The 55,649-nt window shown below is 59.1% G+C and carries 58 protein-coding genes, 1 tRNA gene and 1 pseudogene (1 of these 60 running past the window's edge); 38 read left to right on the top strand and 22 right to left on the bottom strand.

The features are described 5' to 3' along the window. The 11 genes from DYL59_RS15915 to lepB form a co-directional block, all read left to right on the top strand. Positions 1-3,242, top strand: the final stretch of a protein-coding gene (locus DYL59_RS15915) for a two-partner secretion domain-containing protein (RefSeq protein WP_135290040.1). Its footprint begins 3,445 nt before the window's first position; only the last 3,242 of its 6,687 coding nucleotides appear in the window; the start codon falls outside the window, past its left edge; its stop codon occupies positions 3,240-3,242. Next, entirely contained in the window at positions 3,242-3,907 is a 666-nt protein-coding gene (locus DYL59_RS15910; RefSeq protein ID WP_135290039.1) for a hypothetical protein, read from the top strand. Before DYL59_RS15915 ends, DYL59_RS15910 begins: the two co-directional genes overlap by 1 nt. A gap of 99 nt (positions 3,908-4,006) precedes the next feature. Then, positions 4,007-4,639 carry a hypothetical protein gene (locus DYL59_RS15905; protein ID WP_135290038.1) on the top strand — a complete coding sequence of 211 codons (633 nt, stop codon included), beginning with the start codon at positions 4,007-4,009 and terminating at the stop codon, positions 4,637-4,639. A 129-nt stretch (positions 4,640-4,768) separates the two neighbouring features. After that, a complete protein-coding gene (locus DYL59_RS15900; protein WP_135290037.1) occupies positions 4,769-5,164 on the top strand; it encodes a hypothetical protein in 396 nt (131 codons plus the stop codon). 171 nt (positions 5,165-5,335) lie between these two features. Continuing rightward, entirely contained in the window at positions 5,336-5,785 is a 450-nt protein-coding gene (locus DYL59_RS15895; protein ID WP_135290083.1) for an SMI1/KNR4 family protein, read from the top strand. 31 nt (positions 5,786-5,816) lie between these two features. After that, positions 5,817-6,635, top strand: coding sequence for a hypothetical protein (locus DYL59_RS15890; RefSeq protein ID WP_135290036.1), 819 nt, complete (start codon positions 5,817-5,819; stop codon positions 6,633-6,635). A 6-nt stretch (positions 6,636-6,641) separates the two neighbouring features. Then, complete coding sequence (locus DYL59_RS15885; RefSeq protein WP_135290035.1) at positions 6,642-6,881, top strand: hypothetical protein; 240 nt, start codon at positions 6,642-6,644, stop codon at positions 6,879-6,881. A gap of 4 nt (positions 6,882-6,885) precedes the next feature. Further along, positions 6,886-7,368 carry a hypothetical protein gene (locus DYL59_RS15880; protein ID WP_135290034.1) on the top strand — a complete coding sequence of 161 codons (483 nt, stop codon included), beginning with the start codon at positions 6,886-6,888 and terminating at the stop codon, positions 7,366-7,368. Positions 7,369-7,387: 19 nt separating this feature from the next. Further along, positions 7,388-7,888: a hypothetical protein gene (locus DYL59_RS15875; protein WP_238340692.1), complete on the top strand. Its 501-nt coding sequence runs from the start codon at positions 7,388-7,390 to the stop codon at positions 7,886-7,888. 15 nt (positions 7,889-7,903) lie between these two features. Beyond that, complete coding sequence (locus tag DYL59_RS15870; RefSeq protein WP_193557555.1) at positions 7,904-8,341, top strand: hypothetical protein; 438 nt, start codon at positions 7,904-7,906, stop codon at positions 8,339-8,341. Between the two features lie 51 nt (positions 8,342-8,392). Then, the gene (gene lepB / locus DYL59_RS15865; RefSeq protein WP_135290033.1) at positions 8,393-9,181 is read left to right on the top strand and encodes a signal peptidase I; all 789 of its coding nucleotides are present in this window, start codon (positions 8,393-8,395) and stop codon (positions 9,179-9,181) included. A gap of 70 nt (positions 9,182-9,251) precedes the next feature. On the opposite strand, the gene DYL59_RS15860 is transcribed toward lepB, so the two are convergent. After that, positions 9,252-9,839, bottom strand: a complete 588-nt coding sequence (locus DYL59_RS15860) for a hypothetical protein (RefSeq protein WP_135290032.1) — start codon at positions 9,837-9,839, stop codon at positions 9,252-9,254. Positions 9,840-9,842: 3 nt separating this feature from the next. Next, the gene (locus DYL59_RS15855) at positions 9,843-10,454 is read right to left on the bottom strand and encodes a hypothetical protein (protein WP_135290031.1); all 612 of its coding nucleotides are present in this window, start codon (positions 10,452-10,454) and stop codon (positions 9,843-9,845) included. A gap of 159 nt (positions 10,455-10,613) precedes the next feature. Between DYL59_RS15855 and DYL59_RS15850 the strand changes: the two genes are divergently transcribed. The 3 genes from DYL59_RS15850 to DYL59_RS15840 all read left to right on the top strand — a co-directional run bounded on the left by DYL59_RS15850 (position 10,614) and on the right by DYL59_RS15840 (position 13,514). Then, entirely contained in the window at positions 10,614-12,242 is a 1,629-nt protein-coding gene (locus tag DYL59_RS15850) for a vWA domain-containing protein (RefSeq protein WP_135290030.1), read from the top strand. Between the two features lie 109 nt (positions 12,243-12,351). After that, positions 12,352-12,924, top strand: a complete 573-nt coding sequence (locus DYL59_RS15845) for an RNA polymerase sigma factor (RefSeq protein ID WP_135290029.1) — start codon at positions 12,352-12,354, stop codon at positions 12,922-12,924. Continuing rightward, complete coding sequence (locus tag DYL59_RS15840) at positions 12,921-13,514, top strand: hypothetical protein (RefSeq protein WP_135290028.1); 594 nt, start codon at positions 12,921-12,923, stop codon at positions 13,512-13,514. Before DYL59_RS15845 ends, DYL59_RS15840 begins: the two co-directional genes overlap by 4 nt. A 66-nt stretch (positions 13,515-13,580) precedes the next feature. Here DYL59_RS15840 and DYL59_RS15835 read toward each other — a convergent pair whose 3' ends face one another. Continuing rightward, positions 13,581-14,621: a virulence RhuM family protein gene (locus DYL59_RS15835; RefSeq protein ID WP_135290027.1), complete on the bottom strand. Its 1,041-nt coding sequence runs from the start codon at positions 14,619-14,621 to the stop codon at positions 13,581-13,583. A 300-nt stretch (positions 14,622-14,921) separates the two neighbouring features. Between DYL59_RS15835 and ssb the strand changes: the two genes are divergently transcribed. Next, entirely contained in the window at positions 14,922-15,395 is a 474-nt protein-coding gene (gene ssb, locus DYL59_RS15830; protein ID WP_238340691.1) for a single-stranded DNA-binding protein, read from the top strand. Positions 15,396-15,463: 68 nt separating this feature from the next. Here ssb and DYL59_RS15825 read toward each other — a convergent pair whose 3' ends face one another. Beyond that, the gene (locus tag DYL59_RS15825) at positions 15,464-16,222 is read right to left on the bottom strand and encodes an IclR family transcriptional regulator (RefSeq protein WP_135290026.1); all 759 of its coding nucleotides are present in this window, start codon (positions 16,220-16,222) and stop codon (positions 15,464-15,466) included. Positions 16,223-16,363: 141 nt separating this feature from the next. Between DYL59_RS15825 and DYL59_RS15820 the strand changes: the two genes are divergently transcribed. Continuing rightward, positions 16,364-17,566 (top strand): MFS transporter, encoded by a 1,203-nt coding sequence (locus DYL59_RS15820; protein ID WP_167496685.1) that lies wholly within the window; start codon positions 16,364-16,366, stop codon positions 17,564-17,566. 266 nt (positions 17,567-17,832) lie between these two features. Beyond that, positions 17,833-18,246, top strand: coding sequence for a hypothetical protein (locus DYL59_RS15815; protein ID WP_135290025.1), 414 nt, complete (start codon positions 17,833-17,835; stop codon positions 18,244-18,246). A gap of 69 nt (positions 18,247-18,315) precedes the next feature. Here DYL59_RS15815 and DYL59_RS15810 read toward each other — a convergent pair whose 3' ends face one another. The 3 genes from DYL59_RS15810 to DYL59_RS15800 form a co-directional block, all read right to left on the bottom strand. Beyond that, positions 18,316-19,302, bottom strand: coding sequence for an Abi family protein (locus DYL59_RS15810; protein WP_238340690.1), 987 nt, complete (start codon positions 19,300-19,302; stop codon positions 18,316-18,318). Positions 19,303-19,536: 234 nt separating this feature from the next. Further along, a complete protein-coding gene (locus DYL59_RS31685) occupies positions 19,537-19,869 on the bottom strand; it encodes a DUF4113 domain-containing protein (RefSeq protein WP_238340693.1) in 333 nt (110 codons plus the stop codon). A 285-nt stretch (positions 19,870-20,154) separates the two neighbouring features. Continuing rightward, a complete protein-coding gene (locus tag DYL59_RS15800) occupies positions 20,155-20,400 on the bottom strand; it encodes a helix-turn-helix domain-containing protein (RefSeq protein ID WP_135290024.1) in 246 nt (81 codons plus the stop codon). Positions 20,401-20,500: 100 nt separating this feature from the next. Here DYL59_RS15800 and DYL59_RS15795 point away from each other — a divergent pair, with 100 nt between their 5' ends. From DYL59_RS15795 to DYL59_RS15780, 4 genes are all read left to right on the top strand, one after another. Next, positions 20,501-21,040, top strand: coding sequence for a hypothetical protein (locus DYL59_RS15795; RefSeq protein WP_135290023.1), 540 nt, complete (start codon positions 20,501-20,503; stop codon positions 21,038-21,040). A 41-nt stretch (positions 21,041-21,081) separates the two neighbouring features. Next, positions 21,082-21,330, top strand: a complete 249-nt coding sequence (locus tag DYL59_RS15790; RefSeq protein ID WP_135290022.1) for a hypothetical protein — start codon at positions 21,082-21,084, stop codon at positions 21,328-21,330. After that, on the top strand, positions 21,320-21,628 hold the full coding sequence (locus DYL59_RS15785; protein ID WP_135290021.1) for a hypothetical protein: 309 nt from the start codon (positions 21,320-21,322) through the stop codon (positions 21,626-21,628). The genes DYL59_RS15790 and DYL59_RS15785 overlap by 11 nt, the downstream gene beginning before the upstream one ends. Before the next feature lie 779 nt (positions 21,629-22,407). After that, positions 22,408-22,992 carry a hypothetical protein gene (locus tag DYL59_RS15780; RefSeq protein ID WP_135290020.1) on the top strand — a complete coding sequence of 195 codons (585 nt, stop codon included), beginning with the start codon at positions 22,408-22,410 and terminating at the stop codon, positions 22,990-22,992. A 43-nt stretch (positions 22,993-23,035) separates the two neighbouring features. On the opposite strand, the gene DYL59_RS15775 is transcribed toward DYL59_RS15780, so the two are convergent. Continuing rightward, positions 23,036-23,593, bottom strand: coding sequence for a hypothetical protein (locus DYL59_RS15775; RefSeq protein ID WP_238340689.1), 558 nt, complete (start codon positions 23,591-23,593; stop codon positions 23,036-23,038). A 783-nt stretch (positions 23,594-24,376) separates the two neighbouring features. On the opposite strand from DYL59_RS15775, the gene DYL59_RS31885 reads away from it, so the two are divergent. The 3 genes from DYL59_RS31885 (at position 24,377) to DYL59_RS15755 (ending at position 26,059) form a co-directional block, all read left to right on the top strand. After that, complete coding sequence (locus DYL59_RS31885) at positions 24,377-24,601, top strand: hypothetical protein (RefSeq protein ID WP_097083288.1); 225 nt, start codon at positions 24,377-24,379, stop codon at positions 24,599-24,601. Between the two features lie 10 nt (positions 24,602-24,611). Continuing rightward, positions 24,612-25,184, top strand: coding sequence for a hypothetical protein (locus tag DYL59_RS15760; protein WP_053132851.1), 573 nt, complete (start codon positions 24,612-24,614; stop codon positions 25,182-25,184). Between the two features lie 257 nt (positions 25,185-25,441). Continuing rightward, the gene (locus DYL59_RS15755) at positions 25,442-26,059 is read left to right on the top strand and encodes a LysE family translocator (protein WP_135290078.1); all 618 of its coding nucleotides are present in this window, start codon (positions 25,442-25,444) and stop codon (positions 26,057-26,059) included. Positions 26,060-26,105: 46 nt separating this feature from the next. Here DYL59_RS15755 and DYL59_RS15750 read toward each other — a convergent pair whose 3' ends face one another. The 3 genes from DYL59_RS15750 to DYL59_RS15740 all read right to left on the bottom strand — a co-directional run bounded on the left by DYL59_RS15750 (position 26,106) and on the right by DYL59_RS15740 (position 27,927). Then, positions 26,106-26,414 (bottom strand): chorismate mutase, encoded by a 309-nt coding sequence (locus DYL59_RS15750; RefSeq protein WP_135290019.1) that lies wholly within the window; start codon positions 26,412-26,414, stop codon positions 26,106-26,108. Positions 26,415-26,662: 248 nt separating this feature from the next. Then, entirely contained in the window at positions 26,663-27,736 is a 1,074-nt protein-coding gene (locus tag DYL59_RS15745) for a site-specific integrase (RefSeq protein ID WP_135290018.1), read from the bottom strand. Between the two features lie 114 nt (positions 27,737-27,850). After that, positions 27,851-27,927: transfer RNA gene (locus DYL59_RS15740), tRNA-Arg, on the bottom strand. A 371-nt stretch (positions 27,928-28,298) separates the two neighbouring features. On the opposite strand from DYL59_RS15740, the gene gabD reads away from it, so the two are divergent. The 3 genes from gabD to DYL59_RS15725 all read left to right on the top strand — a co-directional run bounded on the left by gabD (position 28,299) and on the right by DYL59_RS15725 (position 32,548). Beyond that, complete coding sequence (gene gabD / locus DYL59_RS15735) at positions 28,299-29,741, top strand: NADP-dependent succinate-semialdehyde dehydrogenase (protein WP_135290017.1); 1,443 nt, start codon at positions 28,299-28,301, stop codon at positions 29,739-29,741. Positions 29,742-29,922: 181 nt separating this feature from the next. Next, on the top strand, positions 29,923-31,200 hold the full coding sequence (gabT, locus tag DYL59_RS15730) for a 4-aminobutyrate--2-oxoglutarate transaminase (protein WP_135290016.1): 1,278 nt from the start codon (positions 29,923-29,925) through the stop codon (positions 31,198-31,200). Between the two features lie 139 nt (positions 31,201-31,339). After that, positions 31,340-32,548 carry an HDOD domain-containing protein gene (locus DYL59_RS15725; protein WP_135290015.1) on the top strand — a complete coding sequence of 403 codons (1,209 nt, stop codon included), beginning with the start codon at positions 31,340-31,342 and terminating at the stop codon, positions 32,546-32,548. A 144-nt stretch (positions 32,549-32,692) separates the two neighbouring features. Here DYL59_RS15725 and DYL59_RS15720 read toward each other — a convergent pair whose 3' ends face one another. Then, positions 32,693-33,694, bottom strand: coding sequence for a sensor domain-containing diguanylate cyclase (locus DYL59_RS15720; protein WP_135290014.1), 1,002 nt, complete (start codon positions 33,692-33,694; stop codon positions 32,693-32,695). Positions 33,695-33,882: 188 nt separating this feature from the next. After that, positions 33,883-35,067 carry a delta-9 fatty acid desaturase DesA gene (desA, locus tag DYL59_RS15715; RefSeq protein WP_135290013.1) on the bottom strand — a complete coding sequence of 395 codons (1,185 nt, stop codon included), beginning with the start codon at positions 35,065-35,067 and terminating at the stop codon, positions 33,883-33,885. A 166-nt stretch (positions 35,068-35,233) separates the two neighbouring features. Here desA and dibA point away from each other — a divergent pair, with 166 nt between their 5' ends. The 6 genes from dibA to DYL59_RS15685 all read left to right on the top strand — a co-directional run bounded on the left by dibA (position 35,234) and on the right by DYL59_RS15685 (position 41,551). Next, positions 35,234-37,147, top strand: a complete 1,914-nt coding sequence (gene dibA / locus DYL59_RS15710) for a phosphodiesterase DibA (RefSeq protein ID WP_135290012.1) — start codon at positions 35,234-35,236, stop codon at positions 37,145-37,147. A gap of 305 nt (positions 37,148-37,452) precedes the next feature. Continuing rightward, positions 37,453-37,635 carry a sulfur starvation response protein OscA gene (oscA, locus tag DYL59_RS15705; protein WP_010565387.1) on the top strand — a complete coding sequence of 61 codons (183 nt, stop codon included), beginning with the start codon at positions 37,453-37,455 and terminating at the stop codon, positions 37,633-37,635. A 75-nt stretch (positions 37,636-37,710) separates the two neighbouring features. Then, a complete protein-coding gene (locus DYL59_RS15700; RefSeq protein ID WP_016975030.1) occupies positions 37,711-38,721 on the top strand; it encodes a sulfate ABC transporter substrate-binding protein in 1,011 nt (336 codons plus the stop codon). Positions 38,722-38,862: 141 nt separating this feature from the next. Beyond that, positions 38,863-39,681 (top strand): sulfate ABC transporter permease subunit CysT, encoded by an 819-nt coding sequence (gene cysT, locus DYL59_RS15695; RefSeq protein WP_105524542.1) that lies wholly within the window; start codon positions 38,863-38,865, stop codon positions 39,679-39,681. A gap of 13 nt (positions 39,682-39,694) precedes the next feature. Beyond that, entirely contained in the window at positions 39,695-40,567 is an 873-nt protein-coding gene (gene cysW / locus DYL59_RS15690; RefSeq protein ID WP_135290011.1) for a sulfate ABC transporter permease subunit CysW, read from the top strand. Positions 40,568-40,570: 3 nt separating this feature from the next. Further along, entirely contained in the window at positions 40,571-41,551 is a 981-nt protein-coding gene (locus DYL59_RS15685; RefSeq protein WP_135290010.1) for a sulfate/molybdate ABC transporter ATP-binding protein, read from the top strand. A gap of 128 nt (positions 41,552-41,679) precedes the next feature. Here DYL59_RS15685 and DYL59_RS15680 read toward each other — a convergent pair whose 3' ends face one another. Then, positions 41,680-42,207, bottom strand: coding sequence for an Mpo1 family 2-hydroxy fatty acid dioxygenase (locus DYL59_RS15680; protein WP_135290009.1), 528 nt, complete (start codon positions 42,205-42,207; stop codon positions 41,680-41,682). Positions 42,208-42,290: 83 nt separating this feature from the next. Here DYL59_RS15680 and DYL59_RS15675 point away from each other — a divergent pair, with 83 nt between their 5' ends. Continuing rightward, entirely contained in the window at positions 42,291-42,983 is a 693-nt protein-coding gene (locus DYL59_RS15675) for a Crp/Fnr family transcriptional regulator (RefSeq protein ID WP_135290008.1), read from the top strand. 1 nt (position 42,984) lies between these two features. On the opposite strand, the gene uraH is transcribed toward DYL59_RS15675, so the two are convergent. Then, a complete protein-coding gene (uraH, locus tag DYL59_RS15670; RefSeq protein ID WP_135290007.1) occupies positions 42,985-43,395 on the bottom strand; it encodes a hydroxyisourate hydrolase in 411 nt (136 codons plus the stop codon). Positions 43,396-43,418: 23 nt separating this feature from the next. Continuing rightward, on the bottom strand, positions 43,419-43,892 hold the full coding sequence (locus DYL59_RS15665) for a GlcG/HbpS family heme-binding protein (RefSeq protein ID WP_135290006.1): 474 nt from the start codon (positions 43,890-43,892) through the stop codon (positions 43,419-43,421). Positions 43,893-44,046: 154 nt separating this feature from the next. On the opposite strand from DYL59_RS15665, the pseudogene DYL59_RS32105 reads away from it, so the two are divergent. Beyond that, a pseudogene (locus DYL59_RS32105) lies at positions 44,047-44,147 on the top strand (response regulator); the annotation flags it as partial. Positions 44,148-44,277: 130 nt separating this feature from the next. Here the strand turns inward: DYL59_RS32105 and DYL59_RS15660 are convergent. Beyond that, complete coding sequence (locus tag DYL59_RS15660) at positions 44,278-45,282, bottom strand: AraC family transcriptional regulator (protein ID WP_135290005.1); 1,005 nt, start codon at positions 45,280-45,282, stop codon at positions 44,278-44,280. A 101-nt stretch (positions 45,283-45,383) separates the two neighbouring features. Here DYL59_RS15660 and DYL59_RS15655 point away from each other — a divergent pair, with 101 nt between their 5' ends. Then, complete coding sequence (locus DYL59_RS15655) at positions 45,384-46,463, top strand: fatty acid desaturase (protein ID WP_135290004.1); 1,080 nt, start codon at positions 45,384-45,386, stop codon at positions 46,461-46,463. Here DYL59_RS15655 and DYL59_RS15650 read toward each other — a convergent pair. The 3 genes from DYL59_RS15650 to DYL59_RS15640 are packed head-to-tail and all read right to left on the bottom strand — an operon-like array spanning position 46,435 to position 50,471. Further along, positions 46,435-48,045, bottom strand: coding sequence for an arylsulfatase (locus tag DYL59_RS15650; RefSeq protein WP_135290003.1), 1,611 nt, complete (start codon positions 48,043-48,045; stop codon positions 46,435-46,437). The two genes, DYL59_RS15655 and DYL59_RS15650, sit on opposite strands and share 29 nt — an antisense overlap. A 15-nt stretch (positions 48,046-48,060) precedes the next feature. After that, complete coding sequence (locus DYL59_RS15645) at positions 48,061-48,876, bottom strand: ABC transporter ATP-binding protein (protein ID WP_135290002.1); 816 nt, start codon at positions 48,874-48,876, stop codon at positions 48,061-48,063. Next, the gene (locus DYL59_RS15640; RefSeq protein ID WP_135290001.1) at positions 48,873-50,471 is read right to left on the bottom strand and encodes an ABC transporter permease; all 1,599 of its coding nucleotides are present in this window, start codon (positions 50,469-50,471) and stop codon (positions 48,873-48,875) included. Before DYL59_RS15640 ends, DYL59_RS15645 begins: the two co-directional genes overlap by 4 nt. Before the next feature lie 287 nt (positions 50,472-50,758). On the opposite strand from DYL59_RS15640, the gene DYL59_RS15635 reads away from it, so the two are divergent. Next, positions 50,759-51,760, top strand: coding sequence for an ABC transporter substrate-binding protein (locus tag DYL59_RS15635; protein WP_135290000.1), 1,002 nt, complete (start codon positions 50,759-50,761; stop codon positions 51,758-51,760). A 111-nt stretch (positions 51,761-51,871) separates the two neighbouring features. On the opposite strand, the gene DYL59_RS15630 is transcribed toward DYL59_RS15635, so the two are convergent. Beyond that, positions 51,872-52,792: a LysR family transcriptional regulator gene (locus DYL59_RS15630; RefSeq protein WP_135289999.1), complete on the bottom strand. Its 921-nt coding sequence runs from the start codon at positions 52,790-52,792 to the stop codon at positions 51,872-51,874. Positions 52,793-52,971: 179 nt separating this feature from the next. Between DYL59_RS15630 and DYL59_RS15625 the strand changes: the two genes are divergently transcribed. After that, on the top strand, positions 52,972-53,877 hold the full coding sequence (locus tag DYL59_RS15625) for a TauD/TfdA dioxygenase family protein (RefSeq protein WP_135289998.1): 906 nt from the start codon (positions 52,972-52,974) through the stop codon (positions 53,875-53,877). 60 nt (positions 53,878-53,937) lie between these two features. On the opposite strand, the gene DYL59_RS15620 is transcribed toward DYL59_RS15625, so the two are convergent. Beyond that, entirely contained in the window at positions 53,938-55,545 is a 1,608-nt protein-coding gene (locus DYL59_RS15620; protein ID WP_135289997.1) for an alkaline phosphatase family protein, read from the bottom strand. Positions 55,546-55,649: the final 104 nt, after the last annotated feature.

The following is a 55,649-nucleotide window of genomic DNA, read 5'->3' as shown; positions in this document are numbered from 1 at the left end:
GGGCCAGCAACAACCTCACGGCCGTCAGCAACGCCAATATTTACAACGGCGGCTTGGTCGAGGCGGGCAACAACCTGGGCTTGTTGGCACAGGACAGCATCCGTAATGCCATGGCCGGCGAGATTCGCGGCACCCAGGTCCATCTTGCCGCCGTCGAGGGCGATATCACCAACGACAGCACCGCGATTCAAGTGCGTGACGGTGCCGGCATGCGCACCCTTACCGATGCCAGCACCAGCACCATCAGCGCGCGCCAAGACCTCACGATGCAAGCCGGTCGCGACCTGATCAATCGTGGTGCGCTCGCAGCAGGCAATGACGTCAACCTCACAGCGGGCCGTGACCTCAATTTGGTGGCCGTCAGCGATACGAGCGTCAAGCATGAGTTCAGCGACGGCGGGCATAAATCCAGCATCACCACCGACGTGAAAAACATCGCTGCGACTGTCACGGCGGGCAACAACCTCAACATGAAGGCCGGGCAAGACGTCACCGTCATCGGCAGCAACGCCACCGCCGGAAAAGACCTGAACATCGAAGCCGGGCGCGATTTCAACGTGACGTCTGTCAGCGATATCCACAACGTCGAAGGCAAGGAAAAACACGGCAAAAAACGCATCAAGACCGAGGATGAGCAGACCACCCAAGTCGCCAGCGTGTTGACCGCCGGTGCGAATTTCACCAGCCAGGCCGGGCGTGATACGACGCTGATCGCGAGCAAGATCAGCGCGGGCAATGAGGCGTATCTGTACACCGCTGGGCAGATGAACCTGCTGGCAGCCGAGAACAGCACGCACACGCTGTATGACATGAAGAAAAACAGCGGTTGGGGCTCGAAAAAGACCCAGCGTGATGAGGTCACACGCATCACCAACGTGGGTACTGAAATCACCACCGGTGGCGACCTGACTCTCAAGAGTGGCGGCGACCAGACCTATCAGCTCGCCAAGCTTCAAAGCGCCAATGACATCACCCTGGACAGCGGTGGGGCGATTACCTTCGAGGCGGTCAAGGACCTGCATCAGGAGAGCCACGAGAAGACCAACAACAACGCGTTCTGGGTGGCCTCCAAGGGCAAGGGTAATACCGACGAAACCCTGCGCCAGAGCCAGCTGATTGCCGAAGGCAGCGTGGCGATCAAAGCCGTCGACGGTTTGAAAATCGACATCAACCAGGTCAACCAGCAAACCGTCAGTGAGTCCATCGATGCGATGGTCAAGGCCGACCCGCAGTTGGCATGGATCAAGGACGCACAGCAACGCGGTGATGTGGATTGGCGTCAGGTCAAGGAGATCCACGACAGCTTCAAGTACAGCAATTCGGGCCTGGGGCCGGCGTCGCAGATCATCATCGCCATTGTAATGGCGGCCGTGGTGGGGCCAATGGCCGCAGCGGCTGCCGGCGGCGGTACGGTGGGCGCGGTGGCAGGCGCGGTGGCGGCGGGTGCGTCGACCAACGCCAGCGTGAGCGTGGTCAATAATCGCGGCAACCTCGGAGCGGTGTTCAAGGACGTCACGTCTTCGGATGCGATGAAGGGCTATGTTGTTGCGGGGGCGACGGCAGGTCTGACGGCGGCTTACTTCGATGGCTGGACCGGCACCACGACTGACCGCGCGACGGGGGCGATCAGCTCGCCGGCATTGAATACCTGGTCGGGCGCGGGCCAGTTCGCGGCGAGTCAAACGCTGCAGAACGGTACGTCCATGCTGGTGGGCAAGGCATTGGGCCAAGGTGGCAGCGCCAGTGACGCGCTCAAGAGCGCCTTGTTCAATACCCTGGCGGCGGTCAGTTTCCAAGCGGTGGGCGACTACACCAAAGGCCGTTTGACCGACGGCTATCCGCCGAAAATCCTCGTGCATGCCATGGTGGGTGGCTTGCTTGCCGAGGTCACTGGAGGTGACTTCAAAACCGGCGCCCTGGCGGCCGGTGTCAACGAAGCGGTGGTGGGGCATTTGAACACCTTGGTTAAAGGTGACAAGACCCTGCTCTCCATGAGTTCCCAAATCGTGGGTGTACTCGCGGCCGCGACGCAAAAAGACGCGGACGCGAACTCGCTGGAAAAGGGCGGCTGGGTGGCGAAAAACGCCACGCAGTACAACCATGCGCTGCACAAGTCGCAAACCGAAGCGTTGGATGAGCAGCGCAAGTTCCATCCTGAGCAGGCGGATCGCCTGAACGCCGCCGCCTGCGCGTTGGTGCGTTGCGCCGAATCGATCCCAACCAACGACCCTGACTATGATGCCTACAAGGGGCTCCAGGACCGGGGTGAAACCTACGGCGCGGAGATCGCGTTGCTTGAAGCCACCGGCCAGTTTGGCGGACGTAGCTGGAAAGATTGGAGCGACGACACGCTCAATGCCCATGGCAAGGCCGTGCAGGTCGTTGGTGCAAGCAAAGACACGGCCCTGGGTTTGGTGGGCGGCGTAGGCGGCTATGCCGGGATGATCGTATCGTCCCCTGCCTGTGTCGGGGTTGTCACTTGTGCGTTGCCGGTTGGCCTGGGTGCGCTGGGCACTACCTCAATGGTCGGCGCGTGGGATTCGGCGAGCCAGATCACGGCACCGTTCAAGTCGGCAGAACCTGGCCGAGTGGCGGACTCTTTCTACCTGGAAACCTTTCCTGGCGAATCGAGTATTACGTCCGATCTGGCATGGGGCTCGGCCAAGTCCGCTGCGCAGGCTGCTTTGTTCGGCGGCGCGGGCAAGTATTTCAGTGGGCAGTTGGCGGGGGAGCTTGCTGTCGTCAACAAGGGCGTGAAGGACGTGCCAGCGCCTACAGCGGGCGGGTTGGATCTTTCGAAGGTCGAGGTATTGACCATCAAGGACGCGCGCAAGCTTGACGGTGAGAATAAAGGTTTGATTTTCGTACAAGAACCTCAGGGTGATTTCAGCAAGCCGTTTGTTAAGTTCGAAGCGGGTACTACGGGTGCGTTCTCAGATGTCCTTTCTGAGCGAAAGGCTGTGCCGGCCATACGATTTGACAACCCCAACCCTGCCGGTAACAATTTCGTGAAGTTTGACGGGGTAGAGGATGTTGGCGGTATTACCCTTATTGATCGGAAAACAGCGTTAACGACATTTGATAAACAAATTCAAAGTGTTCAACGAGTATCGAGTGCCTTGAAGCAGAACCCGGGTATAAAAGCAGTGTTCGAGTTCCCAACGCAAAAGGCCGCTGATAGAGCTACCGATATCTTGATTGAGCAAAACATCAGAAATATTTCTGTGCGGGTGGCACCTTGATGACTAAGTACAAACTGGAGTTTCGGCACCGGCCCAATTGTGCAGAACCTATAGACGTAAAACACGCCAACTTCCTTGCGCAGTTGTCTGGCCTGGGAGCTCCGTGGGACTTGGCCGGTACACCTGAAGCGCCGGATATCGGAAGCGAGCTGGTTGTCTCAGTGTCGTTGGATAAGCAGCTGCCTGCTGGCGTTAAAGGTCGACTGACCTATGCCCTGCGCAGTCAGCCCTATTTGGAAGACGATGCCCAGTTCGATGACACGCTATTTATTGAGTTTGCCGGTAACAAACTCGATTATTCGGACCTGTTGGAGCGGGTGTTCCCCGCTTATATAAGCGCGTTCGGTGCCTACCGCGCGACGTTGCATGATTGGAGTGTGACCAGAAGCGACTGGCCCGTGGTGGTGGATGCCTGTGAGGCCACGGGTAAGGACGTGAACGGACGCGATGGCGTCTTTCGTATTAACGCGGCTAACTATTTCGATCAGGAATTGTGCGTGCGCGCGTTCGCGAAAACTGCACGGCAGATCGTTGAATGCCTGAGCGGGCATGTGCATAAAGTTGCCGAATTCGAGGGTGGCGTCTTGATCATTGTTAGCGACAGCCCACTGTCCAGTGATGAGTTGGTGGATGTCGGTGGGCGAGTGAAAGCACTGATAAGCTAGGAAATAAGACCGAACCTTCTTCTGATAAAGAACAAGGATATTTCATCAGCAATACACCTGCAGTGTCAGGTTCAAGTGTGTGATGAACAGGTGGCTGGAATGAACAAAGACGCATACGAACTCCTGCACTTTGTCCCCGCGCACGCCGAATATGCGGTTGACGCTACTGATTTAGACCCAGAGGATATACCGGTCAGTAGAGTGAGAAGTATCCTTGAGTTATTGAGTTGTGACGACCCGAATATAAGCTTTTCTGCATCAAGGTTGTTGACCAGTTGGGGGTTCAGAGAGGGCCTGGCGTCTCTGTCTGCAGTACTTGGTGCTGTGCAAGATTTCGAGGGGCTTGAAGTTCATAGACTGCATGGCTATGACGACACGTTCAAGCTGGCATTGTCTGCGCTGGTGGGTTACTTCACCCGTTTGTCTGACAGGGGCACGGGAGAAGCCGCAAGAGCAGAGATTGTTGATCCGATTAAAAAGATCATTCAGTTATCCAACAGTCGTCCCTTTGAAATCTCCGGGTTTTTCTGGCTGGTTGAGGGCAAGAAGTTCTTTGAGTATGTTCCGGCCTTGCGTGAGCATTTGTGCTTGATCGCACAGGCACCCAATGTGCATCGGTGGAAAATTTATGATGTTTTAAATCTTTTGCTCAAGGTGGATCATGAGTTTGCCAGCGATTTTTTGCGAAAAGCACATAAGACGTTAGATGACTTTAAAGTGAGCGGGAAATAAGCGTTGGTGTAATCAGCTCTAGAGTGAGCAGTGATGATAAGTGGCAGCCTGGGTCAGCACGGAAAATTCAGATTATGGCGGAACCTGTGTTCCACCTCACCTGACACACATGATTTGGTGCTTGAAGTCATGCTGCCTCGCGGCGCGCGTGTTTTATACGGATTGCTCGGAATACACGCCCTGCCGGCGGTGCATGATGGCGTTATCGTTGACGAGCGAAGAACGACAATGTGTTTATTTTCGAAAAATGAAGACTTTCTGATTGCAGGGTTTGAACCGGTCTTTTCAGGCATACCCGAGCATTACGTAAGCGCCACGATGCGCGGTTTCAAAAGGGCGTCGACTGAAGGTACTCAGGTTGAGTTGAACCGTCTGAGGATTTTTTACAGCGCTTACGGAAAAGTCTCCTCGAGTGAGATTATTTTTGAAAAAATTGGATTTGCCTTGGTCCGTTTATTTGCAGGCTCGCACAACATTCAGTGTGAGCAGACGATAAGTTCAATGCTTGAAGAGGCATTGAAGTGAAGGTGGCGCATTAATGACTCATTACAGGCTGGGGTTTCGACACAGGCCCAACTGTGCAGAACCGATACAAGAAAAACACACCTATTTCCTCATGCAGTTGTCTGGCCTGGGTGCTCCATGGGACTTGACCGGTACGCCTGAAGTGCCGGATATCAATTTGAATTGGCCAAGATGAAGAATGAGCATGTGTTCGAGGCCTTGATTAAGGCTATCCAGTCCTCTGAACAATACGAGGGCAACTTCGGTTACGCCATTGGCGACGCGAGTGCTGTGTTAAGCCGCGTCGATGGGCCAGACCACGCCGCTGTGCCCAGCGACTATTTGGCTTTTCTTTCGGCCTTCGGCTTTGGCGAGCTGGACGCCGCCTTTCATCTGGATGACGGCCCTGAGCACTATTCGACGCTCTCGGGTCGTGAAATAGCAGGTGGCGAGGGGCTTTATGTTTTCGGCGGTAACCAGAGCGATCTGCTCTACGCGTTCAATTCAAAAAGTGGTTGGCAGGTGGTGCAAATCAGTTGTGAACTGGACGAAATCGAACCCGTCGCCTCAAGTTTCTCTGACTTCATCCTGGAGAAGTTAACGTATATCAACGCTTTGGTTGAGTGGCGCGCTGCCAACTAGTGGTTGAAAGACCAGGTGCACAGGTAACCCCATGACATTTAAAGCCGCACTTGAAGCACTGGCGTTACCCGATACGCTGTTGGCTTGTGCAGAAGGGCGCATCAGCCCGCCGATTTTTACACTGGATACGCCTGCCCAGTGGTACGGCTTCCCGCCTGCATTGATTGCGCTATGGAGTAGCGGCTCTCGCCCGTTCTATATCGGGTACTGGAAGCACTGGTTTATTGATCGTGAGCCCTGCTTCGTGAAGATGTACGTGGCCTGCGGGCACATGACGGTCGAGATTGCGCGCACACCTGCGCAATTGATGGGCGTGCTGGCCATGATGTCCATCGGCGTTGAAGACGGCGTTACTCCAGAACTTGAGCAATTTGCCCAAGCGGTAGGCCTTGATTGGCTGCCAGCGCTGGAGGCGCAGTCGCTGAAAACCGGCGACGCCCCCCAGGGCTTTGCCAACGTTGCGTTGTTCAGCCAGAAGACACCGCTGGAAAGCATCGTCGACGGCGCGGCGCCTTACACCGGCGACTTTCCCAACCCGCTCGACTCAGTCCGGGACTGGTGGGAAACCAGCTGCTCCTTCGAGATTCTCGACCGGCCGATGCCGATGCCCACCAGCGGGCAGCTGCCTGCGTGGTTTGATCCGGATCGCGAGAAAAAGCCACTGTTCGACGACTACCTGAGCGCCGGTCGCCTGGATTATGCGTGGCTGACCTTGAACTCCACCGGCTGGTCGATCACCGATGCACGCCAAGCGCTAGTCGCGTTGCAGGCACGGGCTGACGACCGAGGATTTGATGCGGTTGTGGCTTATTGGTTGTCGGTGGCGGATGTCAGTGCGGGGGGGTACTAAACCGTGATGAGCGTTAGTCCTATTCGAAAGTTTGCTTTGGCGTTAGGCCTTTTTAGCGTTGTTTACGGCGTTAGCTTCTTTGTGGCCGTGCTGGTTTGCGGCTTTGTCGGCGTGCTGTTGAAGACCTCCGACGCTTGGGTGTATTTCTGGATCGGTGCGCCGCTTTCTGTGGTGTTGACCCTCTATTGGACTGTCAGCCAATGGCGCTACGTAAAAGATTTTGTGGCCGGGCGCAGGGAGTGCTAGGCCGATGAACAATGACCTCAAGGTTTTTTTTGATGCATTCATGCTCAATAAACCCTACTGCCTCGACGAGTTGATTCAGTCGGTTTGGCAAACTCTCGGGTATGAGCAGTGGGGCGCGGACTTTTCTCCAGAATCCCTGGATGCCTTGGGCGAGTGGTTTGCTGCGCGCATTCGTGAACGCGCGCTGAGCTCATCTGCGGTTGAAACGGGGTCCGAAGAGGTCGTGTCCTTGGCTGTCGCAGTGGGCATGTACTACGGCGAAGTGGCGGTCAGAAATAATCCCTCACTGGGTTGGCACGCGTTGAACGGCAGCAAGCGGCAAGCCGATTACGGTCAGCCCGTGGTGTCCCGCGGGGGCAAACTGCCCACCAATCCCGTGCGGGTTGCGCAGGCCTTTGCCAGCGGCATTGCCGATGGCTCGAAAGCCGCCAGTCGACTTAGACAGACTTACGATTACTGGATGCAATTGATCAAGGGCATTCCATGAGGCCGGGCGCAGAGGGCGGATGATGATTCAATGGTCTGTATTACGTGCACTTATAGCGGGCAATGACGTTGACGTGCCCGAGCGGGCGCTGTCGCGCATCGACGAGGGCGTCTACAAAATTTCAGAAACTCAATATTGCTTGGCTGATGTCCATATTGAGAGCGGGCAAAAGCGGCTGGTAGTGGTTTCATGTGTTTGGGCGGTCAGTGCGGCGGCGTTTCGACGAGCCTATTCGTTCGATATCGAAGCTGACGATTTCGCGATCGGCGCGCCCCCGGTTGAGTTACTGCCAAACGGCGCCGCGCCAACCTACGGTCAAATAAAACGTGCCTTGGCGGCCGTCGGGAGGGTGATGGAGCATGCCTCCTACCGTGTGATGTCCGATGGCGCTTTTATTCATCGAAGCCTGGAAAACGCCGACGCGACCTATCATTTTCGCTCGCGCGATGACGTGGGCGATGAGCTGCCTTATGCGATTGTGTGGAAGTGTCGCGCAGGTTTCCTGAGCGCTCAAAAATAAGTGGCGAGGTGTGGTGTGGAAAAGGCAGACGAGCTACTGGCTCGACGGATGGCTGGGTTTGAGACCTTCAGGGCCGAGCGTTTGCCGGTGCTGCATGAGTTCTGTAAAGCGCTCGGGTTTGATCAGCCGCACGAGGTCTTGATTGAACCAAACAAGTTTTTGCCGCTGCTGGACCGTGGTCTTCAACACGCGGTGATCAGCGAAGAAAACCGGGCTTGGTTGGTGACCCGTATCGGCTATTACATTGGCGAGTATCTGATTTCCCTGTTGGGCGGCTACTGGCAGGTGGATCAAGATCCGTTGTCGCCGTCCTTCGCCAGGTACGTGGTCGGCGACTTTTCATGTGAGGGGGCAAACACTGAAGTGATTGATCCCTTTGAAATTGCGCAGCGTTATGCAACGACGCCGGAGCCACGTTTTTTAAGACAAGAGATAGAAAAACAGCTGGTCTGAGCGTGCTGCGTCGATGCACAGATTTTTCCAATCGCTTTACAAGGATGATCCATGAAACCTGGGAAATTTCCTCTTCTAGCCTTCCTGATGTCTTGCCTGGTGGCGGGCTGGGGGCTGGTCTACGTCGGCCGTATCAAATGGGCTATTTGGGTCGCGGCATTTATGTACACCGGTGTGGTGGTGCTCGGTGTGTTTGGCCTGAGTGCTTCACCTGTCGGGCTGTATGGGCTGTTCGGCTTCATTGTTGCCGTCAAGTTTGCTTCGGCGATCGTGTCGGCGAGGTTGGCCCGTCGCTATAACGGCCCGCCGGATGTGCCGCGCAAGCGTTTCCATGCGCTGTATGTAGGCGTGCTGATCGTGTTTTCTTTTGTGTTGCTGGAAGTGCTGCGAGCGCCGCTGATGGGGTTCAAGAACTACTACATTCCGACGGGCTCAATGGCGCCGACAGTGTCGGTGGGTGACTACATCGTGGCCGATCTCAAGGCGGGCGCACCCAAGGTCGGGGATATCGTGGTGTACCGCTGGAACGGCACCGAAGCGATCAAGCGCGTGGCCGGTGTGGGCGGCGATACCTTGGAGATCGTCAATGGCGAGTTGATCCACAACGGCGACAACCTCGGCTTGTTCCATGCCCCGGCAGATCGGGTCGAAGGCCCGCTGTCGATGACGCTGGCGCCGGTGAAGGTTGAGCCAGGGCGTGTCTATCTGTTGGGGGATAACCGCTACAACAGCAATGACAGCCGCTCCATGGGGCAAGTGCCGGTTGAGGATGTGGTGGGCAAGGTGACGGGGATCTGGTTTTCCAAGGAGCGGGCGCGTATTGGTACGACCTTTCCCTGACATCGGGATCAATGTGGGAGGGGGCAAGCCCCCTCCCACATTTTTAACGTTCGTTGTTTTGGCGAGCGGGTTACAGCAACTTGCGCTGTACGGCCTCATCCAGCGTACTGCGCGTCAGCGCTTCCACCACTTCCCGGCCATCGGCCTGGAACGGGATGCCGACGATCAGCACCAGGTGCATCCAGGTGCGCACCGACTCGCTCTTCTTGACCCGGCCCAACTCTTTGCCGTCCTTGTCCTTGAACACCGTTTCCAGGGTGAAGACGTTCTTCGCCGTGGTCGGGATGATGAAGAACGTTGCGCCGGTGATGATCGCCGAGGCCACGCTGAATTGTTCGTTGTTGTACAGGGTGGCATCGGCGTAAATATCCGAATCGACCTTGTCAGTGCTCACCCGCGCAAAACGGTCGGACTGGCGAAACGAATCGGCCACGGCCTTTTCCCACAGGGCCGCCGGTTTGCCCGGCGCTGCGTTGGCCGGGCCGCCGTTGACCTGGTTCAGCGCGATGGCGCGCACGTATGCCGTCGGCTTCTGCGCCGGTGCGTTGGCGGTGGGTGGCCAGGTTTGTACCGCTGGCAATTCGTGTTGCGAGTAGGACACGCAGCCGGTCAACAAGACCGCGGCGAGCACCAGGCTGTGTTTGATAAGTCCTTTCATGGGTTACTCCTTGGGCAGCTTGGCGGTGGCGGAATCGAGCAATTGGGTCACCAGCTCATTGAGCTGCTTGGCGCCCATGGTCGGTGCCCAGTACTCGCGGCCGTAGAGGCCCACATTGCGTTCAAACTTGACCTCTTCCTTGGCGCTGGCCAGTTCCTTGCCGTTGCGGTCGACGATCACCAGGTTGCCGGCCACGTCGAAGGTGTCGACGTAGATCGGGCCGTTGACCCAGATCCAGATGGTCAGCGTCAGCAGTGCACCGGGGAAGTACCCTGGGTGCGGCGCACGGTGGCCTTTGAGGGAGGTCATGTTGAATTTGAGCAGTACATCGTCTTCACCCAGGCGCGTGGGGTATTCGGTGACTTGCTTGAAGTAGCCGGCGCTGCGCACGTACTGGTTGAGTTGCACCGTGAGCGAGTGGCTGATGGCGGTCTTGTTGGCGTCGTTGACGTCGGTGGCCGTGACCGCCACATCGGCGATTTGCGCGCTGCGCGGGCTGCTGGCAGCGGCCGGGTGAGCCGGAGCGCCGATGGGGCCGGTGACGGTGTAGGACACACAGCCAGTCATGGACAAAGCGGCAGCGAGCGCGGTGGCCCGCAAGAGGGTTTTCAACACACTATTTCCCTATAAATGAATGAACCAAGTCATTGTCTCGACTCGGCGGCGCAGAACTTGAGTGCGTAATGTTCGCCAAGCTTCTTTCGGTTTAACCCGAACCGCCCGCACCTTGCGTCTGACCTTGTGAACGGATCATTCATTCACGAGGTTCAGCCCATGTCCCGTCCTCTGCTCTTCCTGCGTCCTGCTGCCCAGGGCTTTGCCGTTACCTTGCTGGTGACGCTGGCCGGATGTGGGCTGCCTTCTTCCCATGAGGTGGCCAAGCCGCCAGCGGTTGCGCCGGTTGCCGAGTTGCACAGCGCACCGGCGCAGGGCGCCTTGGTCAAGCGGATGGCGATGGCGGCGCCGATGAGCGTGCAGGAGTCGGCGGTGATGGACTACCGCAGCGAGCCCCGCGAACAGTACGAAAACCTGCCGGACAACCCGGTGCATCGCGTGGCGCAAACGCCGGTGTCCACCTTCAGTGCCGACGTCGACACCGGCAGCTACGCCAACGTCAGGCGTTTCCTCAACCAGGGCACCTTGCCGCCTGAGGGGGCTGTGCGATTGGAGGAGATGGTCAACTACTTTCCCTACCGCTATGCGCTGCCCACCGATGGCTCGCCGTTTGGCGTGACCACCGAAATCGCCGCCACGCCGTGGAACCCGCGTACCCAACTGCTGCGCATCGGCATCAAGGCCTCCGACCGCGCCGTGGCGGACCTGGCACCGGCCAACCTGGTGTTCCTGGTGGATGTGTCCGGTTCCATGGACCGCCGCGAAGGGTTGCCACTGGTGAAAAGCACCCTGAAATTGCTGGTGGATCAACTGCGTGACCAGGACCGTGTGTCCCTGGTGGTTTATGCCGGCGAATCCCGTGTGGTGCTCAAACCCACCTCGGGCCGCGACAAAACCAAGATCCGCAATGCCATTGAACAGCTCACCGCCGGCGGCGCCACGGCAGGCGCATCCGGTATCGAACTGGCTTACCAGATGGCCCGCGAAGGCTTCATCGACAAAGGTATCAACCGCATCCTGCTGGCCACCGACGGAGACTTCAACGTAGGGATCAGCGACTTCAACAGCCTTAAGCAAATGGCCGTGGACCAGCGCAAAAGCGGCGTATCCCTGACCACCCTGGGCTTTGGCGTGGATAACTACAACGAACACCTGATGGAGCAACTGGCCGATGCTGGAGACGGCAACTACGCCTACATCGACAACCTGCGCGAAGCCCGCAAGGTGCTGGTGGACCAACTCAGCTCGACCCTGGCGGTGGTGGCGCGGGATGTGAAGTTGCAGGTGGAATTCAACCCGGCGCAAGTCAGCGAATATCGCCTGCTGGGTTATGAAAACCGCGCGTTGAAGCGTGAGGATTTTAATAACGACAAGGTCGATGCCGGCGAAATCGGCGCAGGGCATACGGTGACTGCGTTGTACGAAATTGTGCCTAAGGGGGAGAAGGGTTGGTTGGAGCCGTTGCGCTATGCCGCTGCGCCCGCTGCGGAAAATAAATCTGCGGAGCTGGCGATGCTGCGGGTGCGCTACAAGCCTGCGGCGGGCGGCGGCAGCAGGCTGATTGAGCGGCCGATCAGCAACGCATCCACCCAACCCAGCGAAGACCTGCGCTTTGCCGCCGCCGTGGCTGCTTTCGCCCAACAGCTCAAGGGTGATGGCCGCTACACTGGCAACATGAGCCTGCAGGACACCGCCGCCCTGGCCCGCTCGGCCCGGGGCGATGACCCGTTCGGGTTGCGCAATGAATTTGTGCAACTGGTAGAGCTGGCTCAGAGCCTGAAACACTGACCTTGAACACGACAGCGCTCCAATGTGGTGTGGCTTGCTTGCGATAGCGGGCAAGCCCGGCTCCCACAGGTGATCGGCGTTAATTTCTCGAAAGGAGTCCGCTCCTGACATGGCTGTTCCAGATGATTCACCCAGCGATGAATCGCTGCTGGCCCGCTACCGAACCGGCGACACTGCCGCGTTCGAAGCCCTGTACGCCCGGCATCGCCAGGGCCTGTACCGATTCCTCGTGTCCCTGAGCAACAAAGCCGAACTGGCCGAGGAAGTTTTTCAGGAAACCTGGCTCAGCCTGATCCGCAGCACCACACAACCACAAGGCCGGGCGAGCTTTCGTACATGGCTGTTCCAGATTGCCCGCAACCGCCTGATCGATTACTGGCGCAAGCACGGCATCCACAACCCCTTGCATGACAGCTACGACGAACAACTGCACGCCCAACCCGACGACAGCGCCGGCCCCGAGCAGCACCTGAGCCTCAGCCGCGACCAGGCCCGTCTCGACGCCGCGTTGCAAGACTTGCCCGAAGACCAGCGCGAAGTCTTCCTGCTGCGCCTGCACGGCGACCTTGAGGTGCCGCAAATCGCTGCCCTCACCAACGCCCCGCTGGAAACCGTAAAAAGCCGCCTGCGTTACGCCCAGCAGAAACTGCGCCGCCTGCTGGCCGAGGAGATACCCGCATGACCGACTCCCGACATACCCCGGACCCTGACGACGTGCTCCTACAGCACTATCGTCAACACAGCACTGGCGAGCCACCCGCGTCCCTCGACGCCTTCATCCTCGCCACCGCCCGTCGTGAAGCCCCGGCGCCGCAACCGTACCTGTGGCAACGCTGGCTGCGCGCCTGCCAACGGCCGCGCTGGCAGATGGCGTTCGCCACCGTCGCCGGTTTGGCGTTGATGATTGGCGTGGTGATGCGTGAGCCGGTGCCGCAACAGGCGATATCCACCGCGACGTTTTCCGCCCTGCACGAAGACGTGGCGAGCCCGGCCCCACCGGCCCTGTCGGCCCCTGCACCGATGGCCCGCCTTGCCGTTGCGCCCCAGGCTGAGAGTGCACAGGTCATGGGCTCAATGGCGGATGAGCCCAGCGCCAGGCTCAGCAAGCGTGCGCCGGTGGCCTTGCCTACTTTGGAAGAGGAGCTGCACGCGATTGTGAGGTTGCGTGAGGCAGGGCAGGCGAGGGCGGCAGATGAGAAGTTGCTGGCGCTGCATGAGCGCTTTCCCGATGAAGACTTGCCGGCGTTGTTGGAAGCGCTTGTGAAGCGTTAACCCGGCGCCCACGAAAAAGCCCCAGGTCTTTCGACCTGGGGCTTATTGCTATCTAAACGAAACGCTTCAATGATTTATCTTCTGTGAGATCGCTCGCAGAGCCTCAATATTTGAGGCCTCGCCCTTAGCTTCTTTCAACACTCTGCGTTGCTGGTTGTAACGTTCGTACTCCGCTTTCGCTTTGTCGTCAGCCACGAGCTTGCTGACCTGTCCCGAATCCTGCAAAACCTCACGATCATTGAAGGCGAGGAACTGATCCAGTTTTTCCTGCCAGTCATGCAGGAAGATTTGTTTGCGCCTCAAGGCTTGATCTTCTGCGAAATCCAGCCACATGGTGACAATGCGATTCAATGCGGAGATTTCTTCTGTATGCAGATAGTTTTTGGCGATAGTGACATCGCTTTTGCGTACCTCATCCCCTTTGAAGCTGGTCAGGCCCATATTGGGTAGCGTCGCGTCTACGCGTTGGCTAATAAGCTCAGCAGCAGTTAGGCCGGTGCTCGCGAAGTGCAGTTTGTTTTGAATGGTTTGAAAGAATGTGGTCGTTTCACTATTCGACGGTACGTAGTCCGCAGCCATCGCGAAAATCTCCCGCACTCGCAGGTAAACCCGTCGCTCGCTGGCGCGAATATCGCGAATGCGTTCAAGTAATTCGTCAAAGTAGTCAGGAGCCAATGAGCGTCCCACTGGAGGGTTCTTCAGCCGTTCGTCATCCATGGCGAAGCCTTTGACCAGATAATCTTCCAATACCTGCGTAGCCCACTGGCGGAATTGCGTGCCTCGCTTGGAGCGTACTCGATAACCCACGGCTAGAATCAGCGGTAGGCTGAAATGCCGGACGTTATAGGGCTTATCGTCGGCGGCAGTTGTTCGGTAAAACCGAACAACTGAATTTTCAATCAATTCGCCCTCTGCGAAGATGTGACTGATATGTTCGCTGATAGTCGCTTTCGCCTTGCCGTACAACTCACAAATCATGGCCTGCGATAGCCACAGGGTGTCGCTATCAAAGCGGCACTCCAGGCGAACTGAACCATCGCCGCTTTGGAACAGCAGCATTTCGCCTAATGGGGCGGGAGGATGTTGGTTCTGGCTGCTGTCGTTCATGTGAGAACTCAGTGATCGGGACGATCGACAGTCTACAAAAAAGCCCCAGGCCTTTCGACCTGGGGCTTTTTCACATATCTGGTGCACCCGGCGGGATTCGAACCCACGACCCCTGCCTTCGGAGTCCTAAAAGTCGGCGTTTGGAATCAGTACGTTAGCGGGGATTAGCTGAAAAATCAATGGGTTGAGTTAGCTAGGATTAGCGGGTTGTCGCCTCGGTTAGCGGAGGGAGTGTGGCAAATTTGTGGCATGACGGTGAGGGATACTTCCGGCGTTCCGCATCTGCCCAACGGTAACGCCGTGACCAATCTGAGCCTGGCTACTAGCGAGCAGTGGACTGACAAGCAGTTGGGCCAAAAGGTCGAGCGTACCGAGTGGCACCGTGTGTCGCTGTTCGGCAGAGTTGCCGAGATCGCTGGCCAGTACCTGAGCAAAGGCTCGCAGTGCTACATCGAAAGCAAGCTGCAGACCCACGAGTGGGAAAAAGACGGTATCAAGCGCTACTCCACCGAGATCATCGTCGACATCAACGCACTATGCAGCTGCTCGGTGGCCGTCCGCAGGACAGCAACAGGGCGGCTATCAGTACAGCCAGGCGGGCAGTCAACAGTCCCCGCGCCAGCAGCAACCGCGTCAGGCCGCTCAACAACCCGCACCACCGCTGGCAGACGACTTCGAAGACGATGGGATACCGTTCTTGCCCGTAGCTTTTTCGATACTGTAAACACCAGGAGCGAAGCCATTGATTTGGCTTCGCTTTTTTGTGTTGGTTAGCAAGAACCATCTGAGTGAAGCTTAGGTTAATGCTGCCATGAATTACGTAATCGATAGCGCGACTTTGGCTACCGAGTACTTCTCAAAATTGACTCGATTTCAGCTTTGCACTTACGCAGCGCATGGAGAATCTGATCTGCTTCGCGATCGTAGCGAAGCTGCGGCACAGCCACCGCGATCGCGTAGTGGTCGCTCAGGCCAGTTCGCAAAAAGACGCTGATCCCATAAACCCCCTCCGCGTGCTCCTGCTCGTCAATGGCATATCCTCTGTCACGGATAGCCGCGAGTTCCTCCAGTAGCCGGTCCTTGTCGTAAATCGTGTTAGTCGCCCGTTGGTCGAGCCGGCGTTCCAGCAGCGAGTCGAGCAGATCTAGAGGAAGCTCAGCCAGGATCGCCTTCCCGTGAGCTGTGCAGTGAATAGGAAACGCCGTCCCCAGTGCTGAAACGACTCTCAGCTCGCGATCAGACGGGTATTGGTCGACCAGGACCGAGTGGTGCCCCCGATATACACATAAATCCACAGTCTCCCGGGTGGTTCGTCCAAGTGCTTCGATGAAAGGTCGCGCGATGCTGATGATGTCTGTATGAGCAGACGCCGCCAGTCGAACCAGGGCTGGGCCCAATCGAACGCCATCGCTCCCCGACATCACAAATTGCTGTGCTTCCAGAGCGGTTACAAGGCGATGCACCGTCGTACGCGGAAGCCCGGACGCTTTTGAAATCTGCGAGAGTGTCAGGCCTGAGCGCTGATTTTCCAATGCTTTCAAAACCGAGGCGGCTCGCGCAATTACCTGCTTCCCAGACGCTCCTTCCTCTTGCTCACTCATCTCTCTTTTCCTATTTGCGTAACTATCGACCCACCGTTGACCCGGCTCAACCTTGACATCGTTTCAGGATGATACCACCATTGTTCCGTACATCGGTTATCCGTTCCGCTAAGCGGACAACATGGAACAAAGGAGTGTCAGATGCAAACACCTTCGAAGATGGGGGCGTTTTCACTGCTCGCAATTGCCTGTCTAACCATCATGGTTGGATGCGTCATCGTCCCGGGCCTTCCCTCAATCGCCAAACACCTCGGAACGGAGAGCGGGGCTGGGCTGCTAGTGACGATCCCATCCCTGGGCGTCATATTATTCGGCCCCCTCGCGGGTCGCTTTATCGACAAAATGGGGCTGTACAAAGCCGTATGCGTCGGCCTGTTCTTGTACGGGTTATTGGGTGCCGGCGGCGCATTCCTAGCGGGACACTTGTTGGTCTTCACCGACCGGTTACTGTTAGGTGGTGCTACCGCCTTGGTCATGGCGGGTGGAACAGGCCTGATTTCGACCTTCTATCAGGGCAAGGCAAGACTGCAAATGATTGCCAACCAGGGCATGGCTATCGAGTTGGGAGGGGTAATTTTCCTTTTCCTAGGGGGATTGCTTGCGACTGCCGGATGGCGCTGGCCATTTGTGCTCTATCTTGCTTCGTGGATCATGCTGGCCATGCTTATCGTCTTCGTACCTCGACCGGATGGCGAAGCTATGGAAACGACTGAAGGGACGGCGCATCAAGCCGTGCCGCGGGCGCTGAAGCATGTATTCGCGGTAGCGATCTTCTCGATGCTGGCGTTCTTCACCGCGATCATTTCACTGCCGCTCAAATTGCACGCGATGGGGCTTTCCGAAGCTGAGACTGGCTACTACCTCGCCTTTGTATCGCTGGTAGCCGTGGCGGCGGCTGCGCTTATGCCTGCTGTTGTTACACGCCTGAAGGAGCGCGGAACCCTTTCCTTGGCGTTTGTGTGCTACGCCGCGGCACATACTCTATTTGCCTTCTCTCCGAACCTTGAGCTGATCGTATTCGGAGGTGTCTTCATGGGGGCCGGCTTCGGTTTTTCAGTACCGCTGGTTAACCACATGACAATTGAGCAAAGTCATGCCCAGGTACGTGGGCGGAACCTGGCTTACCTGTCCATGGCCATTTTCGCAGGGCAGTTCTTGTGTTCGGCGATTGAGCTCGTACCTGGCAACAGCGCGATTGTTTTCATCGGAAGTGCCGTTTTGTCTGCCATCGTCGCGTTCTGGTGCCCCCTGAGTCATGAAGCAAGGAAGGCTGCCATGAACGTTTCGCACTCAGCTCGCCAGACCGAGGTGCGCGACCGGGTTCGGCATGAGAGGAAAGTGTAAACAAAAGTGCCTTGAATACCGAAGAGGTTTACGGTTTTTTTGGAGGCCGGCAATTATTTTATATGCATTTCGTTGATTTTTAGGAAAAAATCTGATTTGTTTACAGCTTTTTGGTGAGTACAACCGTTCTAGCCCGTAGCTTTTTCGATACTGTAAACACCATAAGCGAAGCCATTGATTTGGCTTCGCTTTTTTGTTTGCCGCACTACCGGTAAGCGTGTATGCAATATACTTTTCCATATACGCATGGATTGGATGAGCAATTGATGAAGCTGTCGAAGGCGCAAAAGCAACGGGCTATCGAGCGGATGCACGACCTTATGTTACGACTTCCGCTGGCTGAGGAGGCAGATCGCATAGAGCAGTGCTGGACTGCAGCGGAAGACACCGTTAATTCGTACATCACTGCAGCTGAGGCGCGAGCTTCTGATTTACCGCCTAGTGAGCAGCTGGGGGAGGCCTGTTTCAACCTTATTTCCCTAGTCGATCTGATTCGAGATGACGACAACATTCAGCTTGTCTCCGAGCTGCTGACACCTGAGTTAGGCGTCGAGTTGTTCGGCATATTACCGAGGGTCAAGCGTCTCAGGGATGCGGCAATGGCGAAGCTGGGAGAGCTGGCCGAGCAGCAATCCAGGACAAAGAATGAAATCCCATCCACCGATTTTGATCTGTTTTAGCTAACGAACGTCCAACAGGTCTCCTGGCGGTTAATTCAGTGGAAACGCCGGCCAGCACGATAGCAACGTTCAGATGCCGAAAAGATGGCGAGGGAACCCAGCTTCGCTAGGGAAGCCCATAGCGGCGAATGTGCATCCAGGGATTGACGGTTTGGAATCGATCAGGCGTGCGATTTCACGGATCCACTGACTTCCAGGCTCGATTCGTTGAAGTAGCAGCCAGATCACGGCGATAAGTCCGTATAGGCGCTTTAACGCATTTGCATCCAGGTTTAGGGCTTGGAAATAAGGGCTCTGTTGCGGTAGAGCAATGGGGTTGCTCGACGATTGGTTCCAGATCCGGGTGTGATGGGCACACCGATTGCGGAGGGTGTTCAGCTCCTTGAGCCAGCTGATGAATGCTCTGACATCTGTAAGGCCCAGCCTGGCAAGGACCCAGCCCTGAGGCTTGGCTTTGAGGAGTTGATAGTAGATGGACAGGGTACCGAAATCCCATGCTTCGACAGCAACCCAAAACGGCACAGAGCGATTCTTTAACCGATGAGAGTTGAAGTACTCCTCTTTGCATTCGTCCTGTTTCTTTTGCTGACGAGCCGTCCAGCTGTCCCATTTGCTCATGCTGAAACCAGGATTGATGACAGTCCACTTAGGTTCGATGAAAGTCACCGAGGTATATGCCATTTCGCTGTTACGGCCCAGCTCGTGAGCTACGACGGTCTTGAGATGGACCTCGATCGACTCGATTGCATCAAGCATGAGCAAGCGGAGCGCTTTATCAAATCTATAAAGCTCAACGGCCTTGTCGAATCGAGTTCTAGGCTGGAAATCTTCCATCCGAACTGGCTTTCTGGTCTGAGGGCAGATGAGCTTGTTACCTGCGTCGTCACGGGCGAATCTGCGGGCTGGGTACCAGAAACCGCTCAAACGGTAATAGCCAAGGCGGGCGATTTCACGCTTGGTAGCGTCGACGTCGAGGATTTCCATGCCGCGAGCGGTCAGTAGTGTGACCAGGTCAACGTAGGCTAGAAAAGGCTTCGGAGGGATGGGCTGGTTCAACTTCCATGTTCCAGAAACAAGAAGGCCTGACCGTAATGCCGGTCAAGCCGGCAACATAGGATCAGGCGCTGTTGAGATAATGTTGCCTGCAGTTGACAGGGGTGTCAACCACATCCGACGGTCTGTTCTGTAGCAGAGATCCTGACCGCCCGGGCGGGTGTGAGCGCGGCTTTGTGTCGTCGAGGACGGCCCCGCCTGACAATCCCGATCAGGACGCAGGAAGCGAACGAGGGGCTAGTGAGGAAAAAACGGTTTTTCAGGCACAATCACGGTCATGCCGCTAGGGCCCTGATCCCAATGGAAATCGGCGTTATTGACAGTTTTTTGGTGAGTAGAACCGTTCTGACCTTGAGGTTCGATAAAACCCGCTCCGCGCGGGCTTTGTTTTACCTCTCCGCCCTCTCTGGGGATGCTTTGCTTCTCAACTACATCTGACTTTCCGCGTTGGTCCCAACTGGTCATGTAACTAGGGCTTAGCAGTGGCCGGCGCATTCCCCAGTCCGACGTCAGCGTCACGGCTGCAGTGCGCAAGCAGTCATGGCCCCAGCGACGGTTGATTCTGTCCATGGTGGCCATGAGTGCGTCAAACCGCTCAGGTTGGATGGAAATGAACAGGTCCTGCGTAACTCCCCACGCTTGCGAAGATCCATTAGTAGGACTTCGGCCTTGCTTTAAGCAAAGCCAGGGCGGTAGATCTGCTCGACCGCCTGCAGTGCGCATTTGGTCACTGGCGTACCTCATCAGTGGGATAGGGTGGTATGCACGTTGCGGCGCTCGCATACTACGGCCGTCCTGAGAAACGAAGGCTGAATGCCTACCGATTGGCACCGCACTGCAAGCTCCGCATGCAATCTAGCCACTGAGAGCTTGCTCAAAGGATTTAGTGAAGCTGACCAGGTCGCTACCTAAGACTTGGCACAGGTCACGAAGCTGGATCAAATCGAGCCGTCTAATCCCTCTCTCCACATCACTCATGAACGATTGTGGCCTTCCAAGCGCCGCAGAACACTGTGCCTGGGTCAGGCCTGACGAGACCCGCATGCGCTTTACCACCTGCAGGAAGATCACATGCTCGCGTCGATAGATAGCTTTGGTCATCGCCTCATCCGGGCAAGGAGAAGCTGATTAAGCTATATCTGCTTTCGGGATATCTGATCTTCAGTTATTTTGAGGTGGTTCAGTTCGTCTGGGAGGCTGTATGAGACTGGTCTGGGAGCTGTTTCGAGTCGCGTGGGCAGTGGGTTGTGTCCCGGTGGGTGCGCTGTTGCTGGTTGTGGTGGTTTTCTCTGGCTTCAACCTGCCATTTTTTCTTGGGTTCACCAGCGGCGAAGATCCCGCAATCCGCTGGCTGTTCTGGGCCCTGTCCCTTTATTTTATGGGAGGAGGGTGTCTGTTCTATCGAATCAACCAAAGCTATGCCGAAAAGCTGAGGAGCATGGCCGCTGGTTATCGAGCTGAGGGATTCAATCCTGAGGTAGAGGTGTACGCAAAAATCAACGATGCGTACGTTGGTGTCGATCTGAAATCGAATCGGTTGCTAGCCTATCCAGTAGGCCGCGAGGCCCACTTCTTCCGATTAGACGAAATTCGTTCGTGGCGCATCCTGCCCGTGGGCAAAAGCAATCACCGGCTTGAGCTGTTGACCAGCGATGTGAAGATCCCAACGTTCAGCCTAGCGCTGAGGTCGTCTGACGTCGCCAGTACTGAGGCGCGGTTGCGTACCGTCTTCGACACCTAAACTGTTGAAGGAGCCTTTAGTTATCCATTCGGGGTGGCCTGATGAATGACGTGAGCGTTGGTAATGTTTGGCATGAGGATATCGTCCAGTTGAAACAGGCGAATGCCACCATGCGGTTGGCCAACCAAGCGCTGGCCTCCAGGGATCGTGCCATTTTGTACGCGCTGGGGTTCTCACATGCTCACATTCGAGAGCTGGAGATCAAAGGTGGTTTCCGACCATCCACCATTGGGCAGAACACTCGATTGATCAATCTCCTGCAGAAAAAGGGACTAGCCAATGCTGACTGATCACGAACCGTTAAAAATTGCCTCTGGGGTCTTGGCGCGTACGACCATCGATTCTGTCCTCCGGTCGACGTCGTATCACGCACTTGGTTGGAAAATCCTTGACCGCTGGGCACTCAATTCTTCTGGGCGACTTCGTGAGCTTGAAGCCGATGGCGAGTTGTTGTTGCTGGAGCGATTGCTCGAACAGCAACGTCTGGAGCAAGAGGCGCTTGTATCACCTCACGGGCTGGCGCAGCGGGCCCAAGGATTGGCTGAGCATGAGATTCTTGCTCTGTGTGGCATACCTGACGGTCTGTGACACATCAGCTTCAGGGGTGTAGATGAACACCATGAGGCTTTTCGCTTCAACGGGTCTCGGGGCTTGCCCTGAGCAGGGACGGTAGGCAAAGCAAGGGAGTGGAACGACTGCCGCTTTGCCGGTTGTACGTACGCCATTCATGGCGGGAGTACAAACCCTACCCTGTCCTGATTCCAGCTAGCTTCGACGTAACAACTTCGGGAATAGGCGAATGAGTTTGCGGGTTGCAGGTTCATAAGGATGCCAAGTTCGAGTATGCGGAAGCAGCAAGAGCATCCTTTGAGGGATGGTGGCGGGGACGTGGCCGATGAGTAAGCAGAGACTCGTACGCGTACATGTTCGCGACCCTGGCGGTTTACGGCATTTGCAAAAAACAGGACCTCGATAAGTTTTCTGAAGAAGCATGTTGAAGACGATTGGGCCAACGGTGAAGTAGCAAGAACGGAAGATTTTTGCCTACCGCTAGCGCACAAATGGCCAGGTACGAGGTGCAGTGAGATGGTGACTGAGTGGTTGAAGAAAAATTGGCGGCTGGCATTACGGTCAGTACAGAAAGCCGAATCTGACAGGAGTGCTGTATTTACCAGATGCGGCACACCTTTGGTTTACGCTGGCGAGCTGGAGATTTTGCCCAGCTTGCTCCAGGGCACCCGTCCCAACGGTGGGCATGTGATGACGGCCCAAAATGAGCGAGGGCACCTGTAAGGGGGGCACGAAGGCCACGCTTTGAAATGTTGCATCGCTTTGACAGATCAGTGGAGTGATCGAACAATAGCTGTATGAAGCTAAGCACCCAGGATATCGAGCCAACTGAAGCCCTGCAGGCTGTCTTTCGTGAGATCAAGCATCACCAAGACACCGGCAGGAAAAACTTCGTGGTCCGCGTGCCCGTTGATTTGATCGAGTACCTGTTCACCGGGATTGGCCTGAAATCAGGCATGTCTAAAGTGAAGCTTGAACGTCAGCTTGCTGAGCTGAAAGTGTCTGGCTTCGGAGATGCTGACGGTCGAGTGCTCAGGCGGTACCTCAGCGGGCAATCACGCATGGCTTGGGATACCTTCCAGCGTTTGGTGTTTTGGGCATTTACGAAAGGTTGGATTTCGGACTGGGTGTTTCGAGATCTTCTCATGCGTGCGCATGTGCGAGAGGCAGCCCAGCTCAGCGCTCGAAAGATAATCAATCGGCTAAAGCGACAGGTATCGGCGAAAATCCTGAATGAGCATGACATCGTTCAATGCTTTGAGGATGCCTATCTGCTCAAACAGCGGGAGCGAGATCAAGGACTGGTTAGCCGCCTGCGTGTCGATTCATCCAATCGCGAATTGGCACGGATCTTAGGTTTCGAATCAGTCCCGGACGAATGAAAGCAACCGTCGCCGTCGCCCCGCATTTTTCGCTCGAACGAGCTTACGACCTTGAACCGTTGGCTGAGGGGGCGTTGTTCAGGTGCTCCGCTAAGTACAGTGTGAGGGCCATTGCGTTTTGTGGCTTGCTTGAGGCCGAGCGGTAATTTTCAGCCATTGCGTTAACGACTACCTGGGGCGCAAAGCGGAGCTTACCGCTGGTCATTGCTTTGACTATTCCCCTGTGTACATCTGTCTGGTGTTCGGAAGGAATGCCCGACATATCCAGCTTACGAGAGCTCACGCTCGACGTTTCGGTTAGTGATTTTTGTTGAGGTTTGTTGTTAGGGCGGACGTTGGTGGATAGGGTATCTATACCGCATTGCTGTGGTATCGGTATGTCTGCAGGTGTACGTGGACGGTCTGGTTGGAGCAAGTCCTCAACCAGCCGTTGCTGTTCGCCGGTTAGTCGCTCTTTGAAGTCATCGAGGAATTCATCAAGCCATTCGCCAGGTATGCGACGGATTTCTCCGATCGCTCTGTCTCTCAGCTTCGGACCCGTTACTTGGCTTGCCGAGTGGTGGTCCCACCAAAGGCGCACCCAGACAACGAAGCGTTTCAAGTCATACCTGACAAGGTCTTCGTCCTGCAGCCGATGGATAACCTGTAGCCATTGATCTGCGGTCCATCCAAGCTCTGCGCCCGCAATTCGCGGTACAAGCGGGTAAACACCTGTGATGTTGCTGTCAGGCGCGGTCAATAGGTGTAGCAACGCAACCTTATCTTCGGTTGTGCAATTCAGGAGGCGTGGCGAGCGCCAAAAGTTCTGATCTCTGATGGTTCTCTGTCTCCCCATGATTATTGCTCCGCGGTAGACAATAATAGGAGCCGGATCGAAGCATCGATCATTGCCGCGCCTCCACTTGTGCCTTTTTCGTAGGCCGGCCCGTGCGCTTCGGCTTTGAAAGCACAACCTCTCTTGGTGGCTGATGCGGGGTACTTGTATCCCCGGTACGCATCCAGGTCCTGAGGTCTCCGAGTCTCCACCTAAGCCTCGATAACCCATGTACTGGCTCAAGGCCGGGCAGTTTGCGCTGGCGTACAGTGAGTACGCTGAACCCGGTCAATGCGGCGACCTCTGCAACACCCACGAGAACGTCGTCGCCGAGCTTCTGTATTTTTTGGATGGTTTCGTAATCTACTGACATCTGGCTATCTCCCAATTGATCTGAGAGGTCAGTTTTTGCTTGTGGCGAAGCGATCAGGTAGGACAGATTTTTAACCGGATCTTCGCTTAGTGATTTCAAGCGGACCGCACTCGCTGAGTAAGGATTCCACGACCATCATCCCTCGCTGATCCTCTACGCCTGAGGTTTGGGCGGTTAACGCTGCGCAACGACACAACATGCTCGAGTCGCTGAACGACCGCTACTGCAATCGGGCGGCGCTGATGAGCAGCCAGATGCCGGTGGACAAGTGGCACGCGCAGTGGCGTAACGAAATTGACGGCGGCGGGGGCTTCAGACTAACAATGCCAACCTGCGTCGATGCACTCCTACTGCCAGCTCGGGCGGCCGGATGCGTTGGAATCCGCGCTGCAGGGACGGTGGTGGATTATGTCGCCAAGTAAGGAGCTAAAAGTGGAAATCGAAAGCAAGCCCTGGCATGTCGCATGTTTCTTGACAATCGTTATGTCGATTGCCACTGGCATAGGCACGGTGTGCTCGTCATACCTTCTTTTGACCGTAAAAAACGAGGAAGAGGTGAGTCGGGCTGAGATTGCTAGGAAAGCAAGAGGGGCAGAAATGCATTGCGACAAACTGCGCGAGGCGGCTTCACTAGCGGCTGAAATCGAATTCAGTGCCGATAGGGGATATCCCAACAGGGTCAGCATCAGTGATCTCCTCGCTGGAGAAACATTTGAGCAGCATCAAAAGGTTCCACGTGAGGTGATCATCGATGAGCAGTTGGCGTACGAGAAAAGAGCATCCGCGCTTGTACCAATGCTCACCGAGAACGAGGCCAGGATTCTTAATAGAGTGACGCTGCACCATTACGTCGTTACGAGTTTGCGAACCAGTAAAGTCCCGCCTGAGTTACGAGCATCTCCCCGTGAAGGGGGATTCAACGCAAATGAGGAGTTGCAAGGTATTCGCGACGGCGGAGCTTTGCTTGCGGCTACCTACAGGCAGATCTGTACTGAAGTGCGGTGAATCCTAAAAGTGGTAATTGCGCTGATTTGCCCCCTGTTTGCATTCGACTTGGCCAGCACCGGATATGACCAGCGCACGGGTACGTCTTGACCGGCTGGAATCGACCCATTGCGGACATAGCGTTTGTCGCTGACTTGGACAACTCAGCAGGTCCAAACCCATCAGAGCCAACAATCCTGAGATTCCTCCTTGCCATTGGCATACCCCACCGTCAGGATGGATGCTTCATCAGGCTTAAGGAGAGAGCCGTGTTTCCAATGAATGTGTGGTTTGCCTACACTGCTGCCTGCGTGCTGTTGGTATTGGCGCCGGGCCCTGACAACCTGCTGGCCATTGGCCGTGGTCTCAGCCAGGGCAAAGTCGCAGCGGCCGTATCCGGCATGGCCTCAGGCGTGGGCATTCTGTTTCACGTCGCGGCCGCTTCGTTAGGGTTGACCCTTCTGATGCAAACCTCGATGGTCGCATTCTGGGTGATCAAACTCATTGGTGCTGGCTATCTGCTCTGGCTCGGCATCAAGGTCTTGCGCGCGCGCAGTTTGATCAGCTTTCAGCCGGCGTCCCGGCAATCGTTGCCCAGCATATTTCTAACGGGTCTGCTTTCGGCTGCGCTCAACCCGAAACCAGGCTTTTTCGTGTTGGCATTCATTCCCCAATTCGTCGATCCGGCTCGCGGATCGGTCAGCGTGCAGATGATGGTTTACGGGGTGTGGTTTGCTGTACTCACAGCCTTGGGTTTTGCCTTGATGGGCATTTTCGCCACGGTGTTATCTCGCTACCTGTACCAGCGGCCGCGGCTGGTAAATGGGCTAAACGTGGGCGCTGGCCTCACCTTTGTCGCATCTGGTGTTTCGATTGCGGCTTTGAGTCAAAGGTAGTGGGTGGAGAAAAGCGGCGGGGCTTCGGATGAGCCCCGCGTTCTCATCAAGATGCTGAAGGTTCGTTGGCCAGCTTCGCATGGGTGGCGAGTTCTTCAGTGATGAAGGCCGAAATCATTGCCCGGTAGACCTGCTCCACGACCTCAGCCGAGGCACCAGTTTCGTCAGCCATTTCTCGAACCTTCCTTATCACTTCCTCAACCCGAGCAGGCGCACGCACATCATCGGTGGTTTTCTTGAAGGCAGCTGCTTGCGTCACAAGCCGGCCCCGTTTGGCGAGAAGCGAAACGAGGTTGCGGTCGATTTGATCGATCCCTTGGCGGACTTCGTCCAGAGAGGTGCAAAGTACATCCATTTGCTTGACTTCCTTTTCATGAGCCTGCGCTTGATTAGGGCAGGCAGTTGCTTGGGGCTGTATTGTAGCCTCTGGTCAATGTCCGCAAAGGGTCGATTCCTGCCGATCAACACGTACCCGTGCGCTGGTGCATCCGATGTAAAGGGCTGGTCAAGTCGAATGCAAGCAAATGGTCAAGTAGGATGCAAACGCTTGGTCAAACTAGGTGCAATTTCCCAAAAAGCATTCGTTGACACGGCGAGGGGGCGTCACGCCAGCTTCGCTGCCAGCTCCTCCGCCGTAATGTTGTAATACCGCTTCAGCATGTTCACCTCCCGGTGCCCTGTCACGCTTGCCAGCTCAATCAGGTTCGGCAGCTTGGTCGCGAGCCTGCATGTAGCTTCATGCCGTAGATCGTGGAAACGCAGGTCGAGCAGAAAGTCCTCCTGCGGCGCCACACATGCCTGCTCGCAGTCAGCCAAGTATTTTGCCCGCGCACGCTCTAGACCTCGTACAAACGCCTTCTTGAGAGCATCAGCGGAGGTAGGAAAGACTCGACCACACAGGGAGCGTGGTAGTCCCCTCAAAAGTTGGATGGCGTTCGGTGAGAGCGGAATCGTCCTCGGCAATCCATTTTTGGTCGCAGGCAGGTGCGCGGTTCTCCGATCCAGGTTCACATGCTTCCAGCGCAGCTCAAAAATCTCGCCCCGGCGCATGGCCGTTTCAATCGCCAATTGGACGATGGGTCGTATCCAGGGATTGTGAGAGGCATCAGCATAAGTCCCGTCCGCACGACGTTCGCACAGCTCCAACGCGCTGAGGATGTATTGCTCTTCAACTGGATCAAGCCGTCGTGAGCGTTCGTCGTTATAGCTGGGACGGCTGACCATCCTCACTGGGTTCTCTGCAAGATGAATACCCCACTCGCGCCGGGCGACCTCGATCACGCATTGGAACAAAGCTAGCTCACGCTTGACCGTGTTTCCCTTACGGATCTTCAAGCGCTCATCACGATAGCGGGCAAAGTCGGAGGAGGTGAGGGTCGCGACGATGCGTGTTGCGAGCGGATGACGCTTGAGCGCTTCGAGTCGTTTGATTTCCGAGTACGCACCTTTGTGCTTCGGAGCAATCTCGGAGATGTAGCGATCAATGAGCTGATGAAAGGCGGTGCGTTCAGCCTCGACCCGAGAGACGAAGATGCCTCGGTCGATTTCGCTTTCGATCATACGTGCCCAGGCTTGGGCGTCGGCTTTGGTTTCGAAGGTTTTGCGCTGGGCTGGATAGCCCTTACGGCGAATTTGCGCTTCCCACTGATACTCGCCACGATTCCTGATTGTTGCCATTTCGACCATTCCCGCCACACTTGAGTGTGGCAAATTTGTGGCAAAAACGACTTTCAGGACTAGGACAGGTTTCTGTCAGAAGCGCTAACCCCTTGTGACACAAGGGGAAGAAGATGGCGCACCCGGCGGGATTCGAACCCACGACCCCTGCCTTCGGAGGGCAGTACTCTATCCAGCTGAGCTACGGATGCTTGTGCGGGCGACATCATACCCATGTCGCCCTTGGGCGTCCATGCTGGTTTTTGGCCGCTGGAACGTAGGAAATCGGCACGCCTGGGCCCTAACTCGGGCGTCATTGGTCAAGGTGGAGGAACCCGACCGAAATACGCTGATCAGAAAGTTTTGGCAAAAGCGCCGTTTTCGTTCTTTTTTTCGAACAGACTATTGCCCTGTACCCCCATTGATCCTAGGATTCGTTTGAGATTTCAAACGCTCCGTGTCCCGTGCGCCATTTTCCTTTCTTCGCGCGCTGGGGCTGATTTCCCTGACGGCAGCCCACAAGGCGCCTTTCAACAACTCTAATTCGCTCCGCGTGCGCGCGGTGCTGTTAAGGAAAGCCGACATGCAGCTTAAAGATGCCCAGTTGTTCCGCCAGCAAGCCTTTATCGATGGCGCTTGGGTCGACGCGGACAACGGTCAAACCATCAAGGTCAACAACCCTGCCACGGGCGAAATCCTCGGCACCGTGCCCAAGATGGGCGCCGCGGAAACCCGCCGCGCCATCGAAGCTGCCGACAAGGCCCTGCCGGCCTGGCGTGCACTGACCGCCAAGGAGCGCGCCAACAAGCTGCGCCGTTGGTTCGAGCTGCTGATCGAAAACCAGGATGACCTTGGCCGCCTGATGACCCTGGAACAAGGCAAGCCGCTGGCCGAAGCCAAGGGCGAAATCGTCTACGCCGCGTCCTTTATCGAGTGGTTCGCCGAAGAAGCCAAGCGCATCTACGGTGACGTGATTCCCGGCCACCAACCCGACAAGCGCCTGATCGTGATCAAGCAGCCAATCGGCGTGACTGCCGCCATCACCCCGTGGAACTTCCCGGCCGCGATGATCACCCGTAAAGCCGGCCCGGCCCTGGCCGCCGGTTGCACCATGGTGATCAAGCCCGCGTCGCAAACCCCGTTCTCGGCCCTGGCCCTGGTTGAGCTGGCGCACCGCGCCGGTATCCCCCAAGGCGTGTTGAGTGTGGTCACCGGCAGCGCCGGCGACATCGGCGGCGAGCTGACCAGCAACCCGATCGTGCGTAAATTGTCCTTCACCGGTTCCACCGAAATCGGTCGCCAGCTAATGGCCGAATGCGCCAAGGACATCAAGAAAGTCTCCCTGGAGCTGGGCGGCAACGCGCCGTTCATCGTGTTCGACGACGCCGACCTGGATAAGGCCGTCGAAGGCGCGATCATTTCCAAGTACCGCAACAACGGCCAGACCTGCGTCTGCGCCAACCGCCTGTACATCCAGGACTCGGTGTACGACGCCTTCGCCGAAAAACTGAAAGTGGCCGTGGCCAAGCTGAAGATCGGCAACGGTCTGGAAGACGGCACCACCACGGGCCCGCTGATCGACGAAAAAGCCGTGGCCAAGGTGCAGGAACACATCGCCGACGCCCTGAAAAAAGGTGCCACGCTGCTGGCCGGTGGCAAGGTCATGGAAGGCAACTTCTTTGAGCCGACCATCCTCACCAACGTGCCGAAAGACGCGGCCGTGGCCAAGGAAGAAACCTTCGGCCCCCTGGCGCCGCTGTTCCGTTTCAAAGACGAAGCCGAAGTGATCGCGATGTCCAACGACACCGAGTTCGGCCTGGCCTCCTACTTCTACGCCCGCGACCTGGGCCGTGTGTTCCGTGTGGCCGAAGCCCTGGAATACGGCATGGTGGGCGTCAACACCGGGTTGATCTCCAACGAAGTGGCGCCGTTCGGCGGCATCAAGGCTTCGGGCCTGGGCCGTGAGGGCTCCAAGTACGGGATCGAGGACTACCTGGAAATCAAATACCTCTGCCTGGGCATCTAAGCTCTGTAAGAGATTGCAGCAAACGCAAAGGGCACGAGAGCGCTGACCCTTTGCGTGTTTTACCCGTTATTCGTAGTGGCCGGGAATGCCGTGGCAGTCGATCATCGCATGCTGCCGCAGCCTCCTCCCCGCCACGTATGCCTTGGACCACGCCACCCGATGAGTGGCGAATGAGGACTTTATGAGCAAGACCAACGCATCCCTGATGAAACGCCGCGAATCCGCTGTACCGCGCGGTGTTGGCCAGATTCACCCGATCTTCGCTGAATCGGCGAAGAACGCCACCGTAACCGACGTTGAAGGTCGCGAGTTCATCGACTTCGCCGGCGGTATCGCCGTGCTGAACACCGGCCACGTACACCCGAAAATCATCGCGGCCGTGACCGAGCAACTGAACAAGCTGACCCACACCTGCTTCCAGGTACTGGCCTACGAGCCATACGTCGAAGTGTGCGAGAAAGTGAACGCCAAGGTCCCGGGCGATTTCGCCAAGAAAACCCTGCTGGTCACCACCGGTTCGGAAGCGGTGGAAAACGCCGTGAAAATCGCCCGCGCCGCCACAGGCCGTGCCGGTGTGATCGCCTTCACCGGCGCTTACCATGGCCGCACCATGATGACCCTGGGCCTCACCGGCAAAGTCGTGCCGTACTCGGCTGGCATGGGCCTGATGCCAGGCGGCGTGTTCCGCGCGCTGTACCCGAACGAACTGCACGGTGTGAGCGATGACGACTCCATCGCCAGCATCGAACGTATCTTCAAAAACGATGCCGAGCCGCGTGATATCGCAGCCATCATCATCGAGCCGGTGCAGGGCGAAGGCGGTTTTTACGTCGCGCCCAAATCCTTCATGAAGCGCCTGCGTGAACTGTGCGACAAGCACGGCATCCTGCTGATCGCCGACGAAGTGCAAACCGGTGCCGGCCGTACCGGTACCTTCTTTGCCATGGAACAGATGGGCGTTGCTGCCGACCTGACCACCTTCGCCAAATCCATCGCGGGCGGCTTCCCGCTGGCCGGTGTGTGCGGCAAGGCCGAATACATGGACGCCATTGCTCCGGGTGGCCTGGGTGGCACCTACGCCGGTAGCCCGATCGCTTGCGCGGCGGCCCTGGCGGTGATGGAAGTGTTCGAGGAAGAGCACCTGCTGGACCGTTGCAAAGCGGTTGGCGAGCGTCTGGTCACGGGTTTGAAGGCCATCCAGGCCAAGTACCCGGTGATCGGCGAAGTGCGTGCCCTGGGCGCAATGATCGCGGTCGAGCTGTTCGACGACGGCGACACCCACAAGCCAAACGCCGCTGCCGTTGCCTCCGTGGTGGCCAAGGCGCGTGACAAGGGCCTGATCCTGCTGAGCTGTGGCACCTACGGCAACGTGTTGCGCGTACTGGTACCGCTGACCTCGCCAGACGAGCAGTTGGACAAAGGCCTGGCGATCATCGAAGAGTGCTTCGCCGAGTTGTAATCGAGCGCTGATTTGATTGACAGAAAAAACCCGCTTCGGCGGGTTTTTTTGTGCCCATCGCCGCACATTCAGGCCGCGTTCATTGTACGTACGCCGCTCCATTGTCTAAGGTGCAAGCATTGCCGATGGAGCGTGCTGGATGACTGCTGTTGATTTACCGGCTGTACCCCGAGTGCTGATAGCCGAAGCGGACCCTTGGTCGCGGGATCTGCTCAAGCAAGTGTTGTTGAACGTGCGCTGCGATGCGCGGCTGGATGTGTGTGCCGACGGGCAACAAGCGGCGACATTACTGCGAGAGAAGGCCTACGACCTGATTCTGGCCGATTGGGAGCTGCCGGGCGTCGATGGTCTGCGCTTGCTACGTAACGTGCGCCAGCAGCGCCGCTCGCCCGCGCTGCCGTTTATTCTGCTGAGCAGCCGCAATGACAGCGCCAGCGTGCGTGAAGCCTTGCCCCTGGCGCCTACGGCGTACCTGACCAAACCCCTGAACATGGAAAGCCTGACCCAACGTCTGCAAGACCTGCTGCTCAACGAGGGCGAGAGCGTGTACTGCGAAGTGCCGCCGCTGACGCCCGGCATCACCTTGCCGGTGTTCCTGGAACGCCGCCGCGAAGTCTCCGATGGTGCGCCGCTGCGGGTGGATGTGAAAGCTGCGGTGCAACACAGCCTCGGGCCGAAAGGCCTGGACCTCAAGGGCCTGGAAGACCGGGTGCGCATGGACCCGCAAATCACCGCCGTGCTGATCGCCGCTGCCAACAGCGCCGGCCACCACGGCTCCCCGGTGCAAACCCTGCCGGCGGCGTTGCACAAGCTGGCCGCCGGGCAGAGCATGAACCTGATCCTCGGCCTTTCCCTCAAGCACAACGTGGTGCTGGGCGACCCGGCGCTGGTGGCCTATGCCGAGCGCCACTGGCAGTTGTCCCAGGACACGGCCGACTACGCCCGCCGCTTGGCGCGCATGCTGGAGCTGGACCACGAGCGCTGCTACAGCGCCGGTATTTTGCACCGGCTCGGAGACTTGGCGCTGTTGCGCTGCCTGGAAGACTGGCGCCAGGGCGGGGGGGAACTGGATGAAGAAACCATTGGTGAGTCGCTTTACACCTTTGGCGCCGCCTACGGTTCGGCGCTGCGGGCGCGTTGGCGTTTACCGCTGGAACTGCGCCAATTGATTGCATCGATCTATTCGCTGGAAGGCGGGGTGTATGCCCGGGATGCGCTGGTGGTGAACCTGGCGGCGCAGATGGCGCGGCTTACTGAGCATGAAGGGTTGGAAGTGTTGGCCGCAGGCAAGACCGCACGATTGCTAAGGGTGGGCTTGTCGGAACTCTCCCGGGTGCGAAAATCCTAGGAAGGTGCAGAGATCCAAATGTGGGAGCGGGCTTGCTCGCGAATGCGGTCTGCCAGTCAAAGATCTTCTAACTGACCCTCCGCTTTCGCGAGCAAGCCCGCTCCCACATTGGATATGCGCTGACCCTGCGGGACGTGACCGGCTCTAGCCCGCAACCACGCGGTTCTTGCCCTGGCGCTTGGCCTCGTACATCGCGGCATCGGCGCGGGCGAACAGGCTGTCCAGCGTCGAGTCTTCTTCGCGCAGGCTCGCCAGGCCCTGGCTGATGGTCACGGTGAAGGCCTGGCCGTCATAGCTGAAACTCAACTGCTGGATCTCGTTGCCCAACCGCTCGGCCACCTGCAGCGCCATCTCCGGCGCGCAACCGGGCAGCACGGCGGCAAATTCTTCGCCACCAATGCGCCCGAACAGGTCGCCACGGCGCAATACGCCGCGACCGCTCTCGGCAATACGTCGCAGCACTTGGTCGCCTTCCAGGTGGCCGTAGGTGTCGTTGACGTCCTTGAAGTCATCGATGTCCAGCAGCAGGAAGGCCAGCGGGGCGCCTTGGACGCAGGCTGTGTCGAAGGCTTGGTTGGCGCATTCGAAGAAGTGTCGCCGGTTGCTGGTCTGGGTCAGCACGTCGGTGGTGGCCAAGCGATGCAGTTCAAGCTCCAGCTGTTTCTTCTCGGTGATGTCCTCGGCCATGCCGACCACGATCACTGGCTCGCCGGGCACCACCTGCTGGTTGACGTAGCACTTGTCGCTCAGCCAGCGGATCTGCCCGTCGGCGGTGATGATGCGGTACTCGCGGTCTTCCACGGTGCCCTGTTCCAGCACGCGTGCCAGGCTGTGTTCGGCATAGTCGAGGTCTTCGGGGTGGATGCTGTTGCGCCATTCCCGATGATCGGCCAGCAACAGACCGGCGGACCGTCCGAACACCCGCTCATAGGCCGGGCTCACGTAAAGTACCCGCCGGGTCTCCCAATCGATGGCCCACAGCACGGCGTTTACACTCACCAAGAGCGAGCTGAGCAGCTGTTCGCGCTCGCTGAGCCGTTCGACTTCTCCCTGGGCATGCATCAACGCCAGCAGGGTTGCGGCTGCTGTCGGGCGTGGATGTTCTGCAGTAGGGGGGTCGGTCAAGTAGGGCTGTTCGGAAGCCATTGGCACAACTCTCTCTGGGCGCGCCGCAGGATGGAGCAGCGGACACTACAAGGGGCCACCATGATGGCGAAGTGTTCATTGAGAGAGGCGAATTGCAGTGAAGTTCCGTCAACAGGACCGATTGACGGCGTCCGAGAACTGACGCCAAAAAGCTGGTGGGCGGGAGGGCAACCCCTCCCGCCGTCTCGTCAGACTGCTGCAGGGCGCAGCGAATAGGTCTTCAATTGATGAGCAAAGTCCCGTAGCGACTGGATGCCACTGGCCTCGGCCTCATGTACCCATTCCTTGATCGCAGCCAGCATGTCGTGGCCGTTGGAACTGGTCTTCACCCAGATCTGTTGCAGCGCCAGGCGCTTCTCGTAGATCGTTTTCAGTGCGTGGCTGTGTTCCAGCATGCTCTGGATGCGCAGGTGATGACGGTCATCCAGCAGGCTGGTTTCCCGCGACAACAGGCGCTTGGCGCGGTGGAACTGGTGGCGCACCGAGTGATCGACTTTTTCCAGCTCCTGCTTGACCAGCGGGCCGATCACCAGCTTGCGGTACTGGGCCATGATCTGGAAGCGGTTGTTGAGGATCGCCATGGCGGTGTCCATGTCCAGGTGGCCCTTGCCCTCGACGCGATGCGCAATAGGCGCCACGCGCTGCACCTTGGCCAGGCGCAGCCAGCTGAACACCTTGATCCAGGCCCAGCCCAGGTCGAACTCCCACTTTTTCACCGACAGCTTGGCTGAGTTCGGGTAGGTGTGGTGGTTGTTGTGCAGTTCTTCGCCGCCGACGATGATGCCCCACGGCACCAAGTTGGTCGCCGCGTCACGGCATTCGAAATTGCGATAGCCCACGGCATGGCCCAGGCCGTTGATGACGCCGGCGGCCCAGAACGGAATCCACATCATCTGGATGGCCCAGATGGTGATGCCGATGGTGCCGAACAACAGCAGGTCGATCACCCCCATGATGGCCACGCCCAGCAGCGGGTAGGGGGTGTAGATTTTGCGCTCGATCCAGTCGTCCGGGCAGTTCTTGCCGTAGATGCGCAGGGTCTCGGGGTTTTCCGCTTCGGCGCGGTACAGTTCGGCGCCTTTGCGCAGTACGGTGGACAGGCCTTTGACAACCGGGCTGTGCGGGTCGTCGACGGTTTCGCACTTGGCGTGGTGTTTACGGTGGATGGCGGTCCACTCGCGGGTGTTCTGCGCCGTGGTCAGCCACAGCCAGAAGCGGAAGAAGTGTTTCAGGCCGGCATTGAGCTCCAGGGAGCGATGGGCTGAATAACGGTGCAGATAGACAGTGACCCCAACGATGGTCACATGGGTCATCAACAGAGTGACCGCCACCAGTTGCCAGGCTGACAGGTCAAGAAAACCGTTGTACCACATAGGCTGTATGGCCCTCAGATAAAGAAAAGAACAGCTCACGCATTATCACTAAGCCTGCACAGAAAACCAGCCGCCCTTTCAGATAGGAGTGACTGGATGTTTCTTATTCTATAATCCGCAGCCTTTGTAGGGCGATTCTGTTTTTTTGGTAAGGATTACTGACCATATGCTGTTTTCATACCGAAGTGCCCTGCGTGCAGGGCTGGTATACCTCCTGGTTTCCATCGTGTGGCTGCAGTTGAGCAACCGCCTATTGATCAACTTTCTCGATGAGCCGCGCGAGTTGGGGCAATGGCTGCAGGTGCGCGGCTACGTGTGGGTGGCCCTCAGCGCCCTGGCCATTTACCTGCTGTGCGCCCGGTTTGCCCGTGCCAGCCTGCTGCAACAGCCCTTGAAGGAGAACCGCGAACGCCTGCGCCAGGCCGCCGCCGTGTTCGATTGCACCCGTGAAGGTGTGTTGGTCACTGACGCCAAGGGCCTGATCGTGCATGTAAACCGGGCCTTCATGGAGATTACGGGCTACCGTCGCGAAGATGTGATGGGCCAGCAGCCCAGCCTGTTCAAATCGGGACGCCATTCGTCGAATTTTTACCAGCAGATGTTCCAGAGCCTGGAGCGTACGGGCGAATGGAGCGGCGAAATCTGGAATCGGCGCAAAAGTGGCGAAATTTATCCACAGTGGCAAACCATCCGCGTGATCCACGACGATCAGGGCCTGCTCAGCCATTACGTCGCCGTGTTTTCTGATATCAGCGCCATCAAGGATTCCGAGCACGAACTGGCCCACCTGGCCCATCACGACCCCCTCACCGACCTGCCCAACCGCCTGTTGTTCACCGACCGTGCCGAACAGGCGCTGGCCTCGGCGCAAGCCCACAAGCGTGGCTGCGCCCTGCTTTTGCTGGACCTGGACCACTTCAAGATCATCAATGACAGCCTTGGTCATAACGTCGGCGACCAGTTGCTCAAGGTGGTCGGCGAACGGCTCCAAGGCCTCTTCGGCCCCGGCGTGACCCTGGCCCGCCTGGGCGGCGACGAGTTCGCGGTATTGGCGGAAAGTTGTCCACAGGTGGTGCAGGCCGCCGCGTTGGCCCATCGGATCCTGGAGGCGATGAAGCAGCCGTTCATCTTTGACGGCCACCAGTTGTTTATCAGCGCCAGCATTGGCATCAGCCTGTTTCCCAGCGACGCCCTGAGCGCCGAACAACTGCTGCGCAACGCCGACTCCGCGCTGTTCAAGGCCAAAAGCGCCGGGCGCGAAGGCTACGCCCTGTACACCGAAGAACTCACCGCCCACGCCCAGAACCGTGTGGAAATCGCCAGTGAACTGCGCCGCGCCCTTGAACAGCAAGAACTGCGCGTCTATTACCAACCGGTGCACGACCTGCGCGCCAGCCGCCTGGTGGGCGTCGAGGCGCTGGTACGCTGGGAGCATCCGGAGCGTGGCCTGGTGCCGCCGGGTGAATTTATCCCCATTGCCGAACGCACAGGCTTGATTGCCGATATCGACGCCTGGGTGCTGGAACAGTCGTGCCGCCAGATGTGCCGATGGCTGGCCATTGGTGCGCCGCTGAGCTTTATTGCGGTGAATGTGTCCAGCCGCCTGTTCGCCCGCCGCGAACTGTACGGGCAGGTTGCCCAGGTGCTGCACGACACCGGCCTGGACCCGGTCTACCTTGAGTTGGAAGTCACCGAGAGCGCGGTGATGGACGACCCCGAAGAAGCCCTGGAGCAACTGCATCGCCTGCGCGAACTGGGCTTGCGCCTGGCCATCGATGACTTCGGCACCGGCTATTCCTCACTGCTTCGCCTCAAGCGCCTGCCGGTGCAGAAGCTCAAGATCGACCAGGGCTTTGTCGCCGGGTTGCCGTGGGATGAAGACGACGCCGCCATCGTGCGCGTGGTGATCGCCCTGGCCAAAAGCATGGGCATGCAGGTGCATGCCGAAGGGATCGAGCAGGTGGAGCAGGCGCGGTTTCTGTTGGACCACGGCTGCGATCTGGGGCAGGGGTATTGGTTTGGTCGGCCGGTGCCGGCGGTAGAGATCGACTGGAACAGGGCGCCCACTATCCGAACTTGAAATGCAGTCAAAATGTGGGAGCGGGCTTGCTCGCGAAAGCGGTGTATCAGACACATATATTTTGGCTGACCCACCGCTTTCGCGAGTAAGCCCGCTCCCACATTTGGATCTTCTCAAGGCTTAATTTCAGCGGCATCGCAAAAAAACTGCACGCAACCCCACGTCCCACCAGAAAATTCTTTCTGGTTATATAAACATTCTTAAATAGTATTTTTAAGAATATCCGCGCTTATCTACTATCGCCCTCACGCCACACGCAGTGCCGCCACTGCACGGCACGCACATTTCATTTCAGGAGCGAGACCATGAGCGCATCTCTACGTAGCGTCGACGGCCAGGACGAAGCAGCCATTTTGCGTGAGATCCAGAGCGCATTGCGCGATCTGCGGTTTGGCGCGGTGGAAATCACTGTGCATAACGCCCAAGTGGTACAGATTGAACGCAAGGAAAAATTCCGTCTGCAGAACCCGGGCAACAAACCGGCGTAAGCAGCAACGGCGATTCGCATGCTAGACCCGCACTTATAAGAAAAAGCCAACACCCAAGAATTTTCAGGAGCTTCTATGTCGTCGATTCGCCGTTACGCCCTGGCCGCCCTGGCCAGCGCCGTGTTTGCAGGTTCCGCCGTTGCCAAGGACTACGAGTTGCTCAACGTCTCGTACGACCCTACCCGTGAGCTGTACCAGGACTACAACGCTGAGTTCACCAACTTCTGGAAACAGTCCCACCCGGGTGACAACGTAAAAATCCAGCAATCCCACGGTGGTTCGGGCAAGCAAGGCCGTGCTGTGATCGACGGCCTGCGCGCCGACGTGGTCACCCTGGCCCTGGCCGGTGACATCGACGAAATCGCCAAGCTGGGCAAGACCCTCCCGGAAAACTGGCAGACCCGCCTGCCGGACGCCAGCACCCCCTACACCTCCACCATCGTGTTCCTGGTGCGCAAGGGCAACCCTAAAGGCATCAAGGACTGGGGCGACCTGATCAAGAAAGACGTTTCGGTAATTACCCCGAACCCGAAAACCTCCGGCGGTGCCCGCTGGAACTTCCTCGCCGCCTGGGCCTATGGCCTCAAAGCCGGCGGCAGCGAAGCCAAGGCCCAGGAATACGTGAAAGAGCTGTTCAAGCACGTACCTGTGCTGGACACCGGCGCTCGCGGTTCGACCATCACCTTCGTCAACAACGGTCAGGGTGACGTGTTGCTGGCCTGGGAAAACGAAGCCTTCCTGGCCCTGAAGGAAGACGGCGGCGCCGACAAGTTCGATATCGTCGTGCCGTCCTTGTCGATCCTGGCCGAGCCGCCAGTGGCCGTCGTCGACAAGAACGCCGAGAAAAAGGGCAACACCGAAATCGCTACTGAATACCTGAAGCACCTGTACAGCCCGGCTGGCCAGGAGATCGCGGCCAAGAACTTCTACCGCCCACGCGATGCAAAAGTGGCCGCCAAATACGCCCAGCAGTTCCCGAAACTGGACCTGGTGACTATCGACAAAGACTTCGGCGGCTGGAAAACTGCCCAACCGAAATTCTTTAACGACGGTGGCGTGTTCGACCAGATCTACACGGCGCAGTAAGCCAAAGTACCTGTAGGAGCGAGCTTGCTCGCGAAGATCGTCAACGATGACGCGGGCATTCTGAATGAACGCGGTGCCCTTGAGTTCTTCGCGAGCAAGCTCGCTCCTACAGTGGTTTCTACCCTTTAACCAAGGACTCTTATGTCGCGTCGTATCTCCCCCGTCATACCCGGCTTCGGGCTGACGCTGGGCTACACCGTGGTGTACCTCAGCCTGATCGTACTCATCCCCCTGGCGGCGATGTTTGTACACGCCGCTCAACTCACCTGGGATCAGTTCTGGAACATCATCTCCGCACCGCGCGTGCTGGCGGCCTTGAAGCTGAGCTTCAGCACCGCGCTCTACGCCGCGTTGATCAACGGCGTGATCGGCACGCTGCTGGCCTGGGTGCTGGTGCGCTACACCTTCCCCGGTCGCAAGATCATCGATGCGATGATCGACCTGCCGTTCGCCCTGCCGACCGCAGTGGCCGGTATCGCCCTGACGGCCTTGTACACGCCCAACGGCTTTGTCGGGCAGTTCGCCGCTGACCTGGGCTTCAAGATCGCCTACACCCCGCTGGGTATCACCCTGGCACTGACCTTCGTCACGCTGCCGTTCGTGGTGCGCACGGTGCAGCCGGTACTGGCCGATATCCCCCGGGAAGTCGAAGAAGCTGCCGCCTGCCTGGGCGCCAAGCCGCTGCAGGTGTTCCGCCACATCCTGGTGCCCGCGCTGCTGCCTGCCTGGCTGACGGGGTTCGCCCTGGCGTTCGCCCGTGGTGTGGGTGAGTACGGTTCGGTGATTTTCATCGCCGGCAACATGCCGATGAAAACCGAGATCCTGCCGCTGCTGATCATGGTCAAGCTCGACCAATACGACTATCGCGGCGCCACCTCCATCGGTGTGTTGATGCTGGTGGTTTCCTTTGTCTTGCTGCTGCTGATCAACTTGTTGCAGCGGCGCATCGAACGTCCATAAGGAGGCGCGGAACATGTCCCAATCGTCTATTTCCGCCGCGTCCTCGGCCAACGCCGCCCGTCGTGGCAGTGCTGCGTCGCGACGTATCCTGATCGGCCTCGGCTGGCTGGTGTTCGTGCTGTTCCTGCTGTTGCCGCTGCTGATCGTGGTGACCCAGGGCCTCAAGAACGGCCTCGGCGCGTTCTTCACTGCGATCCTCGAACCCGACGCGCTGTCGGCGCTGAAACTCACGGTGATTGCCGTGGCAATTTCGGTGCCGCTCAACGTGGTGTTCGGCGTCAGCGCCGCCTGGTGCGTGAGCAAATACTCGTTCCGTGGCAAAAGCATCCTGGTGACGCTGATCGACCTGCCGTTCTCGGTGTCGCCGGTGATCGCGGGCCTGGTCTACGTGTTGATGTTCGGCGCCCAGGGCTTTTTTGGCCCATGGTTGCAGGACCATGACATCCAGATCGTGTTCGCCTTGCCCGGCATCGTGCTGGCGACCATCTTTGTCACCGTGCCGTTCGTGGCCCGTGAACTGATCCCGCTGATGCAAGAGCAGGGCACCCAGGAAGAAGAGGCCGCACGGCTGCTCGGCGCCAATGGCTGGCAGATGTTCTGGCATGTGACCGTGCCGAACATCAAGTGGGGCCTGATCTACGGCGTGGTGCTGTGTACCGCGCGGGCCATGGGTGAGTTCGGCGCGGTGTCGGTGGTGTCCGGCCACATCCGCGGCGTGACCAACACCCTGCCGCTGCACGTCGAGATTCTCTATAACGAATACAACCACGTTGCCGCGTTTGCGGTGGCCAGCCTGCTGCTGATCCTGGCGCTCTTCATCCTGCTGCTCAAGCAGTGGAGCGAGAACCGTATCAACCGCCTGCGCAACAGTGCCGGTGAGGAATAAGTCATGTCGATCGAAGTCCGTAATGTCAGCAAGAACTTCAACGCCTTCAAGGCCCTGAACAGCATCAATCTGGATATCCAGAGTGGCGAGCTGGTGGCGTTGTTGGGCCCGTCCGGCTGCGGCAAGACCACCTTGCTGCGTATCATCGCTGGCCTGGAAACCCCGGATGCCGGCAGCATCGTGTTCCACGGTGAAGACGTGTCCGGCCACGATGTGCGTGATCGCAACGTCGGCTTTGTGTTCCAGCACTACGCGTTGTTCCGCCACATGACCGTGTTCGACAACGTCGCCTTCGGCCTGCGCATGAAGCCCAAGAACCAGCGCCCGAATGAAAGCCAGATCGCCAGCAAAGTGCATGAGCTGCTGAACATGGTGCAACTCGATTGGCTGTCGGACCGCTACCCGGAACAACTCTCCGGTGGTCAGCGCCAACGTATCGCCCTGGCCCGCGCCCTGGCGGTAGAGCCCAAAGTGCTGCTGCTGGACGAACCCTTCGGTGCCCTCGACGCCAAGGTGCGTAAAGAACTGCGCCGCTGGCTGGCGCGCCTGCACGAAGACATCAACCTCACCTCGGTGTTCGTGACCCACGACCAGGAAGAGGCCATGGAAGTCGCCGACCGTATCGTGGTGATGAACAAGGGCGTGATCGAGCAGATCGGCTCACCGGGTGAAGTCTACGAAAACCCGGCCAGCGATTTTGTTTACCACTTCCTGGGTGATTCGAACCGCCTGCACCTGGGCGAAGACAACCATGTGCTGTTCCGTCCCCACGAAGTGTCGCTGTCGCGCCATGAACTGGAAGACCACCATGCGGCCGAAGTGCGTGATATTCGCCCATTGGGCGCGACCACCCGCGTGACCTTGAAGGTGGAAGGCCAGAGCGAGCTGATTGAAGCTGAAGTGGTGAAAGACCATGACAGCCTGACTGGCCTGGCACGCGGCGAGACCTTGTTCTTCAAGCCCAAGGTGTGGCAAAAAGCCTAAACTTTACCCCATAACCCAATGTGGAAATGGGATCAAAATGTGGGAGGGGGCTTGCTCCCGATAGCGGTCTATCAGTGACAGCTGTACTGACTGATCCACTGCTATCGGGAGCAAGCCCCCTCCCACATTCAGACCTCACTAGGCTTTAGATCGCGGCGTGCCACCGGCCCCGACCGATCTTCAATCTGCTGCTTGAGGTCATGGCGCAACCCCAGCAAAAACGCCACCTCCGCCACCACAAACAACGGCCCCACGATCAGCCCCGACACGTCATCCACAAACGCGGGCTTCTTGCCTTCGTAGTAATGCCCCACAAACTGAATCACCCAGCCCACCACAAACATGCCGACGCCGCTGCTTAGCCACACCAGCGTGCTTTGCGCCGCCAGCACGTGCCCGGCCCATACCGACAGGCCCATCAACACCGTCATCAGGGCGCCCAGTGCCAGTTCAAGACGCAGGTAAAACCACGCCGAAAACAGCGCGAGCAATACCGCCGGTGAAATCCACAGCCCACCCACCGCCCATTCGGGACGCGACAGCAACACCGCCACCGCGACGACAATCAACGGGATGCCGATAAAGTGGCTGGCAATATTGCGTGGGTCGCGGTGGTAGGCGGCGTATTGGCTGAGGTGGTCGACGAGGCTTTTCATTGTTATTCCTCCTGTAGGATGTTTGATCATGCCCTGTCAGCCTTCGCCTAACTGTCAACTGGGCGACACTCTGTGGAGTTCTCATGATCGCGTCGAAATGGCACGCCCGGTTGGTCGCCGGCCATTGGTTCAGCCACCTGCCCATTGAGCTACAGCGTAGTCTGCTGGCGGCGGCGCGGTTGCGCTCGCTGACGGCTGGAGAGTACCTGTTCAAGCGCGGCGACCCGCCTTGCGGCCTGTATGCCGTGCTGGAAGGTGCGGTGCGGGTCAGCGCGGTGAATGCCCAGGGCAAGGAGGCGGTATTGAGCCTGGTCGAATCACCCTACTGGTTCGGTGAAATCTGCCTGTTCGACAGCTTGCCGCGTACCCACGACGCGCTGGCGATGGGGCCTTGCACGCTGGTGCAGGTGCCGCAGGCGCAGATGCTTGAACTGTTGGATGAGCACCCGGTGTATTGGCGGGACATGGCGCTGTTGATGAGCCACAAGCTGCGCTTGTCATTGATCAATATCGAGCAGATCAGCCTGATGAGCACGTCGCAGCGCCTGGCCCACCGGCTGATGATGATCGCTGAAGGCTACGGCGAAATTGCCCAGGCGCGCCGCGTGCTGCAGTTGCCGCAGGAAGACCTGGCGGCGATGGTGGGCCTGTCGCGCCAGACCACCAACAGTCTGCTCAAGGCGCTGGAACAGCAGGGCATCATCGGCTTGAGTTACGCCGCGATTGAGGTGCTGGACCTGCAACGCCTGCGGCAGGCCGCAGGCGTCGCCGGTTGAACTACGAACCGCGATACGTGGAAAACCCATACGGGCTGAGCAGCAGTGGGATGTGGTAATGCTGGTCGGCCTGCTTGACCTGGAAAATCACCGGCACTTCTGGGAAGAACGTCTCGCGGCCCGTTTTTTTGTAGTAATCGCCGGTCTTGAACACCACGCGATACTCACCCGGCTGCATGCTGTGGTTGGCCGGGAACAACTCGGCGATGCGCCCCTGCTGATTAGTAACGCCCTCAGACAGCGACTGCCAGTGGTCGCCCACCTGTTGCTCAAGGGTGACACTCACACCGGCCGACGGTAGGCCGTTTTCCAGGTTGAGCACGTGGACGCTCAAGGGGTTGCCATCTGCCAGTGCCAGGTTGCACAGGCCGCTCAGGCTGAGGGCGGCGAGGGTCATGCTTAAGGTTTTCATTCAGAGGTCCTTTCGAGGAGGGATCAGCGGGTAGTCTTCAAGCCCAGTTGCTCGGCTGCCTGCACGGCACAGGCTTCATCCTGCGCAGCGCCGCCGGCACCGGCGATGCCCAGTGCACCGACCAGTTCGGCATCGGCAAACAGCGGCACGCCGCCGCCGAGCAACAGCAACTCGGGCAAGCTGTTAAGGTTGGCCGCTTCGGGGTTGTTGCGGGCGCGCTCGGCAAACAAGCGGGTCGGGGTTTTGGTCGACAGCGCGGTGTACGCCTTGCGTTGGCTGGCGACACTGTTGTGCGGGCCGACGCCATCGGCCCGCAGGCCCAGCAGCAGGTTGCCGCCGCGGTCGAGCACAGTCAGGGCTGCGGTGCAGTGGGCCAGGCTGGCAACGGCCAGTTGGCGTGCGGTGCGCAGATCAAGCTCGGCATGACGCGGCAGTGGCGGTGTAGCCTGGGCCGTGGTGCACACGGCAAGGCTCAAGAACAGGGCAGTGCGATACATGGTGAGGGCTCCATAAAGCTGGCCGTCACGTTAGCCAGCGCACGGAGTCAGAAGCCGCACAATTTGATGACAAAGTTGTAATCAAACCACGAGGTAAGGCATGCAGGTGTTGTTAGTAGAAGACCAGCCCCAGTTGGCGCAGTGCATGGCCCATCTGCGTGGTTTGGAAATGCAGTGGATGACTATTTGCTCAAGCCGTTTGAGGATAAGGCGTTGATGGCGCGGGTGAGGAAACTGCTTCGGCGTGGGCGGTGACGGGGAGGGCCTCATCGGGAGCAAGCCCCCTCCCACACTGGACAGTGGTCACCCTTTGGATTTGTGAATACAGTCAAATGTGGGAGGGGGCTTGCTCCCGATGAGGCCCTTCCAGCCGCCACAAATCCTCCTACCGCAACCCCTCCCGAAACTGCCCCGGCGTCATCCCCGTCCACCGCTTGAACGCGCGGTTGAAACTGCTGGTATCGGCAAACCCCAACAAATGACTGATCTCTGCCAATGAACACTGCGGGTCCCGCAGGTGCAACAACGCCAAATTCTCCCGGCACTCATTGAGCAACGCATCAAACCTGCACCCTTCATCCGCCAGATGCCGCTGCAAGCTGCGCAAACTCAGGTGCAACGCCTGCGCGACGCGTTCAGCACTGGGCTCGCCGTCGGGCAGTTGCGCTTCGATCACCCGCCGCACCTTGCGCTCCCACGTCAGCGGTTGCAGCTGGGCGAGGGTGCGCTTGAGCACGGTTTCGTTGTGTTCGGCCAGCTCGGGGTTGGCGTCGTCCAGGTGGCTGTCGAAGTCGTGGGCGGCGAACTCCAGGCGGTCTTCCTCGGCGCCAAAAAACACCGGCGCACGAAACACCGTGTGCCAGGGCTTGGGGTCGGCAGGCTCCGGCCTGCGCAGGTACACCGCCAGTGGTGCGTAGTCCCGGCCCAGGCGGTTGCGGCAAGTGCGCACATAGATCGCCGCAAAGGCATCGATGGCTTCCCGCGCGGGTGCCGGGCTGCCTGGCAGTTGCAGCAGGCGAAACCGATAGCGCTCACCGTCGCCACTGAGTTCAAGGGCCAGGGCATCGCTGACCACTTGGTGATAGCGCACGATGCGTTCGAACACTTCCCGCAGGCTGCCGCTGGCCACCAGCGCATACCCCAGCGCATGGAAGGTAGTGGGGCTGACAAAGCGCGACACCCGCAAGCCAATCGCCGGGTCGCCGCTGGCCTGCACCGCCAGTTCCCATAAACGTGTGGTGGCCGACAGCGGGTAGCGCGCATTGGGGTCGTCCATCTGTTGCGGGTCGAGCCCGGCTTGCGCGCACAGTGCTGCGCTGTCCAGGCCCAGGGCGTCGAGCTGCTTGCGCAGGGCGCGGGTCCAGCTGGCGAGGGAGGTGGGTTCGGTCATGACGATTGGCGCTTGCGGTCAACAGGTTGGCGTCCGGGGCTAGCGTCCTGCCAGATCGCTTGGGGCAGGATGGACACATCAATACACAAGAGGATGGAAGCATGGACGGTACTTCTGCAAGTCCCCAGCAGATGAACGCACAACAGCGCTCGGCCAGAATCCGTGAAGTGGTGCTGGCCGAGGGCATGCGCTTGCGCCAGCGGCACCCCTGGCTGCTGCATCAGGACGCGCTGGGCGCGGGCATCCTGGCCTTTGCCCTGGTGGGCATGGTCGGCTCGGCGGCGCTCTATATCAGCGGTCACCTGGCTTGGTGGGCGTGCCTGCTGCTCAATGCCTTCCTGGCCTCGCTGACCCACGAGCTGGAACACGACCTGATCCACAGCATGTACTTTCGCAAGCAACGCCTGCCCCACAACCTGATGATGGGCCTGGTGTGGCTGGCGCGGCCCAGCACCATCAACCCGTGGGTACGCCGCCACCTGCACCTGAACCATCACAAGGTGTCCGGCACCGAGACCGATATGGAAGAGCGAGCCATCACTAACGGCGAACCCTGGGGCTTTGCGCGGTTATTGATGGTGGGCGACAACGTGATGTCGGCGTTTATCCGCATCCTGCGGGCCAAGACCTGGAAGCACAAACTGACCATCCTCAAGCGCTCGCTGCTGGTTTACGCACCGTTGGCGCTGCTGCATTGGGGTGCGTGGTATGTGTTCCTCGGCTTTCATGCGGCCAATGGCATTGCCAGCCTCCTGGGGGCGCCCATCGATTGGTCGGCGACGACGTTGCAGGTGATGCAGGTGATCGACATCGCCGCCGTGGTGATCATCGGCCCCAACGTGCTGCGCACCTTTTGCCTGCACTTTGTCAGCTCCAACATGCACTACTACGGCGATGTGGAACTGGGCAATGTGATCCAGCAAACCCAGGTCTTGAACCCTTGGTGGCTGTGGCCGTTGCAGGCGTTCTGCTTCAACTTCGGCAGCACCCACGGTATCCACCATTTTGTGGTGAAGGAGCCGTTCTACATCCGGCAGATGACGGCCAAGGTGGCGCATAAAGTGATGGCCGAGATGGGCGTGCGGTTCAATGATTTGGGCACATTTGCGCGTGCCAATCGGCTGGAGCCCCTGGCGCGCGCAAACCCTGGGCTCAGTCCGGCTGAAACGGCGATGCGCTGAGTATCACGCCGGTTTCGTCCACGTATTGCTGCCAGTGGCCGATCAGGGTGGCCAGTTTGTCCGGGTGGCTCAGGGCGAGGTCGTGGATTTCGCCGGGGTCCTGGCTCAGGTCATACAGCTGCCAGGTGGCCGGCCCCACGGGGCCTGGGATGTACACGGCTTTCCACTGGCCCTGGCGAATCGCCCGGCGCCCGAACAGCTCCCAGCCGGTGACGGTGTGCTCGTCGTGCACCTGGGCGGTTTCACCCGACAAAAAGCCCAGCCACGACTTGCCCCGCAAAGGCGCCACCGGCTTGCCCCGCCACAGTTTGCCGGGGTGGCGCACGCCGGCCAGGTCCAGCAGCGTCGGGGTGATATCCATCACCGTGCCGAACCCATGGCTGATCCGCCCCTTGAGCGACAGCCGAGGGTAGTGCACCAGCGCCGGTACGCGAATCCCGCCCTCGGTGGTGAAGGCCTTGAACAGCCGTGACGGCGCGGTCGCCACCTGAGCCCAAGACGGCCCATACCAGACGTAAGAGTTGGCGCGCCCGATGTTTTCCAGGCTGTTGTCGTAATGCTGGTTGAGGTAGGTCAGCAGCTCGGGGCCAAACTTGGGGAAAGCCTCCAGCAGCGCACCTTCGGCGCCGTTATCGGACATGAACACAATGAAGGTGTTGTCCAGTTGCCCCTGCTGGTGCAGGTACTCCACCACCCGGCCGATGTTCCAGTCCATGCGCTCGACCATCGCCGCATACACTTCCATGGCCCGTGCCGACACCTGGCGCTGTTCGTCACTCAGGGCCGCCCACTGGGTGTTCAGCTCGATCAGCGGATGGGGCTGCACATCGGCATCGATCAGGCCCAGGGCCTTGAGTTTTTCCAGGCGCTCCAGGCGCAGCACGTCGGGGCCTGCGTCGTAGCGGCCACGGTACTTGTCGACGATCTCGGCCGGCGCCTGCAACGGCCAGTGCGGCGCCGAAAACGGCAGGTAAGCGAAGAACGGCCGGGCCTGGTCGCGCTCCTTGAGGTACTGCAGCAGCTTGTCGCCAAACGCGTCGGACGAGTAGAAACCTTCGGGCAACTGCTCCACGAAGGTGTCGTCTTCGATGTACAGCGCCGGGGTGGATTTAAGCAGGCCGGGGGTGGTGTCGTCGTAGGTCGGTTCGAAACCGTAGTGGTTCGCTGCGCCTGGCAACAGTGCGAACGAGCGCTCGAACCCCCGTGCGTGGGGCGCCAGTTCGGCGGTAAGGCCCAGGTGCCATTTGCCGCTCATCAGCGTCTGGTAGCCGGCCTCGCGCAGCAGTTCTGGCAGGGCCACCACCTTGTCGTTCAGGTAGCCCTCGTAGCCGGGCTTGCCGATCAGCTCCGGGGTCAACGCCTCGGCCATGGTGCCGATGCCGGCGATATGGTGGTCGGTGCCGGTCAGCAGCATCGAGCGGGTTGGCGAACAGGTGGGCGCGGTGTGGAAGTCGGTCAGGCGCAGGCCGTTGTGCGCCAGGGCGTCCAGGTGCGGCGTGGCGATTTCGCCGCCAAACGCACCGAGGTCGGAGAAGCCCATGTCATCAGCCAGTATCACGAGAAAATTGGGACGTTGCGGCATCAAGGCACTCCTCTTTCAGCAGGCAATAAAGGCCAGCGGCAGGTCGCGGATCTGTTCGCGCTGCGGCGGCTGGTAATGGTCATCGCTGGTCAGTTCGTGCAGCAGTTCTTCACGCAGTTGGTGGAACTCAAAGCTGCTGCGCTGGCGCGGATGGGGCAGGGCGATATCGACCACCTGCTTGATCCGCCCGGGCCTTGGCTCCATGACCACCACGCGGTCGGCGAGGAAAATCGCCTCTTCCACATCATGGGTCACCAGCACCGTGGTGATCCTGGCGCGGGCGCGAATCGCCAGCAGTTCGTCCTGCATCTGCTGGCGGGTCAGGGCATCGAGGGCGCCGAAGGGTTCGTCCAACAGCAGGATGCGCGGGCTGGCCACCAGGCCTCGGGCAATCGCCACCCGTTGGGCCATGCCGCCGGACAGTTGATGGGGGTAGGCACGGGTGAAGTCGCCCAGGCCCACCAGCTCGATAAAGTCATGGATGCGCCGGTTGCGTTCGGCCTCGCTCAACGGCTCGTTGACCAGGCCCAGGCCGATGTTTTCAGCCACGGTCAGCCAGGGAAACAACCGGTGCTCCTGGAACACGATGCCGCGCTCACCGCCGATGCCGCTCACGGTTTTGCCGTCGACCAGGATCTCACCGCGAAACTGGGTGTCCAGCCCGATCAGCAGGCGCAACAGCGTGGACTTTCCGCAGCCGCTGGAGCCGACAATCGCGACGAATTCACCTTCGGCAATGTCCAGGTTGAATTCGCGGATGGCTTCCAGTTCGAAGCCGTCCACATCGAAGCTCTTGCCCACATGGTTGAAGCTGACGAGGGGTGCGTTCATGCGTGTCTCCAGCGGGTGGCGCGGGTTTCGATGCGCTGGCCGATAAGGTTGAGGGCCGCGCCGGTGAGGCCGACCAGGAGCATGCCGCTCATGATCAGGTCCATGCGCAGCAGCTGTTGGGCGCCGATCATCAGGCTGCCGATGCCGCCGTTGGACGGCATGAAATATTCCGCGCCGATGGTGCCCAGCCAGGCGTAGATCAGGCTTAGGCGCAGGCCGGCGAAAATCCCTGCCGCCGCGCCGGGCAGTACCAGGCGGCGCAGGCGTTGGAACAGGCTCAAACGCAGCACCTGTGCGGCCTCACGCAGCTGGGGCGACAGGTTCAGCACGCTGCGTTGGGTGGCGATAAACAACGGGAAGAATGCCGCGAGCCCGATAAAAACCCACTTGGCCAACTCACCCAGGCCAAACCAGGCGGTGAGCAGCGGCACCCAGGCGAAGATTGCGATCTGGCGCAGTGCCGACAACGTCGGGCCGAGCACCCGCTCACTGCGGTGGGACAAGCCCAGCCACAGGCCCATGGCAAACCCCAGGCTGCCACCCAGGAGCAAGCCCCCCAAGGTGCGTCCCAGGCTCTTGCCCAGGGCGCCGGACAGACTGCCGTCGAGCACGCCTGCCACGGTGGTCTGCACCACCTCCCACGGGCTTATCAGAATGTTGGCGTCCACCCAGGCGTGTTGGGTCGCCACTTGCCATAGCGCCAACAGCAGCAACGGCAGCAGCCAGGGTTGCAGGCGTTGCCAGCCTTCATAACGCGGGCCGCGACGGATCTGCGCGGTCGCCGGGTGCGGCCAGTGCACCCATTTGCGGTCCAGCCAACCGATGCCGCGGTCCATCACCACGCCCAGCACGCCAATGACCACGATGCACACGAAGACGATATCGAGCATGAACAACTGTCGCGCCCATACCATCAGGTAGCCGATGCCCTCGCTGGAGGCCAGCAATTCCACGGCCAGCAACGACGTCCAACCCGCTGCCAGTGCCAGGCGTACCCCGGCCATGAAGGCCGGGAGCGCAGCGGGCAGGATCAGCCGACGAATCAGCAGGTGAGTGGGCAGGCGCAACACGCGGGCGGCCTCGCGCAGGTTGGGCTGTGCGTCGCGCACGCCCACCAGGGTATGCAGGGTAACGGGCACCACGATGGCCTTGACCAGCACCACCAGTTTCAAGGTTTCGCCAATGCCGAAAAACACCATGAACAGCGGGATCCAGGCCAGGGTCGGCACTTGCGACAGCGCGCTGAACGTGGGGAACACCAGGCGCTCGGCCCGGGCGCTGAAGCCCAGCAGCGCACCCAGCAACGCCCCGGCGCTGATGCCCGCCAGCAGCCCCCAGAACAGGCGCTGCAAGCTGATCGCCAGGTGGCTCCATAGCTCGCCACCGGCCAGTTCCACCGCGCTGCTCCACACCAGGGAGGGCGGCGGCAGGATCTGTTCGCTCATCCAATGATTACGGCTGGCCAGCCACCACAGCGCGAACAGCCCCAGGGGCAGCAGCCATGGCAGCAGACGCTCGCCCAAGTGCGGCCAGCGGTGCACGGCGCCTGGGTTGGGTGCGGCCAGTGGCAGGCTCAACAGTGAGATTCGGGCCATGGAAGACCTCCGTTGTCGCCGATGGCGTTATGTGATTTTGATCTTACAAAAACGCAATCAAGATGATTGGGGGATAAGAAAATCATTTAAAGCCTCTGCCCGGCACGCATCCAATGCATTCGGAGAATATTTTCGATGCTGTTCATGCATAGCGCTCTGGAGCCTGCGTTTTCACTCGCATAGTCCTAAAAGCTATTAAATTGTGAATTTATAGTATTTAAAGTTTTGTGCCGGTTGTGCGTACTTTCGGCTCCCCAGGCGACCCTCGCCCACACGGAGCTGCGCTTATGAAACTGCCCTTCAAACGTCTGATCACCCTGGTCGCGGGTACCGCGCTGGCCGGGCTGGTACACGCCGCTGACCTCAAGGAAATCCGCATTGCCGTGCCAGACCTGAGTGCCGGCAGCCAACACAGCGGTGGCGGTGTCACCGATGTATTGCGCACCCAGCAGATCTACGAGAAGGCCTTCGCCGACCAGGGCATCAAGATCCAGTGGAATTACTTCAAGGGCGCAGGCCCCGTGATCAACGAAGCCTTCGCCAACGGCCAGGTCGACCTGGCTTACCTGGGCGACCTGGCCGCGATCATCGGTCGTGCCAATGGCCTGGATACCCGCCTGCTCAGCGCCACCGCGCGCGGTGTGAAGCAATACCTGGGCGTGGTGCCGGGCTCGGGCATCAAGACCCTGCAAGACCTCAAGGGCAAACGCATCGCGGTGTTCCGTGGCACGGCCAGCCAGCTTTCGTTCGACAGCGCCCTGGCCAGCCAGGGCCTGAGTGAAAAGGACTTCAAGGTCATCAACCTGGACTACAGCGCCGCCAGTGCCGCACTGGCCGCCAAGCAGATCGACGCCACTTGGGGCAGCTCCAGCCTCAGTGCCTTGCAGGCCAAGGGGCTGGCGGACTTGCCCTTGACCACCAAGGACCTCGGCGGGGCGGGTAGCATCCAGGCGGTGTTGGTGGGCAGCGGCAAGTTCGTCGATGCACACCCCGAAGTCATCGCCCAAGTGCTCAAGGCCCAGCAGCAGGCGGTGCAGTGGTTGACCGATGACAACAACAAGCAGGCCTACATTGATCTGGTGTCGGGGCTGGCCAGTTACCCGCCGGTGATCCTCGGCAACGACCTGAAAAACGAGAAGCTCAGCGAACTGTTCCCTTCCACCCTCGACCCGGAGTTCCTGGGCAAATTGCAGGACTCGGTGGACCTGGCCGCCAAGGAGCGGCTGATTCGCAAGCCGTTCAAGGTCAGTGAGTGGGTGGTGCCTGGGTTGCAAGCGGCGGGGCTTTAGGTTCTTTGGTGTCTGGGCTATTGCTATCGGGGGCAGTCGAATCGTCGCACCGCCCCTCCCACAATGGAATGCATTTCAAATGTGGGAGGGGGTTGCCCCCAATGAGGTCTTTCAGACCGCCACACTCACTTGCTGCCTGTCCACCTCCACCAACGTCTCGATCATCGCCTTGGCCGCTGGCGACAGGCGCGAGCCGGTGCGGCTGACCACCCCGCACCGCGCGCTCATGGTTTCCATGTTCTGCGGCAGGTTGCGCCAGTGCAGCAGCACCAGCGTGCCCTGGGCGATGTCATCGGCAAAGGCTTCCTCGGTGCCCACGCCGATGGCATTGGACTGCAACACGATCTTCACCAGCGCCGGGAAGTGCTCGGTCTGGATACTCGGCGAAAAGTCCATGCGCCCGCTGAGGTTCGCCAGCAATTTGCGAATGCCCTGGGAGATCAGCGGCGAGGCCAGCGGGTAGTCGAACATGTCGTTGGTCGACAGGCTGTCCTTGGCCAGCAGCGGGTGCCCTGGGCGGCAGAAAAACACGCCTCGCTTGGGGCTCAACGCGCGGGTCTGGAAGTTCGGGTCGTTTTCGAACTGGCGGATGTCGGCGATAAAAAATTCGATCTCTTCACGGCTCAGCGCACGGCTGAGTTTTTCCCAGTTGTCCACCTGGAAACTGGTGCGGATCTTCGGGTGGGCGGTGATAAAACGCGCCACCGCATCGGGCACCAGTTTCACCGCGGGCGCGGGGCCGGTGCCGAAGCGCAGGTCGCCGGCGTCGAGCTTGGTCATGCGGGTGACTTCACTGCTCAACAAGGCCGCGCCGTGCACCAGGCTCAGGGCATGTTGCAGCACCACTTGGCCTTCGGGGGTCGGGCGCAGGTCTTTGTTGGCCCGGTCCACCAACACGCAGCCGAACTCCTGCTCAAGCCCCTGGATACTGCGGCTGAAGGCCGGTTGGGTGATGCCCATGGCGTCCGCTGCGCGGACAAAACTGCGGTGTTCGTTGAGGGCGATGAAGTAGCGCAGTTGGCGAAGATCCATATGCTTTCCCGGCATCTTAAAAATAGGTCGAAGGCATTTGCGACCGAGGGAGCTGAGGTTTTAAATGCAAGCTCTTATTCCGTCAACGAAGCATTGATTCATTTGCTAGACCTAAAATGCATATGAATAGAGCGTTGCTGGAAAGCGTCCCCACCATCAGGCACATGAGGGTCATCACAATGAGCAATGCCGCATTAGCTGTTCAACCCATCGCCCAGGCGCTGGACATCCACCCCATTGGCGGGCGCATCGGCGCCGAGATCCGGGGCATTCAATTGTCCGGTGAACTGGATGCCGCCACTGTCGAGGCCATCCAGCAGGCGCTGGTGCAGTACAAGGTGATCTTCTTTCGCGAGCAGACCCACCTCGACGACCAGAGCCAGGAAGCCTTTGCCCACCTGCTCGGCGAACCGATTGCCCACCCCACCGTGCCGGTGCGTGACGGCACGCGCTTTTTGATGGAGCTGGACGGCGGCCGTGGCCAGCGCGCCAATTCGTGGCACACCGATGTGACCTTCGTGGATGCCTACCCCAAGGCCTCGATCCTGCGCTCGGTGCTGGCGCCCAAGTCTGGTGGCGACACCGTGTGGGCCAACACCTCCAGTGCCTACAACGACCTCAGCGCCCCGCTGCGCGCCCTGGCAGACAGCCTGTGGGCCGTGCACAGCAACGAATACGACTACGCCGCCATCAAGCCCGATGTGTCGGCCGAGAAGCTGGAGGCGTACCGCAAGGTGTTCACCTCCACCGTCTACGAAACCGAGCATCCGGTGGTACGCGTGCATCCGGTCAGCGGCGAGAAAACCTTGTTGCTGGGGCACTTCGTCAAGCGCCTCAAAGGCTACTCCCAGGCCGACTCGACGCAGCTGTTCAACCTGCTGCAAAGCTACGTCACCCGCCTGGAAAACACCGTGCGCTGGCGCTGGAACACTGGCGACGTGGCAATCTGGGACAACCGCGCCACTCAGCATTACGCGGTGGATGACTACGGCACCCAGGAGCGCATCGTGCGCCGGGTGACTCTCAAGGGCGATGTGCCGGTGGGCGTGCAAGGGCAGCGTAGCCAGACCACCAAGGGCCTCTAAGCCGATACACATCCAAATGTGGGAGGGGGCAAGCCCCTCCCACATGGGTTTTGTGTTGTCCTACCAAACGCCGATCTGCACCACCTTTTCTGCCTCCGGCTCACCGTAACGAAACCGTTGGCCACGCAGATCGATCTCTGGGTGGCTGATGGTGGTGCGTCGCTTCAGGCCGCGCAACCAGTCGAACAGATAGCCCAAGTGGGTCTCGCGCACGCCGGCATACGCCGGGTCTTCCCCCAGGTCGTGCCGTTCCTGCGGGTCGTTTTCCAGGTCAAACAACTGTGGGCGAAAGCCGTCATACGCCAAATACTTCCAGCGCTCACTGCGCACCATGGTCATGCGGCAACGGTCGATGGGTTGGGCCAGGCGCTCGCGGGCCGGGGCCTGGAAGGCGTAGTCGTATTCGGCGATGGCGTAGCTGCGCCAGGCGGTGTCCTGGCCCTGCAGCAGCGGGATCAGCGAACGGCCTTCCAGGCGATGGTCGGCGGCGGGCAGGCCCAGAGCGTCGAGAAAGGTCGGCAGTGCATCGATGGTTTGTGCCAGGCGCTCATCCACCGAACCCCTTGTGATATCGGCGCTGGCACGCGGGTCACGCACGATCAACGGCACGCCGACTGCCGGCTCCAGCAAAAATTCTTTTTCACCGAGGAAGTGATCGCCCAGGAAGTCACCATGGTCGCTGGTGAACACAATCAGCGTGTCATCCCAGCGCCCATTGCTTTGCAGAAAATCGAACAGCCGACCCAACTGGTCATCGACCTGTTTGATCAGGCCCATGTAGGTGGGGATCACCGTGAGCCGCACCTCATCCCGGGAAAAATTCAGGCTCTCCTGGTGTTGGCGAAACGCCTGGTACACCGGGTGATCACTGGTGTGCTCCGGCTGGATGGGCGCCTGGATGTGCTCGGCGCCATACAACGCGTGGTACGGCGCAGGCGCGATATAGGGCCAGTGCGGCTTGATATACGACAAGTGCAGGCACCACGGTTGCTCGCCTTGGGCATGGATAAAATCGATGGCGCGGTCGGTGGTGTAGACGGTTTCTGAATGTTCCTCGGCCACCCGCGCGGGCAGCCCGGCGTTGCGCATATGCCAGCCGCTGAGGATCTCGCCGTTTTCACCTGCGGCGGCGTTGGCCCAGTCGTGCCAAGGGTTGGTGCCGTTGTAACCCAGGCCTCGCAGGTAATGGGTGTAGGGCGCGGACTCGCGTTTATCGTCGAACAGCGGGCTGTCGGGGTAGATGCCGTCGTGGCGCAAATACGCGTCAAAGCCGACCTCGTTCAACGGCTCGGCCTGGTCGCTGTCCGGGTCGATATTCAGGCGCTGCAAGGCTTCCAGGTTGGGCGTGGCGTGGGTCTTGCCCACCAGCGCGGTGCGGATGCCGTGGGGGCGCAGGTAGTCGCCGATGGTCAGTTCTTCCAGGGGCAACGGCACGCCGTTCCACGCTACCTGGTGGCTGCTGACATAGCGGCCGGTATAGGCTGACATGCGTGACGGCCCGCAAATGGTGCCTTGGGTGTAGGCGCGGCTGAAACGCACGCCAGCGGCGGCGAGCCGGTCGATATTCGGCGTGTGCAAGTGGGCATGGCCGTAGCACGACAGGTAATCGCGGCGCAGTTGGTCGCACATGATGTACAGCACATTGCGAACGGGTTGGGGGTGGGACATGGGGCTTCACCGAACGGAGGACAGGCGGGTTTTTTCGCCGTTCGGGTGGGTGGCTGGCAAGTGCATTTGGGGACTGGGTTTGATGCAGTGAATGCATGGGTATA

It is taken from the genome of Pseudomonas kairouanensis (assembly GCF_004682055.1).
Taxonomy (GTDB): Bacteria; Pseudomonadota; Gammaproteobacteria; order Pseudomonadales; family Pseudomonadaceae; genus Aquipseudomonas; species Aquipseudomonas kairouanensis.
The sequence above is the reverse complement of the archived record's forward strand: the minus strand, read 5'-3'. Positions and strand labels throughout refer to the sequence as shown.

Coding starts and splice junctions, on each gene's coding strand:
- DYL59_RS15910 (WP_135290039.1), top strand. CDS start 3,242: ATGACTAAGTACAAACTGGAGTTTCGGCACCGGCCCAATTGTGCAGAA.
- DYL59_RS15905 (WP_135290038.1), top strand. CDS start 4,007: ATGAACAAAGACGCATACGAACTCCTGCACTTTGTCCCCGCGCACGCC.
- DYL59_RS15900 (WP_135290037.1), top strand. CDS start 4,769: ATGCTGCCTCGCGGCGCGCGTGTTTTATACGGATTGCTCGGAATACAC.
- DYL59_RS15895 (WP_135290083.1), top strand. CDS start 5,336: ATGAAGAATGAGCATGTGTTCGAGGCCTTGATTAAGGCTATCCAGTCC.
- DYL59_RS15890 (WP_135290036.1), top strand. CDS start 5,817: ATGACATTTAAAGCCGCACTTGAAGCACTGGCGTTACCCGATACGCTG.
- DYL59_RS15885 (WP_135290035.1), top strand. CDS start 6,642: ATGAGCGTTAGTCCTATTCGAAAGTTTGCTTTGGCGTTAGGCCTTTTT.
- DYL59_RS15880 (WP_135290034.1), top strand. CDS start 6,886: ATGAACAATGACCTCAAGGTTTTTTTTGATGCATTCATGCTCAATAAA.
- DYL59_RS15875 (WP_238340692.1), top strand. CDS start 7,388: ATGATGATTCAATGGTCTGTATTACGTGCACTTATAGCGGGCAATGAC.
- lepB (WP_135290033.1), top strand. CDS start 8,393: ATGAAACCTGGGAAATTTCCTCTTCTAGCCTTCCTGATGTCTTGCCTG.
- DYL59_RS15860 (WP_135290032.1), bottom strand. CDS start 9,839: ATGAAAGGACTTATCAAACACAGCCTGGTGCTCGCCGCGGTCTTGTTG.
- DYL59_RS15850 (WP_135290030.1), top strand. CDS start 10,614: ATGTCCCGTCCTCTGCTCTTCCTGCGTCCTGCTGCCCAGGGCTTTGCC.
- DYL59_RS15845 (WP_135290029.1), top strand. CDS start 12,352: ATGGCTGTTCCAGATGATTCACCCAGCGATGAATCGCTGCTGGCCCGC.
- DYL59_RS15840 (WP_135290028.1), top strand. CDS start 12,921: ATGACCGACTCCCGACATACCCCGGACCCTGACGACGTGCTCCTACAG.
- DYL59_RS15835 (WP_135290027.1), bottom strand. CDS start 14,621: ATGAACGACAGCAGCCAGAACCAACATCCTCCCGCCCCATTAGGCGAA.
- DYL59_RS15825 (WP_135290026.1), bottom strand. CDS start 16,222: ATGAGTGAGCAAGAGGAAGGAGCGTCTGGGAAGCAGGTAATTGCGCGA.
- DYL59_RS15820 (WP_167496685.1), top strand. CDS start 16,364: ATGCAAACACCTTCGAAGATGGGGGCGTTTTCACTGCTCGCAATTGCC.
- DYL59_RS15815 (WP_135290025.1), top strand. CDS start 17,833: ATGAAGCTGTCGAAGGCGCAAAAGCAACGGGCTATCGAGCGGATGCAC.
- DYL59_RS31685 (WP_238340693.1), bottom strand. CDS start 19,869: ATGGACAGAATCAACCGTCGCTGGGGCCATGACTGCTTGCGCACTGCA.
- DYL59_RS15800 (WP_135290024.1), bottom strand. CDS start 20,400: ATGACCAAAGCTATCTATCGACGCGAGCATGTGATCTTCCTGCAGGTG.
- DYL59_RS15795 (WP_135290023.1), top strand. CDS start 20,501: ATGAGACTGGTCTGGGAGCTGTTTCGAGTCGCGTGGGCAGTGGGTTGT.
- DYL59_RS15790 (WP_135290022.1), top strand. CDS start 21,082: ATGAATGACGTGAGCGTTGGTAATGTTTGGCATGAGGATATCGTCCAG.
- DYL59_RS15785 (WP_135290021.1), top strand. CDS start 21,320: ATGCTGACTGATCACGAACCGTTAAAAATTGCCTCTGGGGTCTTGGCG.
- DYL59_RS15780 (WP_135290020.1), top strand. CDS start 22,408: ATGAAGCTAAGCACCCAGGATATCGAGCCAACTGAAGCCCTGCAGGCT.
- DYL59_RS31885 (WP_097083288.1), top strand. CDS start 24,377: ATGCTCGAGTCGCTGAACGACCGCTACTGCAATCGGGCGGCGCTGATG.
- DYL59_RS15755 (WP_135290078.1), top strand. CDS start 25,442: ATGAATGTGTGGTTTGCCTACACTGCTGCCTGCGTGCTGTTGGTATTG.
- DYL59_RS15750 (WP_135290019.1), bottom strand. CDS start 26,414: ATGGATGTACTTTGCACCTCTCTGGACGAAGTCCGCCAAGGGATCGAT.
- DYL59_RS15745 (WP_135290018.1), bottom strand. CDS start 27,736: ATGGCAACAATCAGGAATCGTGGCGAGTATCAGTGGGAAGCGCAAATT.
- gabD (WP_135290017.1), top strand. CDS start 28,299: ATGCAGCTTAAAGATGCCCAGTTGTTCCGCCAGCAAGCCTTTATCGAT.
- gabT (WP_135290016.1), top strand. CDS start 29,923: ATGAGCAAGACCAACGCATCCCTGATGAAACGCCGCGAATCCGCTGTA.
- DYL59_RS15725 (WP_135290015.1), top strand. CDS start 31,340: ATGACTGCTGTTGATTTACCGGCTGTACCCCGAGTGCTGATAGCCGAA.
- DYL59_RS15720 (WP_135290014.1), bottom strand. CDS start 33,694: ATGGCTTCCGAACAGCCCTACTTGACCGACCCCCCTACTGCAGAACAT.
- desA (WP_135290013.1), bottom strand. CDS start 35,067: ATGTGGTACAACGGTTTTCTTGACCTGTCAGCCTGGCAACTGGTGGCG.
- dibA (WP_135290012.1), top strand. CDS start 35,234: ATGCTGTTTTCATACCGAAGTGCCCTGCGTGCAGGGCTGGTATACCTC.
- oscA (WP_010565387.1), top strand. CDS start 37,453: ATGAGCGCATCTCTACGTAGCGTCGACGGCCAGGACGAAGCAGCCATT.
- DYL59_RS15700 (WP_016975030.1), top strand. CDS start 37,711: ATGTCGTCGATTCGCCGTTACGCCCTGGCCGCCCTGGCCAGCGCCGTG.
- cysT (WP_105524542.1), top strand. CDS start 38,863: ATGTCGCGTCGTATCTCCCCCGTCATACCCGGCTTCGGGCTGACGCTG.
- cysW (WP_135290011.1), top strand. CDS start 39,695: ATGTCCCAATCGTCTATTTCCGCCGCGTCCTCGGCCAACGCCGCCCGT.
- DYL59_RS15685 (WP_135290010.1), top strand. CDS start 40,571: ATGTCGATCGAAGTCCGTAATGTCAGCAAGAACTTCAACGCCTTCAAG.
- DYL59_RS15680 (WP_135290009.1), bottom strand. CDS start 42,207: ATGAAAAGCCTCGTCGACCACCTCAGCCAATACGCCGCCTACCACCGC.
- DYL59_RS15675 (WP_135290008.1), top strand. CDS start 42,291: ATGATCGCGTCGAAATGGCACGCCCGGTTGGTCGCCGGCCATTGGTTC.
- uraH (WP_135290007.1), bottom strand. CDS start 43,395: ATGAAAACCTTAAGCATGACCCTCGCCGCCCTCAGCCTGAGCGGCCTG.
- DYL59_RS15665 (WP_135290006.1), bottom strand. CDS start 43,892: ATGTATCGCACTGCCCTGTTCTTGAGCCTTGCCGTGTGCACCACGGCC.
- DYL59_RS15660 (WP_135290005.1), bottom strand. CDS start 45,282: ATGACCGAACCCACCTCCCTCGCCAGCTGGACCCGCGCCCTGCGCAAG.
- DYL59_RS15655 (WP_135290004.1), top strand. CDS start 45,384: ATGGACGGTACTTCTGCAAGTCCCCAGCAGATGAACGCACAACAGCGC.
- DYL59_RS15650 (WP_135290003.1), bottom strand. CDS start 48,045: ATGCCGCAACGTCCCAATTTTCTCGTGATACTGGCTGATGACATGGGC.
- DYL59_RS15645 (WP_135290002.1), bottom strand. CDS start 48,876: ATGAACGCACCCCTCGTCAGCTTCAACCATGTGGGCAAGAGCTTCGAT.
- DYL59_RS15640 (WP_135290001.1), bottom strand. CDS start 50,471: ATGGCCCGAATCTCACTGTTGAGCCTGCCACTGGCCGCACCCAACCCA.
- DYL59_RS15635 (WP_135290000.1), top strand. CDS start 50,759: ATGAAACTGCCCTTCAAACGTCTGATCACCCTGGTCGCGGGTACCGCG.
- DYL59_RS15630 (WP_135289999.1), bottom strand. CDS start 52,792: ATGGATCTTCGCCAACTGCGCTACTTCATCGCCCTCAACGAACACCGC.
- DYL59_RS15625 (WP_135289998.1), top strand. CDS start 52,972: ATGAGCAATGCCGCATTAGCTGTTCAACCCATCGCCCAGGCGCTGGAC.
- DYL59_RS15620 (WP_135289997.1), bottom strand. CDS start 55,545: ATGTCCCACCCCCAACCCGTTCGCAATGTGCTGTACATCATGTGCGAC.